The 55118-nt window shown below is 70.2% G+C and carries 52 protein-coding genes and 1 pseudogene (2 of these 53 cut by a window edge); 23 read left to right on the top strand and 30 right to left on the bottom strand.

Annotated elements, in window-relative coordinates; all coding sequences use genetic code 11:
• Positions 1-1135, bottom strand: partial view of a xylulokinase gene (xylB, locus tag BM43_RS20695; protein ID WP_036049394.1) — the 5' portion only. Its footprint begins 347 nt before the window's first position; only the first 1135 of its 1482 coding nucleotides appear in the window; the start codon lies at positions 1133-1135; its stop codon lies beyond the left edge, outside the window.
• 149 nt (positions 1136-1284) lie between these two features.
• The gene (gene dalD, locus BM43_RS20690) at positions 1285-2688 is read right to left on the bottom strand and encodes a D-arabinitol 4-dehydrogenase (protein WP_036049397.1); all 1404 of its coding nucleotides are present in this window, start codon (positions 2686-2688) and stop codon (positions 1285-1287) included.
• Between the two features lie 247 nt (positions 2689-2935).
• Here dalD and mdlC point away from each other — a divergent pair.
• Together mdlC and BM43_RS20680 are read left to right on the top strand one after the other, a co-directional pair.
• Positions 2936-4573: pseudogene (gene mdlC, locus BM43_RS20685) on the top strand (benzoylformate decarboxylase).
• A 305-nt stretch (positions 4574-4878) separates the two neighbouring features.
• The gene (locus tag BM43_RS20680; RefSeq protein ID WP_036049403.1) at positions 4879-6336 is read left to right on the top strand and encodes an MFS transporter; all 1458 of its coding nucleotides are present in this window, start codon (positions 4879-4881) and stop codon (positions 6334-6336) included.
• 27 nt (positions 6337-6363) lie between these two features.
• Here the strand turns inward: BM43_RS20680 and kynA are convergent, their stop codons facing one another.
• The 3 genes from kynA to kynB form a co-directional block, all read right to left on the bottom strand.
• Positions 6364-7278: a tryptophan 2,3-dioxygenase gene (gene kynA, locus BM43_RS20675; RefSeq protein WP_036049406.1), complete on the bottom strand. Its 915-nt coding sequence runs from the start codon at positions 7276-7278 to the stop codon at positions 6364-6366.
• Positions 7279-7324: 46 nt separating this feature from the next.
• Complete coding sequence (gene kynU / locus BM43_RS20670; RefSeq protein WP_036049408.1) at positions 7325-8575, bottom strand: kynureninase; 1251 nt, start codon at positions 8573-8575, stop codon at positions 7325-7327.
• 75 nt (positions 8576-8650) lie between these two features.
• Complete coding sequence (gene kynB, locus BM43_RS20665) at positions 8651-9298, bottom strand: arylformamidase (RefSeq protein ID WP_036049410.1); 648 nt, start codon at positions 9296-9298, stop codon at positions 8651-8653.
• Between the two features lie 127 nt (positions 9299-9425).
• Here kynB and BM43_RS20660 point away from each other — a divergent pair, with 127 nt between their 5' ends.
• Complete coding sequence (locus BM43_RS20660) at positions 9426-9926, top strand: Lrp/AsnC family transcriptional regulator (RefSeq protein ID WP_013699205.1); 501 nt, start codon at positions 9426-9428, stop codon at positions 9924-9926.
• Here BM43_RS20660 and BM43_RS20655 read toward each other — a convergent pair.
• The gene (locus BM43_RS20655; protein ID WP_013699204.1) at positions 9913-10425 is read right to left on the bottom strand and encodes a flavin reductase family protein; all 513 of its coding nucleotides are present in this window, start codon (positions 10423-10425) and stop codon (positions 9913-9915) included. The two genes, BM43_RS20660 and BM43_RS20655, sit on opposite strands and share 14 nt — an antisense overlap.
• A 169-nt stretch (positions 10426-10594) precedes the next feature.
• Here BM43_RS20655 and msrA point away from each other — a divergent pair, with 169 nt between their 5' ends.
• Positions 10595-11152, top strand: coding sequence for a peptide-methionine (S)-S-oxide reductase MsrA (gene msrA / locus BM43_RS20650; protein ID WP_036038413.1), 558 nt, complete (start codon positions 10595-10597; stop codon positions 11150-11152).
• 84 nt (positions 11153-11236) lie between these two features.
• Here the strand turns inward: msrA and BM43_RS20645 are convergent, their stop codons facing one another.
• From BM43_RS20645 to pdxH, 3 genes are all read right to left on the bottom strand, one after another.
• Positions 11237-12676, bottom strand: a complete 1440-nt coding sequence (locus BM43_RS20645) for a DUF72 domain-containing protein (protein ID WP_036049412.1) — start codon at positions 12674-12676, stop codon at positions 11237-11239.
• Between the two features lie 26 nt (positions 12677-12702).
• The gene (locus BM43_RS20640) at positions 12703-13923 is read right to left on the bottom strand and encodes an SAM-dependent methyltransferase (protein WP_017920714.1); all 1221 of its coding nucleotides are present in this window, start codon (positions 13921-13923) and stop codon (positions 12703-12705) included.
• Between the two features lie 132 nt (positions 13924-14055).
• On the bottom strand, positions 14056-14694 hold the full coding sequence (pdxH, locus tag BM43_RS20635; RefSeq protein WP_013699200.1) for a pyridoxamine 5'-phosphate oxidase: 639 nt from the start codon (positions 14692-14694) through the stop codon (positions 14056-14058).
• Between the two features lie 144 nt (positions 14695-14838).
• Between pdxH and tcdA the strand changes: the two genes are divergently transcribed.
• Positions 14839-15693 carry a tRNA cyclic N6-threonylcarbamoyladenosine(37) synthase TcdA gene (tcdA, locus tag BM43_RS20630; protein ID WP_042285729.1) on the top strand — a complete coding sequence of 285 codons (855 nt, stop codon included), beginning with the start codon at positions 14839-14841 and terminating at the stop codon, positions 15691-15693.
• Positions 15694-15865: 172 nt separating this feature from the next.
• On the opposite strand, the gene trxA is transcribed toward tcdA, so the two are convergent.
• Together trxA and BM43_RS20620 are read right to left on the bottom strand one after the other, a co-directional pair.
• Complete coding sequence (trxA, locus tag BM43_RS20625; protein ID WP_036038419.1) at positions 15866-16714, bottom strand: thioredoxin; 849 nt, start codon at positions 16712-16714, stop codon at positions 15866-15868.
• A gap of 73 nt (positions 16715-16787) precedes the next feature.
• Positions 16788-17669, bottom strand: coding sequence for a pirin family protein (locus BM43_RS20620; RefSeq protein WP_036049414.1), 882 nt, complete (start codon positions 17667-17669; stop codon positions 16788-16790).
• A gap of 125 nt (positions 17670-17794) precedes the next feature.
• Between BM43_RS20620 and BM43_RS20615 the strand changes: the two genes are divergently transcribed.
• Positions 17795-18667 carry an EamA family transporter gene (locus tag BM43_RS20615; RefSeq protein ID WP_172535063.1) on the top strand — a complete coding sequence of 291 codons (873 nt, stop codon included), beginning with the start codon at positions 17795-17797 and terminating at the stop codon, positions 18665-18667.
• Positions 18668-18752: 85 nt separating this feature from the next.
• On the opposite strand, the gene BM43_RS20610 is transcribed toward BM43_RS20615, so the two are convergent.
• Together BM43_RS20610 and BM43_RS20605 are read right to left on the bottom strand one after the other, a co-directional pair.
• Entirely contained in the window at positions 18753-20285 is a 1533-nt protein-coding gene (locus tag BM43_RS20610) for an N-acetylmuramoyl-L-alanine amidase (protein WP_036049418.1), read from the bottom strand.
• Entirely contained in the window at positions 20267-20821 is a 555-nt protein-coding gene (locus tag BM43_RS20605) for a bifunctional tRNA (adenosine(37)-N6)-threonylcarbamoyltransferase complex ATPase subunit type 1 TsaE/phosphotransferase (RefSeq protein WP_013699194.1), read from the bottom strand. Before BM43_RS20605 ends, BM43_RS20610 begins: the two co-directional genes overlap by 19 nt.
• 17 nt (positions 20822-20838) lie before the next feature.
• On the opposite strand from BM43_RS20605, the gene queG reads away from it, so the two are divergent.
• The 3 genes from queG to xerD all read left to right on the top strand — a co-directional run bounded on the left by queG (position 20839) and on the right by xerD (position 23827).
• Positions 20839-22056: a tRNA epoxyqueuosine(34) reductase QueG gene (gene queG / locus BM43_RS20600; protein WP_036049420.1), complete on the top strand. Its 1218-nt coding sequence runs from the start codon at positions 20839-20841 to the stop codon at positions 22054-22056.
• Between the two features lie 125 nt (positions 22057-22181).
• The gene (locus BM43_RS20595; protein ID WP_036049421.1) at positions 22182-22649 is read left to right on the top strand and encodes a methylated-DNA--[protein]-cysteine S-methyltransferase; all 468 of its coding nucleotides are present in this window, start codon (positions 22182-22184) and stop codon (positions 22647-22649) included.
• Positions 22649-23827 (top strand): site-specific tyrosine recombinase XerD, encoded by a 1179-nt coding sequence (xerD, locus tag BM43_RS20590; RefSeq protein ID WP_330219069.1) that lies wholly within the window; start codon positions 22649-22651, stop codon positions 23825-23827. Before BM43_RS20595 ends, xerD begins: the two co-directional genes overlap by 1 nt.
• Before the next feature lie 106 nt (positions 23828-23933).
• Here xerD and BM43_RS20585 read toward each other — a convergent pair whose 3' ends face one another.
• Entirely contained in the window at positions 23934-25535 is a 1602-nt protein-coding gene (locus BM43_RS20585) for a class I adenylate-forming enzyme family protein (RefSeq protein ID WP_036049423.1), read from the bottom strand.
• 140 nt (positions 25536-25675) lie between these two features.
• Between BM43_RS20585 and ybaK the strand changes: the two genes are divergently transcribed.
• Together ybaK and plsY are read left to right on the top strand one after the other, a co-directional pair.
• Positions 25676-26167, top strand: a complete 492-nt coding sequence (gene ybaK, locus BM43_RS20580) for a Cys-tRNA(Pro) deacylase (protein WP_036049424.1) — start codon at positions 25676-25678, stop codon at positions 26165-26167.
• Positions 26168-26283: 116 nt separating this feature from the next.
• Positions 26284-26910: a glycerol-3-phosphate 1-O-acyltransferase PlsY gene (gene plsY, locus BM43_RS20575; protein WP_036049426.1), complete on the top strand. Its 627-nt coding sequence runs from the start codon at positions 26284-26286 to the stop codon at positions 26908-26910.
• 85 nt (positions 26911-26995) lie between these two features.
• On the opposite strand, the gene BM43_RS20570 is transcribed toward plsY, so the two are convergent.
• Positions 26996-27481 (bottom strand): YajQ family cyclic di-GMP-binding protein, encoded by a 486-nt coding sequence (locus BM43_RS20570; protein WP_025098212.1) that lies wholly within the window; start codon positions 27479-27481, stop codon positions 26996-26998.
• A gap of 155 nt (positions 27482-27636) precedes the next feature.
• Here BM43_RS20570 and murB point away from each other — a divergent pair, with 155 nt between their 5' ends.
• Positions 27637-28740, top strand: coding sequence for a UDP-N-acetylmuramate dehydrogenase (gene murB / locus BM43_RS20560; protein WP_230676251.1), 1104 nt, complete (start codon positions 27637-27639; stop codon positions 28738-28740).
• A 100-nt stretch (positions 28741-28840) separates the two neighbouring features.
• Here the strand turns inward: murB and argF are convergent, their stop codons facing one another.
• A complete protein-coding gene (gene argF / locus BM43_RS20555) occupies positions 28841-29770 on the bottom strand; it encodes an ornithine carbamoyltransferase (protein WP_025098210.1) in 930 nt (309 codons plus the stop codon).
• Positions 29771-30280: 510 nt separating this feature from the next.
• Here argF and BM43_RS20550 point away from each other — a divergent pair.
• On the top strand, positions 30281-30604 hold the full coding sequence (locus tag BM43_RS20550) for a DUF3579 domain-containing protein (RefSeq protein ID WP_025098209.1): 324 nt from the start codon (positions 30281-30283) through the stop codon (positions 30602-30604).
• 224 nt (positions 30605-30828) lie between these two features.
• Here the strand turns inward: BM43_RS20550 and rpsT are convergent, their stop codons facing one another.
• Positions 30829-31104 (bottom strand): 30S ribosomal protein S20, encoded by a 276-nt coding sequence (gene rpsT, locus BM43_RS20545; protein ID WP_013699183.1) that lies wholly within the window; start codon positions 31102-31104, stop codon positions 30829-30831.
• Positions 31105-31230: 126 nt separating this feature from the next.
• Here rpsT and murJ point away from each other — a divergent pair, with 126 nt between their 5' ends.
• The gene (murJ, locus tag BM43_RS20540) at positions 31231-32961 is read left to right on the top strand and encodes a murein biosynthesis integral membrane protein MurJ (RefSeq protein WP_308732680.1); all 1731 of its coding nucleotides are present in this window, start codon (positions 31231-31233) and stop codon (positions 32959-32961) included.
• 8 nt (positions 32962-32969) lie between these two features.
• Positions 32970-33812 carry a SirB1 family protein gene (locus BM43_RS20535; protein ID WP_036053018.1) on the top strand — a complete coding sequence of 281 codons (843 nt, stop codon included), beginning with the start codon at positions 32970-32972 and terminating at the stop codon, positions 33810-33812.
• A gap of 96 nt (positions 33813-33908) precedes the next feature.
• On the opposite strand, the gene BM43_RS20530 is transcribed toward BM43_RS20535, so the two are convergent.
• From BM43_RS20530 to lpxK, 5 genes are all read right to left on the bottom strand, one after another.
• Entirely contained in the window at positions 33909-34667 is a 759-nt protein-coding gene (locus BM43_RS20530) for an SDR family NAD(P)-dependent oxidoreductase (protein ID WP_036049430.1), read from the bottom strand.
• A 217-nt stretch (positions 34668-34884) separates the two neighbouring features.
• Positions 34885-35547, bottom strand: coding sequence for an adenylate kinase (adk, locus tag BM43_RS20525; protein ID WP_013699179.1), 663 nt, complete (start codon positions 35545-35547; stop codon positions 34885-34887).
• 208 nt (positions 35548-35755) lie between these two features.
• The gene (gene kdsB / locus BM43_RS20520; RefSeq protein WP_036049433.1) at positions 35756-36547 is read right to left on the bottom strand and encodes a 3-deoxy-manno-octulosonate cytidylyltransferase; all 792 of its coding nucleotides are present in this window, start codon (positions 36545-36547) and stop codon (positions 35756-35758) included.
• Between the two features lie 92 nt (positions 36548-36639).
• The gene (locus tag BM43_RS20515) at positions 36640-36846 is read right to left on the bottom strand and encodes a Trm112 family protein (protein WP_013699177.1); all 207 of its coding nucleotides are present in this window, start codon (positions 36844-36846) and stop codon (positions 36640-36642) included.
• On the bottom strand, positions 36827-37852 hold the full coding sequence (lpxK, locus tag BM43_RS20510) for a tetraacyldisaccharide 4'-kinase (protein ID WP_036049436.1): 1026 nt from the start codon (positions 37850-37852) through the stop codon (positions 36827-36829). The genes BM43_RS20515 and lpxK overlap by 20 nt, the downstream gene beginning before the upstream one ends.
• A gap of 519 nt (positions 37853-38371) precedes the next feature.
• Here lpxK and xseA point away from each other — a divergent pair.
• A complete protein-coding gene (gene xseA, locus BM43_RS20505) occupies positions 38372-39754 on the top strand; it encodes an exodeoxyribonuclease VII large subunit (protein ID WP_036049439.1) in 1383 nt (460 codons plus the stop codon).
• A gap of 262 nt (positions 39755-40016) precedes the next feature.
• Positions 40017-40595 carry a superoxide dismutase [Fe] gene (gene sodB, locus BM43_RS20500; RefSeq protein WP_013699174.1) on the top strand — a complete coding sequence of 193 codons (579 nt, stop codon included), beginning with the start codon at positions 40017-40019 and terminating at the stop codon, positions 40593-40595.
• 72 nt (positions 40596-40667) lie between these two features.
• Here sodB and BM43_RS20495 read toward each other — a convergent pair whose 3' ends face one another.
• A complete protein-coding gene (locus tag BM43_RS20495) occupies positions 40668-41393 on the bottom strand; it encodes an SDR family oxidoreductase (RefSeq protein WP_036049441.1) in 726 nt (241 codons plus the stop codon).
• A 146-nt stretch (positions 41394-41539) separates the two neighbouring features.
• Between BM43_RS20495 and BM43_RS20490 the strand changes: the two genes are divergently transcribed.
• Positions 41540-42448 carry an AraC family transcriptional regulator gene (locus tag BM43_RS20490; protein ID WP_036049444.1) on the top strand — a complete coding sequence of 303 codons (909 nt, stop codon included), beginning with the start codon at positions 41540-41542 and terminating at the stop codon, positions 42446-42448.
• Positions 42449-42501: 53 nt separating this feature from the next.
• On the opposite strand, the gene surE is transcribed toward BM43_RS20490, so the two are convergent.
• Together surE and BM43_RS20480 are read right to left on the bottom strand one after the other, a co-directional pair.
• Positions 42502-43284 carry a 5'/3'-nucleotidase SurE gene (gene surE / locus BM43_RS20485; protein ID WP_036049446.1) on the bottom strand — a complete coding sequence of 261 codons (783 nt, stop codon included), beginning with the start codon at positions 43282-43284 and terminating at the stop codon, positions 42502-42504.
• 136 nt (positions 43285-43420) lie between these two features.
• Positions 43421-44128: a Crp/Fnr family transcriptional regulator gene (locus BM43_RS20480; protein WP_036038451.1), complete on the bottom strand. Its 708-nt coding sequence runs from the start codon at positions 44126-44128 to the stop codon at positions 43421-43423.
• Positions 44129-44201: 73 nt separating this feature from the next.
• On the opposite strand from BM43_RS20480, the gene BM43_RS20475 reads away from it, so the two are divergent.
• Both BM43_RS20475 and BM43_RS20470 read left to right on the top strand, forming a co-directional pair.
• A complete protein-coding gene (locus tag BM43_RS20475) occupies positions 44202-44729 on the top strand; it encodes an Mpo1 family 2-hydroxy fatty acid dioxygenase (RefSeq protein ID WP_036049448.1) in 528 nt (175 codons plus the stop codon).
• 5 nt (positions 44730-44734) lie between these two features.
• Positions 44735-45778, top strand: a complete 1044-nt coding sequence (locus BM43_RS20470; RefSeq protein ID WP_036049451.1) for a 2-dehydropantoate 2-reductase — start codon at positions 44735-44737, stop codon at positions 45776-45778.
• A 42-nt stretch (positions 45779-45820) separates the two neighbouring features.
• Here the strand turns inward: BM43_RS20470 and BM43_RS20465 are convergent, their stop codons facing one another.
• The 3 genes from BM43_RS20465 to BM43_RS20455 all read right to left on the bottom strand — a co-directional run bounded on the left by BM43_RS20465 (position 45821) and on the right by BM43_RS20455 (position 50185).
• A complete protein-coding gene (locus tag BM43_RS20465) occupies positions 45821-47074 on the bottom strand; it encodes an EAL domain-containing protein (protein ID WP_036038570.1) in 1254 nt (417 codons plus the stop codon).
• 198 nt (positions 47075-47272) lie between these two features.
• Positions 47273-48706 carry a multidrug transporter subunit MdtD gene (mdtD, locus tag BM43_RS20460; protein WP_013699166.1) on the bottom strand — a complete coding sequence of 478 codons (1434 nt, stop codon included), beginning with the start codon at positions 48704-48706 and terminating at the stop codon, positions 47273-47275.
• A 222-nt stretch (positions 48707-48928) separates the two neighbouring features.
• Positions 48929-50185: a citrate/2-methylcitrate synthase gene (locus BM43_RS20455; protein WP_036049453.1), complete on the bottom strand. Its 1257-nt coding sequence runs from the start codon at positions 50183-50185 to the stop codon at positions 48929-48931.
• A 136-nt stretch (positions 50186-50321) separates the two neighbouring features.
• Here BM43_RS20455 and BM43_RS20450 point away from each other — a divergent pair, with 136 nt between their 5' ends.
• Positions 50322-51722, top strand: coding sequence for a CoA transferase (locus tag BM43_RS20450; RefSeq protein ID WP_036049456.1), 1401 nt, complete (start codon positions 50322-50324; stop codon positions 51720-51722).
• Between the two features lie 84 nt (positions 51723-51806).
• Here BM43_RS20450 and BM43_RS20445 read toward each other — a convergent pair whose 3' ends face one another.
• The gene (locus tag BM43_RS20445; protein WP_036049458.1) at positions 51807-52553 is read right to left on the bottom strand and encodes a GntR family transcriptional regulator; all 747 of its coding nucleotides are present in this window, start codon (positions 52551-52553) and stop codon (positions 51807-51809) included.
• A gap of 170 nt (positions 52554-52723) precedes the next feature.
• Here BM43_RS20445 and BM43_RS20440 point away from each other — a divergent pair, with 170 nt between their 5' ends.
• Positions 52724-53566, top strand: coding sequence for an aldo/keto reductase (locus BM43_RS20440; protein WP_036049461.1), 843 nt, complete (start codon positions 52724-52726; stop codon positions 53564-53566).
• A gap of 45 nt (positions 53567-53611) precedes the next feature.
• On the opposite strand, the gene BM43_RS20435 is transcribed toward BM43_RS20440, so the two are convergent.
• Positions 53612-54652 (bottom strand): HoxN/HupN/NixA family nickel/cobalt transporter, encoded by a 1041-nt coding sequence (locus BM43_RS20435; RefSeq protein WP_036049463.1) that lies wholly within the window; start codon positions 54650-54652, stop codon positions 53612-53614.
• A 180-nt stretch (positions 54653-54832) separates the two neighbouring features.
• Between BM43_RS20435 and BM43_RS20430 the strand changes: the two genes are divergently transcribed.
• Positions 54833-55118 carry the 5' portion of a MarR family winged helix-turn-helix transcriptional regulator gene (locus BM43_RS20430; protein WP_036049465.1) on the top strand. 167 nt of this gene lie beyond the right edge of the window, so 286 of the gene's 453 nt are visible here — the first part of the coding sequence; it begins with the start codon at positions 54833-54835; the stop codon falls past the right edge of the window.

Here is a 55118-nt window from a genome sequence, read left to right as displayed (position 1 = left end):
CGGCCAGCGCCAGCGTGACGCCTTCCAGCACCGCGTAGCCGAGCCGCGCGCGGTCGGTGCCATGCGTCATGCCGTAGAACACGCCTTGCGCGTAAGGGTCGTTGTGCGGGGTGCGCTCGCCGGACAGATAGGGCAGGAAGATCGGCGCCACGGCCAGCGCGGCCGGATCGAGCGCCTCGACCTCGGCGATCAGGGTCGGCTCGTCGGTCGAGGTCAGCTTGCAGACCCAGCGCAGGCAGCTCGCGGCGGACAGCACCACGCTCATCTGCTGCCAGCGATCGGGGATCGCGTGGCAGAACGCATGCAGGGCCGATTCGGGATAGGGCATGAAACGGTCGCCGACGATGCTCAGCACGCCCGAGGTGCCGAGCGAGACGAAGCCGTCGCCGGGCTGGGTGGCGCCGATGCCGAGCGCGCTGGTGGCGTTGTCGCCGCCGCCGCCCGCCACCACGATGCCTTCGGCCAGGCCCAGCTCGCGTGCCGCCTCGGCGCGCAAGGTGCCCGAGGGCGCGTTGCCCTCGACGATGCGCGGCATCTGCTCGCGTCGCATGCCGCCCGCCTCGAGCAGGCTGCCCGACCAGTCGCGGCGCGCCACGTCCAGCCACAGCGTGCCGGCCGCGTCCGAGGGATCGGAGACGCGGTTGCCGGTCAGCCGCAGCCGCAGGTAGTCCTTGGGCAGCAGCACGCAGTCGATCTTGCCGAACACCTCCGGCTCGTGCGTGGCGACCCAGATCAGCTTGGGCGCGGTGAAGCCCGGCATCGCCAGGTTGCCGGCCAGCCGGTGCAGCTCGGGTGCGCGGCGCGTGAGCGTCGAGCATTCCTCGTCGCTGCGCATGTCGTTCCAGAGGATCGCGGGCCGCAGCACGCGATCCTCGCGATCGAGCAGCACGGCGCCGTGCATCTGGCCCGACAGGCCGATGCCGCGCACCTGGGCGTATTCGGCCGGATATCTGGCGCGCAGCGCCGCGAGCGCCTCGCGGGTGCCCTGCCACCAGTCCTCGGGATGTTGTTCGGCCCAGCGCGGATGTGGGCGCGACACGGTGAATGGCGTACCCGCCGTGCCGACGACCGTGCCGTCGGGGGAAAGCAGCAGCACCTTGACTTCCGAGGTGCCGAGATCGATGCCGAGATACATGATGGGCGGAAGCAGTCCGTCGTCAGAGAGTCGCTACTGTAGCCGCGCGGCGCGGGCCGTGCCAATGCCGGATGACCCGCACGGGCGGGGCGCGATGGCGCCCGGGCCCGCGCCGGGCCGGTATTTCGGTCGCTAGCTCAGCCGCTGCGTCAGCGCGAGGCGAACCAGGCGTCGACGCGCGCCATCCCCGCGCGCAGCACCCGCGCGAGCCGTTCGTCGTCGGCCAGCGAGCCCCACAGCGAGCGCTCGGCGGCCAGCGCGGCGACCGGATCGTCGGCCGCCACGATCGCGCGCGCCACGCCCGGGTCCATTACGCCGTCCTGGTACTCGTAGGGCAGCAGGCCCTGCGACCAGCGTTCCAGGAAGCGCAGGAACAGGGCGGGCAGCACGGCGGTCGAGACCGGCTCGGCGCCGCGCGCGAAGCAGTCGGCCAGGGTCGGCGCGATGAAGCCGGGGATCTTCGAGAAGCCGTCGGCGGCCACGCGCTGGTTGGTGTCGAGGATGTAGGGATTGCCGAAGCGCTCCAGCACCACGTCGCGATACCGTGCCAGGTCGAGCGGGCTCGGGTTCAGCGAGGGGATCACGTCGTCGCTGACATAGTCGTGCGCGAGCTGGCGGATCGCCGCGTCGTGGGTGCCTTCGTGGATGTAGCTCAGGCCCGCCAGCGTGCCGGCCCAGGCGATGCAGCTGTGGGTGGCGTTGAGGATGCGGATCTTCGCTTCCTCGTAGGGATGCACGTCCTGCACCAGCTCCGCGCCGGCCTGCTCCCAGGCCGGGCGGCCCGCCACGAAGCGGTCCTCGATCACCCACTGGATGAAGGATTCGCCCATCACCGGGCAGGCGTCGTCCACGCCGGTGGCGGCTTTCACGCGCTCGGCCACGTCCGGCGTGGGGCGCGGCGTGATGCGGTCGACCATCGCGCTCGGGCAGGACACGTTGGCGTCGAACCAGGCCAGCAGCCCGGCCAGGCCGCGCCGTTCCAGGAACTCGCGCATGCCAGCCTCGAAGCGCGCGCCGTTGCTGCGCAGGTTGTCGCAGCTTTGCAGCGTCAGCGGCCCGGCGCCGCGCGCCTGCCGTTCGGCCAGCAGTGCGGCCAGCGCGCCGTAGATGGTGGTGCGCGCGCCCTGCAGGTCGGCGGCCAGGTCGGGGTTGCCGGCGTCGAGCCGGTTGTGTTCGTCGAGGTAGTAGCCGCCCTCGGTCACCGTGAACGACACGATGCGGCAGGCCGGATCGGCGCCGGCCTCGACCAGCGCCTTCAGGTCGATCGACCAGGGCAGCACGCGCGTGATCGAGCGGATCGTCTCGTAGGCGCGTTCGCCGCCGGGCGTGACGGTCTCGAGCGTGTAGGCGCCGTGCTGGGCGGCCAGCGCGTCCATGGTGGCGCGCATGTCGTCGCGGATGTTGGCGACCACCAGCGACCATTGGCCGGCGGTGTCGCCCGCGGCCGCGGCGGCTTGATTGACGCGATGCAGGTACCAGGCCTGATGGGCGCGGTGGAACGAACCGGCGCCGATATGCAGGATCACGGGCGCGACGGTCGGCGGAGGATTCATCCCTTGTCTCCTTGTGGCCGAAGACGGCCTCGTTAAGATCATTTGCTCGCTTTGTGAGCGAATGATCTTATTCGGGCTGGGGAAAGTCAAGGCGGATGGCGCGGATTTCGATGCTGCACTGCGTCGTGCGCGGGCCGCGGCGATGCCGCCGGAGCCTGCGCGCGCGGTCTTGCCGAAAAAGACAGTACCGATGCGCGGGCGATGTCTCGATACTGTCGTCTGGTCCCGATTGCGAGAGAGCGCGCCGATGAGCGATACCCGATCCGATCCCGCCGCTGCCGCCATGACGGTGCGCGACGCGGTGCTCGACCTGCTGCGCCAGTTCGGCATCGACAAGGTGTTCGGCAATCCCGGCTCGACCGAGCTGCCGATGTTTCGCGATTTCCCGGCCGATCTCGACTACGTGCTCGGGCTGCAGGAGGCGGTGGTGGTCGGGATGGCCGACGGCTATGCGCAGGCGAGCGGCCGGGCGGCGCTGGTCAACCTGCATTCGGCCGCCGGGCTCGGCAACGCGATGGGCAACCTGTTCACGGCCTTTCGCAACCACACGCCGCTGATCGTCACGGCGGGGCAGCAGGCGCGCTCGCTGCTGCCGCTCGATCCCTATCTTGGCGCGCAGCGCGCGGCCGAGCTGCCGCAGCCCTATGTGAAATGGAGCGTCGAGCCAGCCCGCGCGCAGGATGTGCCCGCCGCGATCGCGCGCGCCTGGCGGATCGCGATGCAGGAGCCGCGCGGGCCGGTGTTCGTGTCGGTGCCGGTGGACGACTGGGACCAGCCGGCCGAGCCGGTGGCGCCGCGCGCGGTGAGCCAGGTGCAGGGGCCTGATCCGGAGGCGCTGGCGCGGCTCGGCGCGGCGCTGGAGGCCAGCGCGCGGCCGGCGCTGGTGGTGGGTGCCGCGCTGGCTCGCGGCGGCGCCTGGGACGAGACCGTCGCGCTGGCCTAGCGGCATCGCGCGCGCGTGTTCGCGGCGCCGGTTTCCGGGCGCTGCGCGTTCCCCGAGGACCACCGCCTGTTCGCCGGTTTCCTGCCGGCGATGCGCGAGCGCATCGTCGAGCGCCTGGCGGGGCACGACCTGGTGGTGGCGCTCGGCGCGCCCGCCTTCACCTATCACGTCGAGGGTTTCGGGCCGCACCTGCCGGACGGCGCGCGGCTGTGGCAACTGGTTGACGATCCCGGCGTGGCCGCCTGGACGCCGGTGGGCGACGCGCTGGTGGGCAACCTGCGGCTCGCGCTGGCGGGGCTGCTGGCGCGGCCGGTGCCGGCCGCCGTGACGGCGCGCGCGATGCCGGGCGCGCGCGAGGCGCCGGCGCGGGTCGGGCCCGGCGGTGGTGGAGAGGGCAGCGGCAGCGGCGGCCCGATGTCGGTCGCATTCGTGATGCAGACGCTGGCCGAGCTGCGCGAGGCGGCCGATATCGTGGTCGAGGAAGCGCCCAGCTCGCGGCCCGCGATGCAGCGGCACCTGCCCTTCACGCGGCCCGACAGCTTCTACACCATGGACAGCGGCGGGCTCGGCTACGCAATGCCGGCCGCGGTCGGCATTGCGCTGGCCGAGCCGGGCCGCCGCGTGATCGCGCTGCTCGGCGACGGCTCCAGCCTCTATGCGATCCAGGCGCTGTGGAGCGCCGCGCAGCGTCGCCTGCCGATCGCCTTCCTGATCCTCGCCAACGGCCGTTACGCGGCCCTGCAGGAATTCGCGCCCGTGTTCGGCTTCGCGGCCGGCGAGACGGTGCAGGGCACCGCGCTGCCCGGGCTCGATTTCGTCGCGCTCGCGCGCGGCTTCGGTTGCGAGGGCCGGCGCGTCGCGGATCCCGCGCTGCTGCGCGAGGCCTTGCAGGCCGCGCTGACGGGTCCCGGGCCGAGCCTGCTGGAGATCGTGGTGGCCTGAACGCGGCGCTTCGGGTCGTGCCGCCGGGCCGGCGTGAATCGTCTTATGATGCGCGGGCTCGCGCGGCGCGCCGCTGGTTCGGCACGCATCGCCTCACTCGATCGACCCTGCCGATCGGCGGCCAACGCGCGGCGAAACCACCATGAACCGGCCGCAAGATCGTCGAAGCGGCCGTCCCGGCAAGCGGCTTGCCAGAGCGCGCCGGAATCCGAGGAGAGTGAGGACATGAGCCGATTCGCCAGGGCGCCGGCGCGCCGCTTCGCATCGCACGACATCGTTGCGCGTCACCCGCATCGAGGCCGCGCATGAACGGCGCGCGGCAGGCCGCGGCCGCGGGCGGCGTCGATATCGGCACGACGCTCGACGCCGGCCCGTTCAGCCCGATGCAGGGCCTGGCCGTGCTGCTGGCCGCGTTGTCGATCGTGCTCGACGGTTTCGACGGCCAGTTGATCGGCTTCGCGATTCCGGCCCTGATCCGCGACTGGCATCTGGCGCGCGAGGCCTTCGTGCCGGCGGTGGCCACCGGCCTGGTCGGCATGGGGCTGGGCAGCGCCGCCGCGGGCCCGTTCGCCGATCGTTTCGGCCGCCGGCGCGCCGTGATCCTCAGCGTGTTCGTGTTCGGCGCGGCCACTTGCGCGATCGGCGCGGCGCAGGACATCGCCGGTCTCGCCGCGCTGCGCTTCGTGGCCGGCCTCGGCATCGGCGGCGCGCTGCCGACCGCCACCACCTTGACCGCCGAATTCACGCCGGCGCGCCATCGCACCCTGATGGTGACCGCCACCATCGTCTGCGTGCCGCTCGGCGGCATGCTGGCGGGGTTGTTCGCGCATGCGGTGCTGCCGGTGCAGGGCTGGCGGGGTTTGTTCGTCGCCGGCGGCGCGCTGCCGCTGCTGCTCGGTGTCGTGCTGCTCGCGACGCTGCCCGAATCGCCGCGCTACCTCGCCCGCCATCGCGCGCGCTGGCCCGAACTGGGACGTCTGCTGGCGCGCATGCGCCGGCCCGCGGCCGCCGATGCCGCCTTCAGCGATTCGGTCGAGCGGCACGCGGCCGCCGCCGCGGGCGCGGATGGTCGCGAGCAGCGGATCGTGGGCGGCGCGCCGTCAGCGAGGATCGGCGCCGAGCGGCGTGGTTTTCGCGCGCTGTTCGCCGACGGCCTGGCCGGCGACACGCTCGCGCTCTGGTGCGCGTTCTTCATGTCCCTGCTGGCCGTCTACAGCGCCTTCAGCTGGTTGCCGGCGATGCTGGCCGCGCAGGGCCTGAGCGTGGACGTGGCCGGCAGCGGCCTGACCGCCTACAACCTGGGCGGCGTGATCGGCGCGCTCGGCTGCGCGCTGGCGATCGCGCGCTGGGGTTCGCGCTGGCCGCTGGTATCGAGCGCGCTGGGCGGCGCGGCCAGCGCGGCCGCCTTGTTCAGTGTCGATGTCGCGAGCCAGCGCGGCTGGTTGCTGCTCGGGCTCGGCCTGCACGGATTGTTCGTCAACGCGGTGCAGGCCACCATGTACGCGCTCTGCGCGCACCTGTACGCCACCCCGGTGCGCGCCACCGGCACCGCCGGCGCGCTGATGGTCGGCCGGCTCGGCGCGATCTTCAGCGCCTTCGCCGGCGCCTGGGTGATCGGCGCGGGCGGGAAGGCCGGTTATCTGGCAATGCTGGTGGTGTCGATGATGATCGCGGCGCTCGCGCTGGCCGTACTGCGCGACCATGTGAAACCGTTGCGGGCGCAACGGTTTCGTCGGGAAGGGATCGCCGGCCCGTCGCGATGAGGGCCGGCCTTGCGTCGCGCCTGCCGCCTACAGCGTGGTGCGGACGTGCCACAGCTCGGGGAACAGCACCACATCTAGCATCTTGCGCAGATAGGGCGCGCCGTTGGTGCCGCCCGTGCCCTGCTTGAAGCCGATGATGCGCTCGACGGTGGTGACATGCCGGAAGCGCCATTGCCGGAACGCATCCTCGAGGTCGACCAGTTCCTCGGCCATCTCGTAGAGCTCCCAGTGCGCGGCGGGATCGCGATAGACGGCGAGCCAGGCCGCCTCGACCGAGGCGTCGTGCGCGGTCGGCGCGCGCCAGTCGCGCGCGAGCCGCTCGGCCGCGATCGGGAAACCGCGCCGCGCCAGCAGGCGCACCACCTCGTCGTAGAGCGAGGGCGCGTCGAGCGTGGCTTCCACCTCGGCGAGGATATCCGGGCGATGCGCGTGCGGCTTGAGCATCTGCTCGTTCTTGTTGCCGAGCAGGAATTCGAGCTGTCGGTACTGATAAGACTGGAAGCCCGAGGAAGCGCCCAGGTAGGGGCGCATCGCCGAATACTCCGATGGCGTCATGGTGGCCAGCACGTTCCAGGCCTGCACCAGTTGCTCGAGGATGCGCGAGACGCGCGCCAGCATCTTGAAGGCAGGCGGCAGCGCATCGCGGCGGATCGAATCGAGCGCCGCGCGCAGCTCGTAGAGCGCCAGCTTCATCCACAGTTCGCTGGTCTGGTGCTGGATGATGAACAGCATCTCGTTGTGGTCGGGCGAGAGCGGATGCTGGGCCTTCAGGATCGAGCCGAGCGACAGGTAGTCGCCATAGCTCATCGACTTCGAGAAATCGAGCTGGGCGTCGTGCCAGCCCTCGCCACCGGCGGCGGCCGGGGCTGGCGTGCCCGAGAACGGGCAGCGCGGCGGCGCTTCGGCGCCGTCGGTCTTGGAATGGTCAGGATTCACGATCAATGCTCTCCGGCAGGTCAGGGGCGCTCACGTCGGCGGGGGCGGCGGCTCAGGTCACCGCCGTGCGGGCCGCGAACTCGGGCGCCCGCCAGACCTCGGTGGCGAGCACTTCACGCAGCGCCTCGACGGCATCCCAGATATCGACGAAACGCGTGTAGAGCGGCGTGAAGCCGAAGCGCAGGATGCGCGGCTCGCGATAGTCGCCCACCACGCCGCGCGCGATCAGCGCGCGCATCACCTCGTAGCCGTGCGGATGCTCGAAGCTGACCTGCGAGCCGCGCCGTGCCGGCTCGCGCGGCGTGACCAGCCGCAGCTCGAGCCCGGCACAGCGCGACTCGACCAGCGTGATGAAGGCATCGGCCAGCGCCAGCGACTTGCGGCGGATCGCGCCCATGTCGGTCTCGTGGAAGATGTCGAGCCCGCATTCGACCATCGCCATCGAGACGATCGGCTGGGTGCCGCACAGGAAGCGCGAGATGCTCGCATCGGGCGCGAAGCCGGGCTCCATCGCGAACGGCGCGCGATGGCTCCACCAGCCCGACAGCGGCTGCTCGAAGCTGGCCTGGTGGCGCTTCGGCACCCAGGTGAAGGCCGGCGAGCCGGGGCCGCCGTTCAGGTATTTGTAGGTGCAGCCGACCGCGCCGTCGGCCGCCGCGCCGTTCAGGTCGACCGGCACCGCGCCGGCCGAGTGGGCCAGGTCCCACAGCATCAGTGCGCCGGCCTGCTGCGCGTGGCGCGTGAGGGCGGCCATGTCGTGCATGTAGCCGCTGCGGTAGTTGACGTGGGTGATCATCGCGACCGCGCAATCGGCGTCGATCGCGGCTTCCAGCTCGGCCGCGTCGTCGACCAGGCGCAACTCGTAACCGCGATCGAGCTGGGCGATCAGCCCTTGCGCGATATAGAGGTCGGACGGGAAGTTGGAGCGCTCCGAGACGATCACGCGGCGCTCGGGCGCGCGTCTGGCCTGCTCGCGCAGCATCGCCGAGAGCAGCTTGAACAGGTTCACCGAGATCGTGTCGGTGATCACCACCTCGCCCTCGGCGGCGCCGATCAGCGGCGCGAGCCGGTCGCCCAGGCGACGCGGCAACGCGAACCAGCCGGCGGTGTTCCAGCTGCGGATCAGGTCGCGTCCCCATTCGGCCTCGATCACCGCCTGGGCGCGCGCGGCCGAAGCCTTCGGGCGCGCGCCGAGCGAATTGCCGTCGAGGTAGAGGGTGTCGTCGGGCAGGGCGAAACGCTCGCGCAGCGGGGCGAGCGGGTCGTCGCGATCGAGGGCGAGCGCATCTTCACGGGTTTGCATGGTGCGGATCGATTGGGTTCGTGAGTGGGGGAGGCGCGAGCGGCAGCCGCGCGCCGGAAAGTCGGATCGGGGAATTCAGGGCGTCGCGCGATCGGCGGGCAGCGCGCGCAGTACCGCGCGCACCGGGCTCGCATCGAGCGTCGCGAACTTGAGCGGCAGCGCGATCAACTCGTAGTCGCCGGCCGGCACGGCATCCAGCACCAGGCCTTCCAGGATCGCCATGCCGTGCGCGCGCACGCGGCGGTGCGCGTCCATGGTCTTCGATTCCTGTGGGTCCAGCGAGGGTGTGTCGATGCCGATCAGGCGCACGCCGTGCGCGGCCAGCAGGTCGATGGTGGCCGCCTCGACCGCGCAGAAGGCGTTGTCCCAGGCTTGTTGCGGTGCGTTCGCGTAAGTGCGCAGCAGCACGCGCGGCGGGCAGCCCGCCAAGGCGGCGGCGATCCGCGCGGGCGCCACCGCGGGCGCGGCGCCCAGGCAGTCGATCACGCGGCAGGCGCCGAGGTAGGCATCGAGCGGCACCGCGCCGATCGGCGCGCCTTCGGCGTCGTAATGCAGGGGCGCGTCGGCGTGCGCGCCGGTATGCGGCGAGAGCGTCAGCCGCGCGACATTGACCGGCGAGCCGGCCTCCATGCGCCACACGCGCTCGACCGCGACCTCGGTATCACCGGGCCAGACGGGCGTGGCGGGGGAGATGGCCGGCGAAATATCCCAGAGCGTTTCCATGGTTTTTCATCAAGTCTCCATAGCGGGAATGATAGGTAATCGGCGCCGCACAGTGCTTGCGAAATAAACATGGACATTCGGCAAATATCGCAGATAATTTGAACGATAGCTAAAACGGGGACCAGAAATGCATGCAATCTCGCTCGACGCTACTGATTGCCGTATTCTCGCCGTATTGCAGCAGGAGGGCCGGATCAGCAACCTCGACCTGGCCGAGCGCATCTCCTTGTCGCCGTCCGCCTGCCTGAGGCGGATGCGCCTGCTGGAGGAGCAGGGCGTGATCGAGTGCTATCGCGCCTGTCTGAGCCGCGAAAAGCTCGGCTTCGAGCTGGAGGCTTTCGTGCAGGTGTCGATGCGCAACGACCAGGAGCAATGGCACGAGCGCTTCGCCGAGGCGCTGAAGGAATGGCCGGAGGTGGTATCGGCCTTCGTGGTGACGGGCGAGACGCATTATCTGCTGCGCGTGCTGGCCCACAATCTCAAGCACTATTCGGAATTCGTGCTCAATCACCTCTACAAGGCGCCGGGCGTGATGGATATCCGTTCCAACATCGTCCTGCAGACGCTCAAGGATGAGGCGGGCCCGCCCGTCTCGCTGGCCCGCACCGGGGCGGTCAGAGCGGATTGAGTCCGTGGAACGCGCCGCCGTGGAACACCAGCGGCGCGAGCGAACCGGCTTCGGGATGCAGGCCGCAGCGTTCCACCTCGCCGACGAAGATCACGTGGTCGCCCTCGTCGTAGCGGCTGCGGTTATGGCACTCGAACCAGGCCAGCGCGCCGTCGAGCACCGGCATGCCGGATTGGCCGGCGGCGTGCGAGACCCCCTCGAAGCGGTCGCCCTTGGCGGTCGCGAAGCGCTTGCAGAGATCGAGCTGCGACGCGGCCAGCACATTGATCACATAATGGCTGTTGCCGCGGAATACCGGCAGCGAGGCCGAGCGCGTCGCCAGGCTCCAGAGCACCAGCGGCGGCGCCAGCGAGACCGAATTGAAGGAACTCGCGGTGATGCCGATCAGCTGGCCGTGCGGCGCGCGCGTGGTGATCACGGTCACGCCGGTGGCGAACTGGCCGAGCGCCTGCCGGAACGCGGCGGCGTCGAAGTCGGGCGGGGTGGCGCGGATCGTCATCGCGGCACGGCCCTCGGCGCGGCGCCCGCGCGGCGGCGAAACAGGTTGGAAGAGGTCATCTGGAAATCGGGAAATTTGTCCCGATTTTAACGGAATCGATGGCTGCCGCGACCCGGCGGCCCGAAACGATCCGGCCGAACCCCGGCCGGGTCCTCTGTCAGGAGCGAACATGAATCAGGCAGTGCAGGAAGTCGCCGTGTTCGGCGGCGGGTGTTTCTGGTGCACCGAGGCGGTGTTTCTCGATGTCGAGGGCGTGCTCGCGGTCGAATCGGGTTATGCGGGCGGCCACACGCGCAACCCGGGCTATCGCGAGGTCTGCGACGGCGATACCGGCCACGCCGAGGTGGTGAAGGTCAGCTACGACCCGGCGCGCATCAGCTATCGCGAGGTGCTCGAGATCTTCTTCGCCACGCACGATCCGACCCAGCTGAACCGCCAGGGCGCCGACGTCGGCACCCAGTACCGCTCGGTGGTGTTCGCCGAGTCGGATGCGCAGCGCGAGGCCGCGCTGGAGGTGATCGCCACGCTCGAGCGCGAGCATATCTTCGGCGCGCCGATCGTCACCAAGGTCGAGCTGCTGGACGGCAACTACTGGCCGGCCGAGGAGTATCACCAGAACTATTTCGCGCGCAATCCGCAGCAGGGTTATTGCGCGGCGGTGATCGGCCCGAAGATCGCGAAATTCCGCCAGAAGTTCGCGCATCGGCTGAAGTCGAATCGCGGTTGAGTGCGGCACGCAACGGAACGGCGGCACCTCGATCGGGGTGCCGCCGTTTTTTCATGGCGCGACGGGAGGCGAGGGGCGGGCGGTTCAGGCTGCGTCTGAGCGCAGCCGCTCGACGGCCGCGCCGATCGCCCGCGCCAGCTCGATGCAGGACAGCGGCGCCGAGCCCTCGGCCTTGTTGTTGATGGTGATCAGCACCGGCTGGCCGGCCAGCACGTAGCGCGCGGCCAGGTCGGCCAGTGCGTGGCGCGTGTTCGGATCCTCGTCGACCAGCTTGTCGAACGGATCGTACTTGGCCTTGGCCTGCTCGTACTTGAAGCCGCCGTGCAGGCTCCAGCGCACCACCAGCGGCCCGGGCGTGTCGCCGTCGAGCAGCGCGAGCGCGGCAGCCTGGCGCAAGGGGTCGGGCATCCGCGCATGCAGGCCGACGCAGTAGCGCACGCCGGCGCTCGCCAGCATGCGGATGAAGCGCGGCGTGAGCAGCGCGCCGTCGCGGATCTCGATCGCGTAGCGCGGCCCGTCGGGCTCGGCCGGCAGCGGCGGCAGGGCGGCGAAGAAGGCCGCCAGGCGCTCGATCAGCCCGGCCGGGTCGGCCAGCAATTGGTCGGGCAGCGGCGAGAACTGGAACACCAGCGCGCCGGCCTTGCGGCCCAGGCCGTCCAGGCAGGGGCGCACGAAGTCGTCGGTGGCGATGCGCGCGTCGAGGAAGGCCGGGTTCGGGCCGGCCGGCTCGCCGCGCGAGCCGCGCACCACCGCGTCGGTGACCGAGGCGGGCGCCTTGATCACGAAGCGGAAATCCTCGGGCACCTGCTGCGCGTAACGCAGGTACTCGGCCATCGAGAGCGGCGCGTAGAAGGAGCGGTCGATGCTGACGCTCTTGAGCAGCGGATGCGCGCCATAGGCTTCGAGGCCGTCGCGCGAGAGCTTCTGCGCCGAGTAGTCCTCGCCGTAGACGATGCCGTTCCAGCCCGGGAACGACCAGGTCGAGGTGCCGAGATGCACGCCGGGCGGCAGGGCCGCGGCGGTGGCGGCCACCGCCTCGTCGATCGCGGCGGCGGTGACGCCGCGCTTGCGCGAGCGGCGTGGCGCGGCGGGCTTGCCATCGGGCGAGCCGCCGGCCGCGATGGCGGCATCGGCGTCGAGATTGGCGTCGATGGTCGGCGGCGGTAGTTCCTCGTCGCCGAACAGCGAGTTCATGGCCGGTGCCAGGCGCGAATCGGCGGTGCCGGGGTGTGAAGGGGAATCGTCCTGCCGGGTTTCGGTTTCCGCGCCTGCGTCGTCCGCATCAGGGGATGCCACGGAAGCCGGGGCAGCCGCCGCGGCGGCGGGATCGTCGGCCGGGCGCGGCGCCGTGTCGGCGGCACCGCGCCGGCTGCCGCGCGGCGCGCGCGAGGGCGCGCCGGCGCTCGGCTGGCCGGCATCGGGCAAGGGCTCGCCGAACAGGTCGAACTGTCCGGCCTCGCGCGGCGGCGCGTCGTCCTGCGTCGTGGTTCGCGCGGCATCGCGCCGCGTGCTGCCTTCACCCATGCATGGCCGTTCGCTTGAGGCTGCCGTCAGCGCGGCAGCGGGTTCTCGTACATGTAGCGCCGCGACCAGGGCAGCGTTTTCGCGCTGCGGCCGGCCTTGCGGCAGACGAGCTGGTAGATCGACACGTCGTCGTTCTCGAACGCATAGGCGCAGCCCGCGAGATAGACGCGCCAGATCCGGAACTTCTCGTCGTCGACGAGCTGGCGGGCCTGGTCGGCCTTGGCTTCGAAGTTCTCGGTCCAGATGTCCAGCGTGCGCGCATAGTGCCGACGCAGGCTCTCGGCGTCAACCACCTCCAGGCCGCCGCGCTGCGCCGCCTCGATCGCCAGGCTCACGTGCGGCAGCTCGCCGTCCGGGAACACGTAGCGATCGATGAATTCGCCGCCGCCCAGCGAGGTCTCGCCGCTGTCCGCGTCCGAGGAGGTGATGCCGTGGTTCATCGCCACGCCGTCGTCGGCCAGCAGCTCGCGCACCTTGGTGAAGTAGCCCGGCAGGTTCTTGCGGCCGACGTGCTCGAACATGCCGACGCTGGTGATGCGGTCGAACTGGCCTTCCACGTCGCGGTAATCCTGCAGGCGAATCTCGATCTGGTTCTCGAGGCCGGCGCGGCGCACGCGCTCGGTGGCGAGGTCGAACTGGTTCTGCGAGAGCGTCACGCCAACGCAGTGCGCGCCGAACTTCTGCGCCGCGCGCAGCACCAGCGCGCCCCAGCCGCAGCCGATGTCGAGCAGGCGCTGGCCCGGCTGCAGCTGGATCTTGGTCAGGATGTGGTCGATCTTCTTGATCTGGGCGGTGGCCAGGTCCTCGTCGCCGTTCTCGAAGTAGGCGCAGGAATAGACCATGTTCTCGTCCAGCCACAGCCGGTAGAAATCGTTCGAGACGTCGTAGTGATACTGGATCGCCTTCTTGTCCGAATTCTTGGTGTGGGTGAAGTAGCGCGTGACGCGCGCCAGCTTGCTCGCATTGGTGACGGTGCTGCGCGCCAGCGAGTAGCCGATGTCGATGATGTCCGGCAGGCGCCCCTCGATATCGATCTTGCCCTTCACATAGGCCTCGCCGAGATTGTCGAGGCTCGGGTCGAGCAACAGCGGCAGGGCCGAGGCGTTGTTGACCTTCAGCGTCACCGCCGGCGCGCTGAAGTTGCCGAAATCGTGCTGGTCGCCATTCCACAGCACCAGGCGCGCCGGAAGGTTCGCCTTTTCCCGTACTTCGTCCGCCCACTGTGCCAGCTTCTTTTCCCAGAACATGAGGATTCTCCGTTGTCCGTTGAAACGAATACAGCCAAGTCTTCGTACTGACCCGCCGCGTCGAGGCGGCGGGCCGACATGCAAATCGAAACACGAGCTGCGCCGTGGGTTGCTCACGCGGCGCGAATCAGGTCAGGGCGAGAGCCGCTCGATGGTCCAGGCGCCAGCCGCGTTGCGCAGGTAGCGCAGGCGATCGTGCAGCCGCGAGGGCCGGCCTTGCCAGAACTCGATCGCCTCCGGCACCAGCCGGTAGCCGCCCCAGTGCGGCGGGCGCGGCGGGTTCTCGCCGTAGCGCGCGGCGAAGTCGCGTTCGCGCGCCTCCAGCACCTCGCGGTCGGCGATCACCGTGCTCTGCTCCGAGGCCCAGGCGCCGATGCGCGAGCCCACCGGGCGCGAGGCGAAATAGCTGTCGGATTCGGCTGCGCTGGTTTTCTCGATGCGGCCCTCGATGCGCACCTGGCGCTCGAGCTCGATCCAGTAGAACAGCAGCGCGGCATGGGGGTTGTGCGCGATCTCGCGGCCCTTGCGGCTCTCGTAGTTGGTGAAGAACACGAAGCCGCGCTCGTCCACGCCCTTGATCAGCACGATGCGCGCCGAGGGGCGGCCCTCGGCGTCGACCGTGGCCAGCGTCATGGTGTTCGGTTCGGGCAGTTGCGCGTCGAGCGCCTCCTTGAACCATTTGTCGAATTGACGGATGGGATCGGATGCGACGTCGGCCTCGTCGAGCGAGGCGCGCGAGTAGTTGATGCGGAGATCGGCGAGAGAGGTCATTTCTTATGCGAACGCTTCAATCTGGGGCCAGTATAGCCAAGGAAACAAAATCCTGCGTTGTGGTGTCGCGGCCGACCGGCATTGCGACGATCAGGCAAAATAGGCGCTTCGCGGCTGTTCCGCTTTCATTTCGCTTACCTACGCATGTCCCGCATCGACGCCGTCGCAACGCCTCACGATCTTACCCCGAGCCCGTCGAATCAGCTTGACGCAGCCGACCGCTCGCGGCGCTTCGGCGGGGTGGCGCGCCTCTATGGCCCGGCCGCGCTGGCGGCCTTCGAGCGTGCCCACGTGGCGGTGATCGGCATCGGCGGGGTGGGCTCGTGGAGCGTCGAGGCGCTGGCGCGCAGCGCGATCGGGCAGCTCGTGCTGATCGATCTCGACAATGTCGCCGAGAGCAACACCAACCGGCAGTTGCACGCGCTGGACGGCAACTACGGCAAGGCCAAGGTCGAGGCGATGGCCGAGCGCATCGCGCTGATCGATCCGGCCTGCCGCGTGCATTGCGTGGAGGAGTTCGCCGAGCCCGACAATTTCGAGGCCCTGCTCGGCGGCGGTTTCGACTTCGTGATCGATGCGATCGACAGCGTGCGCACCAAGGTCGCCCTGATCGCCTGGTGCGTGGCGCGCGGCATCCCGCTGGTGACGGTGGGCGGCGCGGGCGGCCAGCTCGATCCGACCCGCATCCGCATCGACGACCTGGCGCTGACGATCCAGGATCCGCTGCTCTCCAAGGTGCGCGCGCAATTGCGCAAGCAGCACGGCTTCCCGCGCGGGCCGAAGGCTAAGTTCAAGGTCAGCGCCGTCTATTCGGACGAACCGCTGATCTACCCGGAGGCCGCCGCCTGCGAGATCGACGACGAGGCCGCGGCCGGCCCCGCCTCGGGCGGCCCGGCCGGGCTCAACTGCGCGGGGTTCGGCTCGAGCGTGTGCGTGACGGCGAGCTTCGGGTTCGCGGCTGCCGCGCATGCGCTGAAGGCGATCGCCGCGCGAGGCTGAACACCTGCCTCTCGCCCATTTCGCGTTTTGTAGGCAATCCGAAAGATTGTGTCCGTGAGCGCGGCGGATCGCGTTCCGGAGGCACTGGATGCGCCAAATGAAACGGGCGCGGGCCTGATCGGCCCGCGCCCGTGTTTTCTTGCGGCGGCGCGACGCTATTGCGACAACCGGCTCAATACAGCGCCGCGCTGAGCTTGCGGCGCCAGGCGGCCACCAGGTTCGGCTGGTCCGAGGCGAGCTCGAACACCGACACCATGGTCTTGCGGCCCACGTCGTCCTTGAAGCCGCGGTCGCGCTGCACGATCTCCAGCAACTGCACCAGCGCGCCCTCGTACTGGCGATGCGCGATCAGCATCTGCGCGAGGTCGAAGCGCGCCTCGAGATCGTTGGCGTCGGCGGCGATGCGCTGCTCCAGCGCGTCGGTCGGCGGCAGCTCGACGGCCGCGTCGAGCGCGTCGAAGCGCGTCTTGATCGCGTGATAGCGCGGGTCGACGCCGTTGACGGTCTGCGGCGACAGGCGCGTGGCCTCGTCGCGCGCGGCCTCGATGCGGTTCACGGCCAGCAGCAGCTCGATCAGGTCGAGGCGGATGTCGTCCTGGCCCGGATTGAGCGCGAGCGCGGCCTGCAGGTGGCGCACCGCGTCCTCGTAGCGCTCTTCCTCCAGGGCGATCTGCGCGGCGCGGCGCTCGGCTTCCTCGCCCGAGGGCAGCAGCCGGTCGATGAAGGCGCGCAACTGGCCTTCGGGCAGCACGCCGACGAACTGGTCGACGGCGCGGCCGTCGGCGAAGGCGATCACGTGCGGGATGCTGCGCGTCTGGAAATGCGCGGCCAGCTCCTGGTTCTCGTCGACGTTGACCTTGACGAGCTTCCAGCGCCCCGCGTAATCGGCCTCGAGCCGTTCGAGCATCGGGCCCAGGGTCTTGCAGGGGCCGCACCAGGGCGCCCAGAAATCGACCAGAACCGGCGCGTCGAGCGATGCTTCGATGACGTCGCGTTCGAAAGTGGCGAGCGTGGTGTCCATGTGGTCCTCGTGAGTCGGAAATATCGCGTAGTTGGGGCCGAAGCCCGTTGTTTCAATGCGCCGCGCCGGCCGCTCAGCGCGGCTTGCGCTCGGGCAGCGGGATCCACTCGGTCTCGCCGGGCACGCTGCCCATGCGCTGCTCGGTCCAGGCCAGCTTGGCCGCCTCGATCGCCTCGCGCGTGCTGGCCACGAAGTTCCATTCGATGAAGCGCTCGCCGGCCAGCTTCGCGCCGCCGAGCAGCATCACGCGCGCGCCGTCGCGGCTGGCCAGCGTGACCGCCTGGCCCGGCGCCAGCACCGCCATCTGCTCGGCTTCGAGCGGCTGGCCGTCGATCGTCAGGTCGCCCTGGGCCAGGTAGACGGCGCGCTCCTCGTGCTCGGCGTCGAAGCCGAGCGTGGTGCCGGCCGCGAATTCGGCCGCCACGTAGAGCGTGCGCGAGAAGGTGGTGACCGGCGAGCGCGCACCGAACGCGTCGCCGGCGATCACCGTCAGCGCCACGCCGTCGTGCGTGAGCTTCGGCAGGCTGGCCGCCGGGTGATGCTCGAACGAGGGCTCGGTGGTTTCGTGCTCGAGCGGCAGCGCCACCCAGGTCTGGATGCCGTGGATGGTCTGGCCGCGCTCGCGCACGTCCTCGGGCGTGCGCTCCGAGTGGACGATGCCGCGCCCGGCCGTCATCCAGTTCACGTCGCCGGGCACGATGGCCTGCAGCGAGCCGAGGCTGTCGCGATGCAGGATCGCGCCTTCGAACAGATAGGTGACGGTGGCCAGGCCGATATGCGGATGCGGGCGCACGTCCAGGCCCGTGCCGGGCGGCAGTTCGGCCGGGCCCATGTGGTCGAAGAAGATGAAGGGGCCGACGAGGCGCGCGGCCATCGCGGGCAGCACGCGCCGCACCTGGAGATTGCCGATGTCGCGGATATGCGGTTTCAGGACCGCTTTGATCGATTCGCTCATGTTCTTGATGGGGGGCGGACTTGGGGTGCGCCCATTGTATCGGGCTCGCGGGGGGCGCGCCTGTCGGCGGATGCCGGTAGACTGGCGCCCGTTGCTTGCGCGATCACGGAGGAAACGACGCAATGATGGCCTGGAAGGACCTGCTGCTGGCGCTGGTGGTGATCGTCGCCTGGGGCGTCAATTTCGTGGTGATCAAGCTCGGCCTGCACGGCGTGCCGCCGATGCTGCTCGGCGCGCTGCGCTTCACGCTGGCCGCCGTGCCAGCGGTGTTCCTCGTGCCGCGCCCGCGCATCCCCTGGCGCATGCTGCTGCTCTACGGCGCCACCATCCTGCTCGCGCAGTTCGTGTTCCTGTTTACCGCGATGCAGGTGGGCATGCCGGCCGGGCTGGCCTCGCTGGTGCTGCAGGCGCAGGCCTTCTTCACGCTCGGCTTCGCCCGGGTGTTCCTCGGCGAGCGCGTGCGCGCCTGGAACCTGCTCGGGCTGGCGATCGCCGCGGGCGGGCTGGCCGCGATCGCCGCGCAGGGCGGCGGCGCCATGACCACGGCCGGCTTCGCGCTGACCTTGTGCGCGGCCGCCGCCTGGGCGCTCGGCAATATCGTCACCAAGCGGATCGGGCCGGTCGAACTGGTGCCGCTGGTGGTGTGGGGCAGCGTGGTGCCGCCGCTGCCCTTTTTCGCGCTGTCGCTTGTCTTCGAGGGGCCGGCGCGCATCGAGGCCGCGCTGGCCTCGCTGTCGGGCGTCTCGGTGTTCGCGGTGGTCTACCTGGCCTTCGTCGCCACCCTGGTCGGCTACGGCATCTGGGGACGGCTGCTGTCGCGCTACCCGGCCGCCCAGGTCGCGCCGTTCTCGCTGCTGGTGCCGGTGGTCGGCATCGCCTCCTCGGCCTTCTTCCTCGGCGAGCAGATGAGCGCGGCCGAGTACCTGGGCGCCGCGCTGGTGATGGGCGGACTGGTGGTCAACGTGTTCGGCGGGCGACTCGCGCGGCGCGGCACCTGAGGAACCCGGGGCGCCATGAAAAACGCCTCGCGCGAAGGCGAGGCGTGCGACGAGCCGAATGCCGGCGGCGAGGGTGGGCCGCCGCTCAGGCCATCCGGCTCTTCGCCAGCGGCGGATTGGCCGCGAAATAACGCTTGATGCCGCGGAAGATTGCGTCGGCCATCTGCTCGCGGTAGCTGTCGTCGTTGAGGCGCTTCTCTTCCTCGGGATTGCTGATGAAGGCGGTCTCCACCAGGATCGAGGGGATGTCGGGCGCCTTCAGCACCGCGAAGCCGGCCTGCTCGACCGAGCCCTTGTGCAGCTTGTTGATGTTGCCGACCTCGCGCAGCACGTAGTTGCCGTAGCGCAGCGAGTCGCGGATCTGGGCGGTGGTCGACATGTCGAACAGCGCGCGGTTGACCGATACGTCCTGCGTCTTCACGTTGATCCCGCCGATCGTGTCCGACGAGTTCTCCTTGTTCGCCATCCAGCGCGCGGCTGCGCTGGTGGCGCCGTGGTCGGACAGCGCGAACACCGAGGAGCCGTGCGCCTGCGGCGTGGTGAAGGCATCGGCGTGGATCGACACGAACAGGTCGGCGCCCACGCGCCGCGCCTTCTGCACGCGCACGTTCAGCGGTACGAAGAAATCGTTGTCGCGCGTCATCATCGCGCGCATGTTCGGCGCGCCGTCGATCTTGGCGCGCAGCTTCTTGGCGATGTCGAGCGCGACGTGCTTCTCGTAGGTGCCGCCGCCGCCGATCGCGCCCGGATCCTCGCCGCCGTGGCCCGGGTCGATCGCCACCGTCAGCAGGCGCACCGTGCCGTTCTTGCCGCCCTTCGGGGTGGTGAAGGCGTAGGTGTCGGGCGTGCTGTCGTCGTCATCGTCCTGCTGCTTGGCGATCACCGGCGGCGGCTTGACCGTCGGCTTCGGCACGGCCGGTGTCGCGGGCGAACCAGGCGAGGCAGGCGAGTTCGGCGAATTCTGCGCGAAGCGCTGGAAGAACGCGTCGCTGTTGTCGCCGGCCGCGGGCGGCGGCGTGCCGGGGCCGTTCAGCGCGGCTTGCGGCGGCTGGGCCTGCTGGGCGCGCACCGCATCGTTGAGCTGCTGCTCCTTGCGCTCGGTCTGCGAGATCAGGTCGGACAGCGGGTCCGGCGCGACAGCCGGGTAGAGGTCGAACACCAGCCGGTAGCGATAGGTGCCCACCGGCGGCAGGGTGAACATCTGCGGTTTCACCGAGCCTTTCAGGTCGAACACCATGCGCACCACGTGCGGCTGGTACTGGCCGACGCGCACCGACTGGATCTGCGGATCGTTCGGCGCGATCTTCGAGACCAGGTCGCGCAGCGCCTGGTCGAGGTCGAGCCCGTCGAGATCGACCACCAGCCGGTCGGGGCCCTGCAGCAGTTGCTGCGCGGCCTGCAGCGGCTGGTCCGATTCGATCGTCACGCGCGTGTAGTCGCGCGCGGGCCAGACCCGCACGCCGAGCACCGAGGAGGCCTGCGCCAGGCGCGGCGCGACCAGCCCCAGCACCAGCGTCGAGGCGCCCGCGCAGAGCACCTTGCGGCGGCGCCAGTTGTGAGTCGTGGTGGCGGCCGACTCGATCGACCGGAACGGTTTGATCAACATCTTTCGAGACATGCGTTTCCTGATGCGCTGTAGGCTCGCGCCACGAGGCGGCGGCCTTCGCCGTCGACATCGAGCGCGAACACGAGATCCGGCACGCCGAGCAGGGTGCCTGCCTGCTGCGGCCATTCGACGAGGCAGATCGCGCCGGCATTGAAATATTCGCGAAAGCCCGCGTCCGCCCATTCGGCCGGATCACTGAATCGGTAGAGATCGAAGTGATGCACCGCGAGTTCCCCATCGGCGCGTTCGAGCGCATACGGCTCGACCAGCGTGTAGGTGGGGCTCCTGACGCGCCCGGCATGGCCGAGGCCGCGCAGGATGGCGCGCACCAGGGTGGTCTTGCCGGCGCCGAGATCGCCGAGCAGCTGGATCTGCAACCCGTCGAAGGCGTTCGCGGCGAGGCGTTCGGCGCGCACCGCGTCGAGCGCCTGGGCGAAGCGCAACCCGAAGGCGGCCGTCGCGGCCTCGTCGGGGAGCGCGAACTGGCGCTCGGCGAGCGGGGCGGACGGGACGATCGCGTGGATCGGATGGCTGGGCTGCGCGGGCATTCTCGTAAAATAGCGCGATGAACCGTAAACCGGAACTCGCCATGATGGACGCGCCCTCGACGCAACGCGAGGGCGCCGCGCCGCGCCGCCTCGACGATGCGGCGCTGGATGCGCTGGTCGTGCGCATCAAGGCCTGGGGGCGCGAACTGGGTTTCGGGGCGATCGGCATCAGCGATACCGATCTCTCGGATGCCGAAGCGGGGCTCGCCGCCTGGCTGGAAGCCGGTTGCCACGGCGAAATGGATTATATGGCCAAACACGGCATGAAACGCGCGCGCCCGGCCGAACTTGTGGCCGGTACGCTACGCGTGATCTCGGCGCGCCTGGCCTATCTGCCGGCCGAAACGGCCGCCGCCGACGCGGCCTCGGCGGGAGGCGGCTGGCGCGCGCGGGAGCTGGCGCGGCTGGAGGATCCGGCCGCCGCCGTGGTGTCGATCTACGCGCGCGGCCGCGATTATCACAAGGTGCTGCGCAATCGGCTGCAGACCCTGGCCGAGCGCATCGAGGCCGAGATCGGCCCGTTCGGCTATCGCGTGTTCACCGATTCGGCGCCGGTGCTCGAGGTCGAGCTGGCGCAGAAGGCCGGCACCGGCTGGCGCGGCAAGCACACGCTGCTGCTGCAGCGCGATGCCGGCTCGCTGTTCTTCCTCGGCGAGATATTCGTCGATCTGCCCTTGCCGACCGATGCCGAAACCAGCCCCGCGACGGCGCCCGAAACGCCCGGCTCGCATTGCGGCAGTTGCACGCGCTGCATCGATGCCTGCCCGACCGGCGCGATCGTCGAGCCCTATCGCGTTGATGCGCGGCGCTGCATTTCCTACCTGACGATCGAACTGAAAGGCAGTATTCCGGAATCGCTGCGCCCGCTGATCGGCAATCGCGTGTATGGCTGCGACGACTGCCAGCTCGTCTGTCCCTGGAACAAGTTCGCGCAGCCGGCGCCGGTGGCCGATTTCGACGTGCGCCACGGGCTCGGCAGCGCCTCGCTGGTGGACCTGTTCGGCTGGAGCGCCGAGCAGTTCGACCAGCGCATGCAGGGCAGCGCGATCCGCCGCATCGGCCACGAGCGCTGGCTGCGCAATCTCGCGGTGGGCCTGGGCAATGCGCTGCGCGCGCCGCGCGAGCGGCTCGGCGACGAGACGCGCGAGGCCATCGTCACGGCGCTCGCCGCGCGCGCCGACGATGCGTCCGAGCTGGTGCGCGAGCATGTCGAATGGGCGCTGCAGGCTGCCTGAAGGGCGCGCTGCCGGGATTCGTCATGGCGGCGTAAAGTGGCGCCTGGGGTACCTGGGGCCTGGAAAGAGAAATCGAGCGTGACGGTCGCGCGGCCCGGGCCACCGCCGTATCGAAGGAGCGAAGCATGTTCAACGCCGTGATCGACGCACCGTTCGGCAAGGTCGGCATCCGCACCGAGGCGGGCAGGGTGCGCGAGATCGTCTACGTGCCTGAGTCGGTGCGCAGCATCGATCCCGACAATGCGCTGGCGCTGCGCGTCGCGCGACAGATCGATCGTTATCTCGACCGCGCCTCGGCGCGCTTCAAGCTGCCGCTGGCCGAAGTCGGCTCGGCGTTCCAGCAGCGCGTCTGGCAGGCGATCAGCGAGGTGCCGCCGGGCACCGTGGCGACCTATGGCCAGATCGCCAAACGCATCGGCAGCGCGCCGCGCGCGGTCGGGCAGGCTTGCGGCGCGAACTGGTTCCCGCTGGTGATTCCCTGCCATCGCGTGGTCGCCTCGGGCGGCATCGGCGGTTTCGCGAACCAGGACGAGGATGGTTGTTACCTGAAGATCAAGCGCTGGCTGCTGGCGCATGAAGGGATTCGTTACTGATGGTGCGCAAGATGGGGAAGGCGGCCGGCGTCGATGCCGGTGGCGAGGCAATCGCGAGCGAGACGGCGTCTGCGTCGGATGCGGCCGCGGTGGCGAATCCGACTGAAGTGAAAGCGCGCCGTGGTGCGGCGGGGGCTTCCGCTGGCGCTGCGCGCAAGCCGCGCCGGGCTGTCGACGCGGCCGCGCGGGGCGCCGGCCGAAGCGGCGGCCGCAAGCCGGGCCGCCCGCCCGGCAGCGGCGGCAAGGGCGACGGCGCGCTCGGCGAACCACTGGCCGGCACGCCCGAGCGCGAGGCCAGCCGCCAGGCGATCGACCTGTTCTGCGACGCGCTGTGGCTCGAGCATGGCCTGTCGAAGAACACGCTCGATGCCTACCGGCGCGACCTGACGCTGTTCGCGCAGTGGCTCCCGCAGACGCACGAGGCGAGCCTCGATGTCGTCTCCGAGCCGATCCTGACGGCCTACATCGCGGCGCGCAGCGACGGCAAGGCCACCTCCTCGAACCGGCGTTTGTCGGTCTTCCGGCGCTATTACGGCTGGGCGCTGCGCGAGCATCGCGCGGCCGCCGATCCGACGCTGCGCGTGCTGTCGGCCAAGCAGGCGCCGCGATTTCCCTCGACGCTCTCGGAAGGCCAGGTCGAGGCGCTGCTCGGCGCGCCCGAGGTGGAGACCGCGCTGGGGCTGCGCGATCGCACCATGCTCGAGCTGATGTACGCGAGCGGGCTGCGGGTGAGCGAACTGGTCACGCTGAAGACGGTCGAGGTCGGTCTCAACGACGGCGTGGTGCGCGTGATGGGCAAGGGCTCGAAGGAGCGGCTGGTGCCGTTCGGCGAGGTGGCGCACGGCTGGATCGAGCGCTACCTGCGCGAGGCGCGGCCCGCGCTGCTCGGCGCGCGCGCCTCGGACGCGCTGTTCGTGACCGCGCGCGGCGAGGGCATGACGCGCCAGCAGTTCTGGAACATCATCAAGCGCCACGCGCTGCGCGCCGAGATCCGCGCGCATCTCTCGCCGCACACGCTGCGGCACGCCTTCGCCACGCACCTGCTCAATCACGGCGCGGACCTGCGCGTGGTGCAGATGCTGCTCGGCCACAGCGATATCTCGACCACCCAGATCTACACGCACGTCGCGCGCGAACGCCTGCGCTCGCTGCACGCCCAGCATCATCCGCGTGGCTGAGATCTGCTGAAGGGAGGTGCGCCGTTTCGGCGGCGCGTGCTCCCGGATCCCGCCCTGCCCGTCGCCAGTCTCCCTCCCCGGGCTTCGATCCGCCCCGTTCGGTTCTTCAGTCTTTATAGGCCGCGTGCTCGCGCAGCCGGTGCTTGAGCACCTTGCCGGTCGAGGCGGCCGGCAGCGCCTCGACGGCGACGATGCGCGCGGGCCGCTTGTAGGGCGCGAGCCTGGCCGCGCACCAGGCGTCGAGCTCGTCGGCGGCGAGCGCGGCGCCCGGCGTCAGCTCGACGAAGGCGAGCACTTCCTCGTTGCCGGGCACCGCCCGACCGATCACGGCCGACTGCACCACGGCCGGATGCGCGTTCAGCACATGCTCGACCTCGGCCGGATAGACGTTGAAGCCGGAGCGGATGATCAGCTCCTTGCTGCGGCCGGCGATGCTCAGCGCGCCGTCGGCGGCGGCCCGCGCCAGGTCGCCGGTGCGCAGCCAGCCCTCGGTCGTGACGGCCGCGCGCGTGGCCTCGGGGTTGCGGTAATAGCCGAGCATCACGTTCGGCCCGCGCACCATGATCTCGCCGACCTCGCCGGGCGGCACCGGCTTCAGCTCGGGATCGACCAGCCGCACCTCGATGCCGGGAATCGGCACGCCCACCGAGCAATCCCCACGCGGTGCCTCCAGCAGCGTCTGCGCGACGGTCGGGCTGCTTTCGGTCATGCCGTAGCCGTTGTGCAGTGGCAGCCCGTAGACGCGCTCGACCCGCGCCTTCAGGTCCGCGTCGAGCGGCGAGCCGCCCGAATAGGCGAAGCGCAGTTGCGGGGCCTGCCAGGCGTGGCCGTGAGCCTGCAGGTGATCGAGCAGCTTCGCGTGCATCGCCGGCACGCCCTGGAAGATGGTCACGCGCTCGTCGGCCAGCGCGCGGCGCACCGCGTCGGGCACGAAGCGCGGCGCCAGGCGCAGGGTCGCGCCGGCGCACAGGCTGCCCAGGCAGACCGAGGCCAGCCCGTAGACGTGCGAGACCGGCAGCACCGTATAGACCACGTCGCTCGCGCTCACCCGACGCAGCGTGCTGGAGACGGCCGCGACGAACAGCAGGTTGCGATGCGACAGCATCACGCCCTTGGGCGTGCCGGTGGTGCCGGTGGTGTAGATCAGCGCCGCGCATTGCCGCGCGCCTTCGGTTTCCACCGCCTCGGCGTGGGTGCCGGGATCGAGCGCCACCGCCCAGGTGCCGATGTCGGGCTCGCCGGCGGCGGCCGGCAGGGCGCGGTGGCGCGCAGCGTGGGCGGCCGCGTCGGGCGAGGTGGCGGTGACGAAGGCGATCGCGCGCGGCCGCGCGTGCGCGGCGATCGCATCGAGCTCGGCCGCCGACAGCCGCGCATTGGCGAGCAGCGCCCAGGCGTCGAGCGTGGCGGCGGCGAACAGCAGCACGATCTGCGCGATGCTGTTCTCGGCGACGATCATCACGCGATCGCCGCCGCGCACGCCGAGCGCGCGCAGTTGCGCGGCGCTCGCGTCGATGGCCGTCACCAGCTCGGCATAGCTGAGCCGGCGCGCGTCCTCGATCAGCGCCGGGTGCTCGGGCGTGCGCGCGGCGATGCGGCGCGGCAGCTCGGCGATGCGCGCGGGCAGGGCGGCGAGCAGCGCCTCGGTGTCGAGCGGCGCGAGGGGCGGCGAGGACGGGGACGACTGGGAAGCGGACGGAGAAGCGGGCATCGTGGCTCCGGAAACAGGCCGGGTCGCAGGGCCTTGCTGAAGATGTTCAATAAGGTGTCGATCGTGCCACGCGCACCGCGGCGGGGCAATCTGCCGAACGGACAATAGTGCTTCGCGGCGCACGCAATTAAAATGCGCCCATGAGCAAATCCCGACATGTCTCCGAAACCCCCGCCACGCAATGGCTGCGCCGCCAGGGCGTGGCCTTCGGCGAGCACACCTACGACTACGTCGAGCACGGCGGCACCGGCGAATCGGCGCGCCAGCTCGGCGTGGACGAGCACGTGGTGGTCAAGACCCTGGTGATGGAGGACGAGCATGCCAGGCCGCTGGTGATCCTGATGCACGGCGATCGCACCGTCTCCACCAAGAACCTGGCGCGGCAGATCGGCGCCAAGCGCGTCGAGCCCTGCAAGCCCGAGGTCGCGAACCGTCATTCGGGCTACCTGGTGGGCGGCACCTCGCCGTTCGGCACCAAGAAAGCGATGCCCGTCTACGTCGAGTCGAGCGTGCTCGAGCTGCCCTCGATCCTCATCAACGGCGGCAAGCGCGGCTACCTGCTGAGCCTCGCGCCGGCGGTGCTGACCGACGTGCTCGGCGCGAAACCGGTGCAGTGCGCCAGCGTCGATTGAGGGTTTCACCCGGAACCGGGGCCGGCCCGCTTCGGTAGAATGGGCGCCGCGCGGCGCCGGGCTGGCCCGGCGGCGGCGCCCCGTTCACTTCTTCGTCGAAACAATCGAACCTCCCCATGCAGATTCTGATCGCTACCGTCGCTGCCTACCTGATCGGCTCGGTGTCGTTCGCCGTCGTCGTCAGCGCCTTGATGGGCCTCGCCGATCCGCGTTCCTACGGCTCGAAGAACCCCGGCGCCACCAACGTGCTGCGCAGCGGCAACAAGAAGGCCGCGATCCTGACCCTGCTCGGCGATGCCTTCAAGGGCTGGCTGGCGGTCTGGCTGGTGCGGCACTTCGGGATCGGCGGCGAGCTCGGCGTGGCACTGGCCGCGATCGCCGTGTTCCTCGGCCACCTCTATCCGATCTTCTTCCGCTTCCAGGGCGGCAAGGGCGTGGCCACGGCCGCCGGCGTGCTGCTGGCGATCTCGCCGGCGCTCGGCATCGCCACCCTGCTGAGCTGGCTGGTGATTGCGTTCTGCTTCCGCTATTCCTCGTTCGCGGCGCTGGTGGCGGCCGTGTTCGCGCCGATCTTCGACGTCTGGCTGTTCGGCACGCGCGACAATCCGGTCGCCTGGGCCGTGCTGGCCATGAGCCTGCTGCTGATCTGGCGCCATCGCGCCAATATCTCGAAGCTGTTGAAGGGCCAGGAAAGCCGGATCGGCGACAAGAAGAAACCGGTCGAGCCGTCGAGCGGCGCCTGATACGGCGCGCCCATGAAAAACGGCGCGCGGCAGCGGGCGATGCCCGTGCCGCGCGCCGTCGGTCTTGCCGGCGGATCGGGTTCGATCAGTCGCGGAAGTTGTTGAAGTCCAGCGGCGTGTCGGCGACTTCCTTGCGCAGCAGCGCGATCACGCTCTGCAGGTCGTCGCGCTTGGTGCCCGACACGCGCACCGCGTCGCCCTGGATGCTGGCCTGCACCTTGATCTTGCTGTCCTTGACGGTGCGCACCACGCGCTTGGCCAGGTCGCCCGTCACGCCCTTCTTGATCGTGACGACCTGCTTGAGCTTGTCGCCGCCGATCTTGTCGACCTTGCCGTAGTCGAGGAAACGCACGTCGACATTGCGCTTGGCCATCTTGCCGATCAGCACGTCCTTGACCTGGCCGAGCTTGAAATCGTCGTCGGCGAACAGGGTCAGCTCCTGTTCCTTGTGCTCGACGCGCGCGTCGGAGCCCTTGAAGTCGAAGCGCGTCGAAATTTCCTTGTTCGACTGCTCGACGGCATTCTTCACTTCGATCATGTTCGCTTCGGAAACGACGTCGAACGATGGCATGCTGTTCTCCCTGTAAGACATGCGGGCCGCGCGATGCGTGCGCGGCCACTCGCTATAATTGCGGACCGACCGCCATTTTACCGATGCCCCCGCGTTTTGCCCAAGGCCGCCGCTCACGTCGGCGTGACCCGCGAACGCCGCGCCCCCTGCCGCCGATGTCAGATTCCGATTTCGCTTCCACGTCCGCCGCTGTTCCTCCGCCTTCGTCCGCTCCCGCCTCGGAGGCTGCCGGCGCGCCGGCGCTGCTGCCCGATTACCCGCTGCGCGAGCACAACAGCTTCGGTTTCGCGGTGCGCGCGCGCTGGGCGGCGCGCGTCGACACCCCGGCCGGCTTCGCCGCCGCGGCGCGCGACCCGCGCGCAGCCGGCCTGCCAGTGCTGGTGCTCGGCGGTGGCAGCAACGTGGTGTTCACGGGCGACCTCGACGCGCTGGTGCTGATCAACGGCGTGCGCGGCCGCGCGCTGCTGCGCGAGGACGACGAGGCCTGGTACGTGGAAGCCGGCGGCGGCGAGAACTGGCATGAGTTCGTGGCCTGGACCCTGGATGCCGGCATGCCGGGGCTCGAGAATCTCGCGCTGATCCCGGGCACGGTGGGCGCCGCGCCGATCCAGAACATCGGCGCCTACGGCATCGAGATGCGCGAACGCTTCGCATCGCTGAAGGCGGTCGAGCTGGCCACCGGCGAGATCGTCGAATTCGATGCCGCGGCCTGCGCGTTCGGCTATCGCGACAGCGTGTTCAAGCAGGCCGCGCGGGACCGCTTCGCGATCGTCTCGGTCACGTTCCGGCTGCCCAAGCGATGGGCGCCGCGCTGCAACTACGCCGATGTCTCGCGCGAATTCGCCGCGCGCGGCATCGCGCCGGCCGAGGCGACGCCGCGCGACGTGTTCGACGCGGTGGTGGCGATCCGGCGCGCCAAGCTGCCGGATCCGGCCGTGCTCGGCAATGCCGGCAGTTTCTTCAAGAATCCCGTGATCGAGGCCGGGCAGTTCGCGGCACTCCAGCAGCGCGAACCGGAGCTGGTCTCGTATCCGCAGCCGGACGGGCGCGTCAAGCTGGCGGCGGGCTGGCTGATCGACCGCTGCGGCTGGAAGGGCCGCGCGCTCGGCGCGGCGGCCGTGCATGATCGGCAGGCGCTGGTGCTGGTCAATCGCGGCGGCGCCACCGGCGCCGAGATCCTGGCGCTGGCGCGTGCGATCCAGGCCGACGTGCGCGCGCGTTTCGGCGTCGAGCTCGAAGCCGAGCCGGTCGCGATCTGAGCGCGCCTGGCACCGGTCGCGTCGGCGATTCGCACCGCAAGGCACATGAAAAAGCCCCGCATCGCGGGGCTTTTCGCTTGCTGGGCCGGCCGGGCAGGGTTCAGTGGTTGAGCTTGCCGAGCAGCAGGAATTCCATCAGCGCCTTCTGCACGTGCAGGCGGTTCTCCGCCTCGTCCCAGACCACGCTCTGCGGGCCGTCGATCACGCCGGCCGTCACTTCCTCGCCGCGATGGGCGGGCAGGCAGTGCATGAACAGCGCGTCGGGATTGGCGAAGCCCATCATTTCCTCGTCCACGCACCAGTCGGCGAAGGCCTGCTTGCGCACTTCGTTCTCGGCCTCGAAGCCCATGCTGGTCCACACGTCGGTGGTGACCAAGTCGGCGCCGCGGCAGGCCTCGTTCGGATCGGCGCAGATCTCGTAGGCCGAGGCGCTGTCCGCGTCGACCAGCTTCATGTCGAGCGCGTAACCGGGCGGCGTGGACAGGCGCAGCTTGAAGCCGAGGATCTTGGCCGCCTCGATCCAGGTGTAGAGCATGTTGTTCGCATCGCCCACCCAGGCCACGGTCTTGCCGCGGATCGGGCCGCGGTGCTCGTAATAGGTGAAGATGTCGGCCAGCACCTGGCAGGGATGGTATTCGTTGGTCAGACCGTTGATCACCGGCACGCGCGAGTTGTCGGCGAAGCGCTGGATGATGTCCTGCTCGAAGGTGCGGATCATGATGATGTCGACCATCCGCGAGATCACCTGCGCCGAATCCTCGACCGGCTCGCCGCGCCCGAGTTGCGTGTCGCGCGTGCTCATGAACACCGCGTGGCCGCCGAGCTGGAAGATGCCGGCCTCGAACGAGAGCCGCGTGCGCGTCGAGTTCTTCTCGAAGATCATCGCCAGCGTGCGGTCGTGCAGCGGGTGGTAGGTCTCGTAGTTCTTGAATTTGCGCTTCAGGATACCCGTGCGTTCGAGCACGTACTCGTAGTCTTCCAGCGAGAAATCCTTGAACTGCAGGTAGTGACGAATGGTTTTGGCGGTCATGAAACGAAACGCGGCGGGAGGCAGCCGGCACGCCGTGCCGGACGGCGCCCGCCGTCGGGAGGTGGTAATCCAGCCCAGCATAAAGGATTTTCCCGGCTTTGACGAGCCGCGCCGGCGGGGCCGGATGTGCCCGTGCAGGGCTCCGTCGACGCGCTGCACGGGCGCCGGAGCGCGCCCGGCAGGGGCGCCCGGCCGGGCGGAACATGGCGGGAGGCGGGGCAGGAAGCGGGACGGGAAGCCGGGCGGAAACCGGCACGGGAAGGCTCGCTCGTGGCGCCGCTGGATGCGGCGCTGCGGTATAATTTCGCGGTTTTCCGAAGTCCGGCGGATCACGCTGCCGGGTACGGGCGGCGCCCGCGCGCAAGCGTGTGGAGGCGTGCGCCGGCGCGTTCGCGACGATCATCGGGCGGGCAGCGTGGGCGGCACGGCATCCCGCAGCCGGCATGCGCGGCCGAGCCCCGTTTCCGCCGCGGCAGCGTCCAGCCGTCGGCCCATCCCCTGGGACCCTTCATGGCAGAAACACCCCCGACCGAATTCTTCATTCAAGGCATCACGAAAGAAGGTAAGACGTTTCGCCCCAGCGACTGGTCGGAACGGCTTGCCGGCGTGATGGCCCAGTTCGGACCGGGCGCCAGCGGGCGCAATGCCTATATGAAATATTCGCTGTACGTGCGCCCGACCATCGTCGGCGGCGTCAAATGCGTGATCGTCGACGCGCGCCTGCGCGAACTCGAACCGATGGCCTTCGATTTCGTGATGAACTTCGCGCGCGACAACGAGCTGGTCGTCACCGAGGCCTGCGAACTGCACCTCGGCAAGCACGACAAGGCCTGAACACCGGCGGCGGGCTGCTCCGCTGCCCGCTTCCCGCGCGGCACCTCCTTTCCCCTGATTCCCCGATTCGACTTCCGGTTGCTTGCCTATTTGGCCTCGGGTTCCGGCATGACGCATGACCGGCCCGGTAGCGCGAAAACCGTAAACGACAAAAAACCCGCCAAGGCGGGTTTTTCGTGATCGGCAGGAAACAGGGGCCCGCGAAATTCGCGGGCGCACCGGATTTACTGCGCGGCGGCCTGCAGGCCCTTGACCGCTGCCGACAGGCGGCTCTTGTGGCGAGCAGCCTTGTTCTTGTGAACGATCTTCTTGTCGGCGATCGTGTCGATCGTCTTGGTGGCGGCCTTGTACAGCTCGGCTGCCTTGGCTTGGTCGCCGGCGTCGATCGCCTTGCGAACGGCCTTGATGGCGGTACGGAATTTCGAGCGCAGCGCCGAGTTGTGCGAGTTAGCCTTCGCTGCCTGGCGGGCGCGCTTGCGTGCTTGTGCGGAGTTAGCCATGACGGTTCCTTATCCTGTCCTGTTTCCAGAGCTTGGAGCCTGACGGCCAAGCGCTGCTTTTCGATCCGACCCTCGAGAGCGATTGCCCGGGGCCCAAAAAACATAGGTTTCACCGAGGCCGGCAACGTGCTCGATGATCACCGCAGCGCGAATGCAGACTCAGAAACGGGCGATTATAGCAACAAAATCAAGGCAAAGACAAGCTCGGCGAACGATGGCGTCGCCTTGCCGGCACGCTGCCGAGGCGGCGGCTTTTTCCGCCGCGAGGGGCGGAACCCAACGGGCCTTCCGTATAATAAGCGCCCCATGAATCTATTCCGAGCCCTGCTGACGGTCAGCGGCTTCACGCTCTTGTCGCGCGTGACCGGTCTGGCCCGTGAGACGCTGATCGCGCGAGCGTTCGGCGCCAGCCAATATACCGACGCCTTCTACGTCGCGTTCCGCATCCCGAACCTGCTGCGCCGGCTGTCGGCCGAGGGCGCGTTCTCGCAGGCCTTCGTGCCGATCCTCGCCGAGTTCAAGAACCAGAAGGGGCACGACGCGACCAAGGCGCTGGTCGACGCGATGTCCACCGTGCTGGCCTGGGCGCTGGCGCTGCTGTCGCTGGCCGGGGTGGCCGGCGCGGCCTGGGTGGTCTACGCGGTGGCCTCGGGGCTTCGCGCCGACGGCCAGGCCTTCCCGCTGGCGGTGACGATGACGCGGATCATGTTCCCGTACATCATCTTCATCTCGCTGACCACGCTGGCCTCGGGCGTGCTCAACACCTACAAGAACTTCTCGCTGCCGGCCTTCGCGCCGGTGCTGCTGAACGTTTCCTTCATCGGCGCGGCGGCCTTCGTCGCGCCGCACCTGAAGATGCCGGTCTATGCGCTGGCCTGGGCCGTGATCGTCGGCGGCCTGCTGCAGTTCATGGTGCAGTGGCCGGGCCTGAAGCGCATCGACATGGTGCCGCGCATCGGCCTGAACCCCTGGCGCGCGCTGGCCCACCCGGGCGTCAAGCGCGTGCTGGCCAAGATGGTGCCGGCCACCTTCGCGGTCTCGGTGGCCCAGCTCTCGCTGATCATCAACACCAATATCGCCTCGCGGCTCGGGCAGGGCGCGGTGTCCTGGATCAACTACGCCGACCGCCTGATGGAATTCCCGACCGCGCTGCTCGGCGTGGCGCTCGGCACCATCCTGCTGCCGAGCCTGTCGAAGGCGCACGTCGATGCCGATGCGACCGAGTACTCGGCGCTGCTCGACTGGGGTCTGCGCGTGACCTTCCTGCTCGCCGCGCCCAGCGCGCTGGGCCTGCTGGTATTCGCCGAGCCGCTCACCGCCACGCTGTTCAACTACGGCAAGTTCGACGCGCACACGGTGGAGATGGTGGCGCGGGCGCTGGCCGCCTACGGCATCGGCCTGGTCGGCATCATCCTGATCAAGATCCTCGCGCCGGGCTTCTACGCCAAGCAGGACATCAAGACGCCGGTGAAGATCGCGATCGTGGTGCTGATCGTCACCCAGTTGTCGAACTACGTGTTCGTGCCCATCCTCGGCCATGCGGGCCTGACGCTGAGCATCGGCGTGGGCGCCTCGCTCAATTCGCTGCTGCTCTTCATCGGGCTGCGCCGGCGCGGCATCTACCAGCCCTCGCCGGGCTGGCCGCGCTTCTTCCTGCAACTGCTCGGCGCCTCGCTGGTGCTGGCCGGCGTGATGCACTGGTTCGCGACCAGCTTCGACTGGACCGGGTTGCGCGCCGAGCCGCTGGCGCGCATCGCGCTGACGGCCGCGAGCCTGATCCTGTTCGCCGCACTATATTTCGGTATGTTGTGGCTGATGGGCTTCAAGTACGCGTATTTCCGCCGCCGCGCCAAATGACGAACACCATGACCCGAGTACTCGATTTCTTCAGCACCCTGGTGGCCGAGGACGACAGCCTGCCGCTGACCGAGGCCGCGCTCTCGCTCGCGCAGGATGCCTACCCGGACCTCGACATGCAGGCGGTGCTGGCCGAGCTGGACGCGCTGGTGCTGCGCTTTCGCCGGCGCGCGCGCACCGGCACGAGCGATCGCGACAAGGTCGACGCGCTCAACGACTTCTTCTTCCGCGAGCTCGGCTTCGCCTGCAACCACAACGATTATTACGATCCCGACAACAGCTACCTGAACATGGTGGCCAAGCGCCGCCGCGGGATCCCGATCTCGCTGTCGGTGATCTACCTGGAGCTGGCCGGGCAGATCGGGCTGTCGGTGCGCGGCGTGTCGTTCCCCGGCCATTTCCTGCTGCGCGCGAGCCTGCCCGACGGCGACGCGATGATCGATCCGACCACCGGCCGTTCGCTGTCCGAATCGGACTTGGTCGAGATGCTGGAGCCCTACGTCGCCCATCCCGAGCAGACCATGGCCAGCACGCTGCGCGCGCTGCTGCAGCCGGCCACCAGCCGCGAGGTGCTGGCGCGCATGCTCAACAACCTGAAGGCGATCTACCTGCAGACCGAGCGCTGGCAGCGTCTCCTGGCGGTCCAGCAGCGGCTGGTGGTGCTGCTGCCGGGCCAGCTCGACGAGGTGCGCGACCGCGGTTTCGCCTACGCGCGGCTCGACTACCTGCGTCCCGCGCTGGAGGATCTCGAGATGTATCTCGAGGAATGTCCGGAGGCGGTCGACGCGACCATCGTCGAGGCGCAACTGAGCGAGCTGCGCCAGCGCATGCGGCGCGGCGACGAGGACTGAGACAGGACGGGGCCAAGGCCGGCATCATGAACGACGCCCGCGATTCCCTCATCGGGGATCGCGGGCGTCGTCGCATCGGGCGGGCAGGCCGCGTGCTTACTTCGGCTGCATCCGGATCGCGCCGTCCAGGCGGATCACCTCGCCGTTGAGCATGGTGTTCTCGAGGATCTGGCGCGCCAGCATCGCGTATTCCTCGGGCTTGCCCAGGCGCGGCGGGAACGGCACCATCGCGCCGAGCGCGTCCTGCACCTCCTGCGGCATGCCGAGCAGCATCGGCGTCTCGAAGATGCCCGGCGCGATCGTCATCACGCGGATCGCGTTGCGCGACAGGTCGCGCGCCAGCGGCAGCGTCATGCCGGCCACGCCGGCCTTCGAGGCGGCGTAGGCGGCCTGGCCGATCTGGCCGTCGAAGGCCGCCACCGAGGCGGTATTGATGATCACGCCGCGCTCGCCCGAGGCAGCCGGCGCATTGGCCGACATCGCCGCGGCCGCCAGGCGCGCCATGTTGAAGGTGCCGACCAGGTTGATCGACACCACCTTGGCGAACAGCTCCAGCGCATGCGGGCCGTCCTTGCCGACCGTCTTCGCGGCGGGCGCGATGCCCGCGCAATTGATCAGGCCGCGCAGCGTGCCGAGCCCGGTGGCCGCTTCCACGGCGGCCTTGGCGTCGTCCTCGCGCGTCACGTCGCAGGCCGTGAACAGGCCGCCCAGCTCGCGGGCCAGCGCCTCGCCGGCCTCGCGGTTCAGGTCGGCCAGCACCACCTTGGCGCCCGCGCCGGCCAGCATGCGCGCGGTGCCCGCGCCCAGCCCCGAGGCGCCGCCGGTGATCAGAAACACGTTGTCGCGTAGTTCCATCCTTGCTCCCGTTGGTTTGTTATTGGCGATCCCGGTCGATTGTACGGAAGGCGGCGCGACGGCGGCGTGAAGCGAACGATCGTGCGTTTCTCGGTCGCGGGACGAAAAAAAGCCGCCCGGCGAGGGGCGGCCCTTAACGCTCGCGCGTGGCGCGGCGTGCGAAAAAAAGCCGCCCGGCGAGGGGCGGCCCTTGACGCTCGCGCGTGGCGCGGCGTGCTTACTTCAGCGCGTCGAAGGCACGCTGGCGGATTTCGTCAACGCTGCCCAGGCCCGAGATCTTGCGATAGGCCGGCGCCTGCAGGCCGTTTTCCTCGCCGCGCTTGGCCCAGTCGCCGTAATAGCTGATCAGCGGTTTGGTCTGCGCTTCATATACGTCCAGACGCTTCTTGACGGTTTCTTCCTTGTCGTCGTCGCGCTGGATCAGCGGCTCGCCCGTCACGTCGTCCTTGCCCTCGACCTTCGGAGGATTGAAGCGCACGTGGTAGATGCGGCCCGAGGCCGGGTGGGTGCGGCGACCGCTGATGCGCTCGATGATCTCGGAGAAGGGCACGTCGATTTCGAGCACGTAGTCGATCGCCACGCCGGCGTCCTTCATGGCGTCGGCCTGGGCGATGGTGCGCGGGAAGCCGTCGAACAGATAGCCGTTCTGGCAGTCGGCTTCCTTCAGGCGCTCCTTGACCAGCCCGATGATCAGCGAATCCGGCACGAGCTTGCCTTCGTCCATGTAGCCCTTCGCCTCGACGCCGAGCGGCGTGCCGGCCTTCACGGCCGCGCGCAGCATGTCGCCCGTCGAGATCTGCGGGATCCCGAACTTTTCCTTGATGAAGGTGGCCTGGGTGCCCTTGCCGGCGCCGGGAGCGCCCAACAGGATCAAACGCATGGTGATATCTCCAAGTTTCGTGAATGTGTGGCGCGAGGGGATCACATCGGCGCGCGGCCCGCGGGTCGGCTGCGAACGACAGGCTCCGGCCGGTCTGACGGCGGCGCCGGCAGCGGGGCCGGCGCGGCTGCCGGCGGGGGAGCGGGCGAGCGCGACTCAACGTGGGCGGCGCCTGAGGGCTCGCACAGTCGCCCGATTATGCCATGGCTTATTTTTCGGTCGACCGAAAAAGGGCCTGCACGCGAGCCAGATCGGCGGGGGTGTCGACGCCCGGTGCCGGGGCTGATTTTGTGACGAGCACGGCGATCCGCTCGCCGTGCCACATCGCGCGCAGCTGTTCGAGCTGCTCGGCCTGCTCGATCGGCGCCTGCGCGAGGCCCGGGTAGCTGCGCAGGAAACGCGCGCGATAGGCATACAGCCCGATGTGCCGATAGGCCGGGAAGGCCGGCCCGGGCATGGTTTCGACGGCCGGCCAGTGCGCCTGCCAGGCATCGCGCGACCAGGGGATCGGCGCGCGCGAGAAATACAGCGCAACGCTTTTCGCGTCGAGCGCGACCTTCACCACGTTCGGATTGAACACTTCCTCCGGATCATGGATCGGATGCGCGGCAGTTGCGATTGCACAATCCGGGTGCGTTGCGAGGTGCGACGCTACGTCGCGGACGAGTGTCGGGTCAATCAGGGGCTCGTCGCCCTGCACGTTGACCACGATCGTGTCGTTGGGCAGCGCCAGCGTGGTGGCCACCTCCGCCAGGCGATCGGTGCCCGAGGGATGGTCGGCGCGCGTGAGCAGGGCCTCGAAACCGGCCGCCTGCGCGGCCTCGAGCACGCTGGGCGCATCGGAAGCCACCAGCACGCGGGCCGCGCCGGCCTCGCGCGCGCGCTCGGCCACGCGCACCACCATCGGCTTGCCGCCGATATCGGCGAGCGGCTTGTTGGGCAGGCGCGTGGAGGCGAGGCGGGCCGGCACGACGGCGATGAAGGGCGACGGAGTGGTCATCGATGGGATCGGGAGCGAACGGGTTCGAAAGCGCCGCGCCCGCCACGGGGGCGGGCGCGAGCGGGGCGGCTGGCCGGTGTTCGGCCGGCGCCTCAGTGCGTGGCGGCGGGGCCGGCAGGGTCGACGGGCGTGCCCTCGACGGTCTGTCGCGCTTCGTCGACCAGCATCACGGGGATGCCGTCGCGAATCGGGTAGGCCAGCTTGTCGGCATGACAGATCAATTCCTGCGCGGCGCGGTCATGCTGGAGCGGGCCCTTGCAGATCGGGCACACGATGATTTCAAGCAGGCGAGCGTCCACGGAGTTTCTCCACAACGAGAGCGATAAGGCGGGGATCGAGCGCGGCCTCGACAGGGACGACCCAGAGTCGGGCATCGCGCCAGGAAGCGCCCAATTTTACTGCATCCTTCTCGGTGATCAGGATCACGTCGGCATCGTCGTGCGCGAAGGGGTTCTCGGCGTAGGCGTAATGGTCGGGCAGGGCCCGCGTGGCGGGGGCCAGGCCCGCCGCGCGCAGGGTCGCGAAGAAGCGCTCGGGCGCGCCGATGCCGGCCGCGGCCAGCACCCGCTCGCCGGCGAACTGGGCCAGCGGGCGGCGTCGCGAGGGCTCGTCGAGATGCCAGGCGTCGCCGGGCGCGAGCCGCAGCGCGTAGGTGTTCGGCCAGGGCGGCAGCGCGCGGCTGTAGGGATCGTTGACCAGGGTGGCGTCGCGTCGACGCGACAGCGGCTCGCGCAAGGGGCCGGCCGGCAGCAGGAAGCCGTTGCCGCCGAGCCGGTGGTCGAACACCACCAGCTCGACGCGGCGCGCCATCCGGTAGTGCTGCAGGCCGTCGTCGCTGACCACCACGTCTACCTCGGGATGCGCGGCGGCCAGCGCGCGGATCGCCGCCACCCGGTCCGGGCAGACCACCACCGGCGCCTGGGTACGGCGCGCGATCAGCAGCGGTTCGTCGCCGGCGCGCGAGGCCGGCGAATCGGGCGCGACCTCGGTCGGCTCGCGGATCTCGGCGCCGTAGCCGCGCGACACCACGCCGGGATGGAAGCCGTTGGCGCGCAGCGCCTCGATCAGGGCGATCACGGTCGGCGTCTTGCCGGTGCCGCCCACCGTCACGTTGCCGACCACCACCACCGGCAGGCCGGTGTCGACGATCGGCTTCCAGCCGGCCGCGAAGGCCAGGCGGCGCAGCGCGGCGATGCCGCCGAACACGGCGGCCAGCGGCGTCAAGGCCCAGGCCAGCGCCCCGCGCCGCTGCCATTCGCGCGCCAGCGTGGCCTCCAGGCGCGCGCCCAGGCCTCCGCGGCTCATCGGGCGGCGGCGCCGGCGCGGCGCGAGCACGGAGCCATGACGGACGGACGAACTGCCGACGCGGCGGACCGTGGCGAAGCGGGAGCGGACGAAGCGGTCAACGGGGTTCTCCGGTGGGGCGAGGCGGACGCGCGCCCGAACCGCCGACCAGGCGGCTCGGGCGTGTTCCGAAAGGCGGCACTCTAGCGCGGTGCCGCCGCGCGCGGCAAGTCGTCCAGCCCTGTGGACGGATCGACGCGGCTGTGGATAAGTCTGTGAAAAACTGGCCTCGCGATCGGCGCAAAGGCCCGCACGGCGGCCATCCGATCGGCGTCCTGTCACAATATGTCACAAATAAAGCAAGCAAAATCAAGGACTTGACGGATTTCTTAAGGGTTTTTGAGAGCTTTGTTGCGTCTCTGTCCCTGATCCGGCGCGGATGTGGACACTTCGTCTGGCCGCGCGCCATGCCGGCCGCGAGGCTTGCCGGAGCGGCGCGGCGACGCTATCGTGTGCCCGCTCCCTCATCCTCCTCACGCAATGCAATCCGATCCCTACCTGCCTGGCCCCGGCGGCGCGAACGCCGGCGACGGCGTGATCCCCGTCTCCGCGCTGAACCGCGCGATCGGCTCGATGCTCGAGCGCGCCTTCCCGCTGTGCTGGGTATCGGGCGAAGTGTCGAACTTCACGCGCGCGGCGAGCGGCCACTGGTACTTCTCGATCAAGGACAAAGACGCGCAGATGCGCTGCGTGATGTTCCGCGGCCGGGCCCAGCACGCGCCGTTTACGCCGCGCGAGGGCGATCGCATCGAGGTGCGCGCGTTGGTCACCATGTACGAGCCGCGCGGCGAGGTGCAACTGAGCGTCGAGGCGGTGCGGCGCACCGGGCAGGGCAAGCTGTTCGAGGCCTTCCTGCGCCTGAAGGCCGAGCTCGAGGCCGAGGGCCTGTTCGCGGCCGAGCGCAAGCGCGCGCTGCCGGCTTTCCCGCGCGCCATCGGCATCGTCACCTCGCTGCAGGCTGCTGCCTTGCGCGACGTGCTGAGCACGCTCGCCCGGCGCGCCCCGCACCTGCCGGTGATCGTCTACCCGGCGCCGGTGCAGGGCGCCGGCGCGGCCGAGAAGCTGACCGCGATGGTGCAGACGGCGAATGCGCGCCGCGAGGTGGACGTGCTGATCGTGTGCCGCGGCGGCGGCTCGATCGAGGATCTCTGGTCCTTCAACGACGAGGCGCTGGCGCGCGCGATCGCCGCCAGCGAGCTGCCGGTGGTCAGCGGCGTGGGCCACGAGACCGATTTCACCATTGCCGATTTCGCCGCCGACCTGCGCGCGCCGACGCCGACCGGCGCGGCCGAACTGGTCAGCCCCCAGCGAGCGCTGCTGCTGCGCGAGCTGGGCGAGCGCCAGGCCGAGCTGCGCCGCGGCCTGCGGCGCGGGCTCGAGGCGCGCGCCCAGCAGCTCGACTGGCTGGCGCGCCGGCTGGTCAGCCCTGCCGAGCGCCTGGCGCGCCAGCGCACCCATCTGCAGCAGCTCGCGCTGCGGCTGACCTCGGCCGGCGCGCGGCCGGTGCGCGATGCGCGCGCGCGTTTCGCGCTGGTGATGCTGCGCTGGCAGCGCACGCGGCCCGACGTGGCGGCCGCGCGCCTGTCGGTGACGGGCTGGTCGCAGCGGCTGGGCGTGGCGCTGCGCCATCGCCACGAGCGCGCCGCCGCGCGCGTGGCGGGCTGCGCGGCGCGGCTCGAGGTGCTGAGCCCGCAACGCACGCTGGAACGCGGTTACGCCGCGCTGATCGACACCCAGACCGGCCGCGCGGTGCGCGCGCCCGGCGCGCTGAAACCGCAGCGCCGCCTGACCGTGCACCTGGCCGAAGGCAGCGCCGACGTCTCGCTGGCCGACGTGCAGCCGCGCCTGGACGAGAACTTCTGAGTCTCGGCGCGACGGCTCGCGACATGCCGCATTCACGGGACCGATTCATGCTCGTCTCCATCATGCAGCGAGCGTGATATCGGATATCGGGAAACTGTCGAACCCGGGCGCCGATCTTGCGTCTCGCCGTTATCGCACCATCCCTGCCGGTCGGACGGAGGCGGCGATTTCGAATACCCGCGAGTTTGCGGGGTTATTCGGTCTCGCCTACAATCGGACGCTCTGCAGGCCCTAGTCCCCCACATACTTCAAAGGAATCGCCATGGCTCATACGCTCCCGCCGCTGCCGTACGCTGAAGACGCGCTCGCTCCGCACATTTCGGCAGAGACGATCCAGTTCCACTACGGCAAGCACCACCAGACCTATGTGACGAACCTGAACAACCTGATCCCGGGCACCGAGTTCGAGAACCTCTCGCTCGAGGAGATCGTGAAGAAGTCGTCGGGCGGTATTTTCAACAACGCCGCGCAAATCTGGAATCACACCTTCTTCTGGAACAGCCTCTCGCCGCAGGGCGGCGGTGCGCCGACCGGCGCGCTGGGCGACGCGATCAACGCCAAGTGGGGTTCGTTCGACGCCTTCAAGGAAGCCTTCACGAAGACGGCCGTGGGCACCTTTGGTTCGGGCTGGGCCTGGCTGGTGAAGAAGGCCGACGGCTCGCTCGACCTGGTCTCGACCAGCAACGCCGCCACGCCGCTGACCACCGACGCCAAGCCGCTGCTGACGATCGACGTGTGGGAACACGCCTACTACATCGACTACCGCAACGCGCGTCCGAAGTTCGTCGAAGCGTTCTGGAACATCGTGAACTGGGACTTCGCCGCGAAGAACTTCGCGTAAGTCACGGCAGGTTCCGTTCGATTCGAAAGCCCTCCTCGCGAGGGTTTTTTCATTTTCAAGCCGCCGGCTGCGCTACCAGGCCTGCGGGCCGTATTCGTCGAAGAACCGCCCGGTGGGGCCATCCTCGTCGAGCGTCGCGAGCCGCACCGCGGGCGTGGCGCCCTGCTCGACCGTGCGAGGCCCCGCGTGGTCGTTGAAGTCGGTGGCCACGTAGCCCGGGTCCGCCGAGTTCACCTTGATGCCGAACTCGCGCAAGGCATTCGCGAGCGAGACCGTCACGCCGTTGAGCGCGGCTTTCGAGCTGTTGTATCCGAGGTGGTTGAAGCCGCTGTAGCGGCTGGTGAAATCGGACGTGAGGGTGAGCGAGCCGAGCCCGCTGCTGACGTTCACGACGCGCGCGCAACGCGCGGCCTTCAGCAGGCCCAGGAACGCCTGGGTCACCCGCACCGCGCCGAACACGTTGACCTGGTAGGTCGCCAGCATTTGCGTCGTCGATTCCTCCAGCGCATGGGCGCGCGGCCCCAGGATGCCGGCGTTGTTGACCAGCGCGTCGAGATGGTCGGTCTGCCCGGCCAGGGCGCGCGCCGCCCGGGCTACGCTCTCGTCGTCCGCCACGTCGATCTCGAGCAGGTGCACATCCATGCCGGCTTGCTTCAATTCCTGCACGGCTTGTTCTCCTCGCTGCGCGTCGCGGCATCCCATCCAGACGGTGTAGCCGCGTCGTGCCAGTTGCCGGACGATTTCTCGTCCAATGCCCTTGTTCGCGCCGGTCACGAGGGCGGTGTGTCGATCGTGCATGAGGGGGACCTCCTTGGGAAAGTGCTCCCATGCTAGGAGGGCGACCCGCGCGGCACGCGTCCGATCCTGTCAATGACTTGCCCGATTCTCTCAATCGCCCGGTGCCGAGCTTGTGGGGGGCGAGGGTGGCGAACCATACTCGCTGCATGGAACGATATCTATCCGAATTGCGCGAGGGGCTGCTGCGCCACGCGCAGGGACGCCGGACCGACACGGCCATCGCGCGCGTGTCGCTGTCGCGCGGACAGGCCGCCACGGGCCCGCTGGCGGGGCTGTACGAGCCGATGCTTTGCCTGGTCGTGCAGGGCGCGAAGCGCGTGATCGTCGGCGACCGGGTGCTGGACTACGATCCGGGCAACTGCTTCGTGACCGCGGTGGAAGTGCCGGCCACGGGCCGCATCGTCGAGGCCAGCCGGCAGCGGCCTTACCTGGCGATCAGCCTCGTCTTCGAGCCGGCGATCGTCGCCGAGCTGCTGGCGCACCTGCCGCAGGTGCGCGATGGGGAAGCGGGCGCGAGCTTTGCCGTCGAGCCCGTCTCGGCGGCCCTGCTCGACGCCTGGGTCCGCATGATCCGCCTGCTCGACCATCCCGCCGAGATTCCGGCCCTGGCGCCGCTGATCGAGCGGGAAATCCTGTTCCGTCTGCTGCAGGGGCCGCATGCGCGCGTGCTGCGCCAGATCGCGCGCGCGGATGGCCGGTTGTACCGGATCCGGCGCGCCGTCGCCCGCATTCGCACGCGCTACGACCAGCCCTTGCGTATCGAGGAACTGGCGGAGCTGGCCGGCATGAGCCTGGCGACCTTTCATCGCCACTTCAAGGCGGTGACGACCTTGGCGCCGCTGCAATACCAGAAGATCGTCCGGCTGCAGCAGGCGCGCCGGCTGCTGATGATCGAGAACCGCGCCGTCACCGAGGCGGCCTTCGCGGTCGGTTATGAAAGCGCCTCGCAGTTCTCGCGGGAATACGCCCGGCAATTCGGCGCGTCGCCGGCTCAGGACGTGGCTCGGCTGCGCTCGGCCGCCGCCGTGTTCGACGAGGCCGCGGCCGGCCCGTGACGCTCGCCGGCGGGCGAGCATGTCGCGAGCGCCGATGAGCGTGGCTACGCCGCTCAGCCCGCCAGCTTCTGCGCGAGCCGCGCGCGGGCCGTATCGTGGGTGCGCTCGAACTTGAGCGGCGTGACCGTCACATGGCCGGCTCGCAGCGAGGCGGTTTCCGAGTCGGGCGCATCGTCGCGCGGGCCGCGGCTGAGCCGCAGCCAGTGATAGTCGAGTTCGCGCGGATCGGTGCGCGACACCACCTCGATGCCGCCGAGCAGGCCGATGCCCTGCTGCGTCACCTTCAGCGAACCCACCGCGTCGGCGGCCACCGCCGGGAAGTTCACGTTCAGGCAGGCATCGCGCTCCCAGCCGGCGTGCGCCAGTTGGCGGATCACGCCAGCCGCGTGCGCGGCGGCCGTGCCCCAGGGCACCGCGTTGCGATCGGCGAAGGCCTGGCTCAGCGCGATGGCGGGGATGCCGAGCAGCATGCTCGTCATCGCGGCGCCCACCGTGCCCGAGAACACCGTCTCGGTGCCGAGGTTGGCGCCGCGATTGATGCCCGAGAGCACCAGCTCGGGCGGCGCCTCGCGCATCAGATGGCCGGCCGAGACAGCCACGCAGTCGCCCGGCGTGCCGCGCACGGCGAAGCGGCGCTCGCCCTCGCGATGCACGCGCAGCGGCTCGTGCAGGCTGATCGAATGCGAGGTGCCGCTCTGGTCGGCCATCGGCGCGACCACCCAGACCTCGCGCGCCAGCGTCGCGGCGACTTCCTCCAGCACCTTGAGGCCCGGCGCGTCGTAGCCGTCGTCGTTGGTGAGCAGGATGCGTTGGAAGATCGGGCTGGCTGGCGACATCGTTCGAGGCCTCGCTGGAAGAGTGGATGACAAGATACGCGGCGCGCGCGGCGCGTCGCTTGGTGTTGCGAAGCGGCCATGCTAACAAGTTCCGCGCCTCGGGATCGCGAGGCGCGCCCGGCCCGCCGGCCCGCGCTCAGAGCGCGCGGCCGATCTCGCCGCTGGCGGCGCGCAGCGCGTCGCGATCGAGGATCTCGATCTCGCCGACCTGCACCCGCACGATGCCGCGCGCGGCCAGCTCCCTGAGCAGCTGGTTGGTGGTCTGGCGCGTGAGCGAGGCGAGCGCGGCGAGCTTCTCCTGCGAGAGCCGGATTCGCGTGTGGCCGGTGCTGATCCCGCCATAACCCTCGGCGATCATCAGCAGGCGCGCGGCCAGCCGCTGCGCGGCCGGCATCACGCTGATCGCCTCCACGGTCAGGAACGACAGCCGCAGCTTCTGCGCCATCAGGAGCCCGAAGTGTCGCCAGTAACGCGGTTCGGCCTCGAGCACGTGTTGCAGTGCAGCTTGCGCGAGATGCAAAAGTCGTGTGTTCTCCACGGCAATCGCATCGTGTGTGCAGGGCTGGCCGTCGAACAAAGATATCTCGCCGAACCAGGTGGTCGGCTCGAGAACGGTCAGCAGGGCCTCGCGTCCGTCCGGATCGACCGCGCCGATGCTCAGCGCGCCGGACAGCACGGCATACAGGCCGCAGGGCGGGTCGCCGCGCCGGAACAGGGTCTCGCCGGCGGCGAGTTCGCGCGGCGTGGCGAGATCGAGCAGGCTCGCGCGCAGCGCGTCGGGCAGTGCGCGGAACCAGGGGTTCGCGTCGAGTCGGGGGAGCAGGTCGGCGGGCGGCGCGGGCATGGGGATGTCGGGTAGCTGACAGCGTAGGCGCTGGGCAAGACGCATGATAGCGCTCGTCAAGGAGGCAGACACGATGAAGACACTGACCGATCAACTCGCCAACTACGCCGCGTATCACCGCGATACGCGCAATATCCTCACACACCTGTTCGGCATCCCGATGATCGTGCTCGCCGTGGCCGTGCTGCTGTCGCGGCCGGTGGCGGGCACGCCGGCCGGCATCGCGCTGACCCCGGCGCTGCTGGTGACGGTGGCCATCGCTATCTACTACCTGCGGCTCGACCTGCGCTTCGGCCTGGCCATGAGCGTGCTGCTGGCGCTCACGCTGTGGTTGGCGCGCGCGCTGGCCGGTGGGAGCACCGCGCTCTGGCTCGGTTCCGGGATCGGCCTGTTCCTGCTCGGCTGGGTGATCCAGTTCGTCGGCCACGCCTTCGAGGGCCGCAAGCCTGCCTTCGTCGACGACGTGATCGGCCTGGCGATCGGGCCGCTGTTCGTGGTGGCCGAGGTGGCGTTCGCGATGGGCCTGCGCCGCGCGCTGCGCGACGAGATCGAACGACGCTCGGGCCCGCAGCGTCACGGGCCGCGCGGCGCGAGCGCCTGAGCCGGGTGACCAGGATCGCCGTGTTCGGCGCGGGGGCGATCGGCTGCTACATCGGCGGCCGGCTCGCCGTCGCCGGCGGCGACGTGCGCTTCGTGGGGCGCGCCGCGACCGGCGAGATGCTGCGCGAACACGGCCTCACGCTGAACGACTACCTGGGCCGCGAGGCGCAGGTCGCGCCCGAGCGCATCGCCTTCGACACCGATCCGCGCTCGCTGGCCGATGCCGAGGTGGTGCTGGTCAGCGTCAAGTGCACCGCCACGCCGGCGGCGGCCGCCGCGCTCGAGCCGGTGCTGCGCCCCGGCACGGTGGTGATCAGTTTCCAGAACGGCGTGCGCCAGGCCGATGCGCTGCGCATCGCGCTGCCGGCGCGCACGGTGCTGGCCGGCATGGTGCCCTTCAACGTGATCGCGCGCGGCGACGGCCTGTTCCACCAGGGCTCGGGCGGGCAACTGGTGGTGGAGGCCTCGCCGCATCTGGCGAGGATCGACGAGGTGTTCGATCGCGCGGTGCTGCCGCTGCGGCACAGCGAGGACATCCTGGCCGTGCAGTGGGCCAAGCTGCTGCTCAATCTCAACAATGCGGTGAATGCGCTCTCGGCGCTGCCGCTGCGCGAGCAGCTCGCGCAGCGCGACTATCGGCGCTGCCTGGCGCTGGCCCAGCGCGAGGCCTTGCGCGTGCTGCGCCGCGCGGGCCTGCGGCCGGCCTGGCTGACCCTGCTGCCGCCGGGCTGGATGCCGGGGCTGCTGTCGCTGCCCGATGCGCTGTTCTCGCGCCTGGCGAACTCGATGCTCGAGATCGATCCGCTGGCGCGCTCCTCGATGGCCGACGATCTGTCCGCGGGCCGCTCGACCGAGATCGACTGGCTCAACGGCGAGATCGTCCGGCTCGCCGCCGAGATCGGCATGGCCGCACCGGTCAATGCGCGGCTGCGCGAGCTGGTGCTGTTGGCCGGGCGCGATCGCGCCCGCAAGCGCTGGCGCGCCGAGGTGCTGCTGCACACCCTGCTCGATGCCGCCGGCGAGGCGCCCACGCCGCCCGAGCCGGCCTGAGCCTGCTTGAGCAAGATGCCCGCCGGCCTCTTCCCGATCAGATCACCAGTTGATGTCGACGCACAGCACCTGCATGCCGTCCGCGCCGGGCGCGGCCACCGAGGCGGTCACGCACAGGTGCGCCTCGTTGATCGACAGGTAGGGCGGCGTCACGCGCACGCGGCCGGGCGCGCGCATCGCGTCGATGAAGTAGGGGCGTCGCTCCCAGCTCGCGCCTTCGGAATGCAGCAGCGGGCGGAAGCGCTTGGCGCGCTGCGAGCTGCGGATGCGCGGCAGCACGTTGTCGCCGATCTGGTGGCCCGAGGCGTCCAGCAGGAAGCAGCGTGCCGCGTCGGGCAGGGCCAGCAGCGCGGCGGTGGCCGTCTCCACGTCCTGGCCGGCGCCGAGCTGGGTGCTGGCCTGTTCGAGCGCGCTCAGGTAGGGCGCGAGACGCGCCTGCTGGTTGCGCTCGCGTTCCGCCACGCGCAGCCGCAGCGCGGCCGACAGCGTATCCATGCAGCCGGCGGCGGCCTGCGGCTGCACCGGCTCGACGCTGGGCCCCGAGAAGTAGGTGCCCTGCACGAAATCGACATTGCATTCGAGCGCGATCAGCGCCTCGCGTTCGGTCGACAGGCCGCCCATCAGCACCAGTTGCCCCGATTCGTGCAGCAGCGAGACCAGCCCCGGCAGCACGCGCTCCAGATGCGAGTGCTCGCTGGCCTGGGCCAGGATGCCGCGATCGAGCGTGACGATGTCGGGATGCAGGTGCCAGACGCGGTCGATGTTCGAATGCTTGGCGCCGAAGCCGCCCAGCGCGATCAGGAAGCCGGCCTTGCGCAGCCCGTCGACGATCGCGCCGAAGCGCGGCGTGTCGCCCCCGGCCTGCTCGGGCACCTCGAGCACCACGCGCTGCGGCGGCAGGCCGAGCGCCTTGAGGTTGGCCAGCAGGGCGTCGCCGTAGATGGTGTCCATCAGCGCGGCCGGGTGCAGGCTCAGGAAGAGCCATTCCTCCTGGCTGTCGAAGGCGTGGAAGTTGCCCAGGTGCAGCGATTCCGCCAGCCGCCCCAGCTCCAGCAGGTCGCCGCGCCGCGCCGCCTGTGTGAACACCTCGTGCGAGGGCACCTGGGCGCCGTCGCCGCCATGCGCGCGCAGCGAGGCGTGATAGCCGATCGCGCGGCGGTGCGAGACCGAGAACACCGGCTGGAACACGCTGAACACGGTGTAGTCGCCGTACAGCACGGTGCGCCGGTTGCCGTCGTCGCCCGCGACGGGGCGCGGCGGCTGGAAGCCGGGAGGATCGATGTCGATCATGGTCATCATGGTGGCGGCCGGGGAGAGGGTGACAGTTTACCTAGCGCACATGAAGGAGCAAGAAGCATGCGCGGCAGGCGCCGCCCGTCTCGGCGGGTTCGGGGCGAGGACGAGGGGGGCGGCCGGTCCGGCGCGGGCCTGGATTGCACCGCGGCGGTGCATCGCGGGGCGCGCCGCGCACCCGCGCGGCCCCGTTCGCGCCGCTCAGGCGCGTTCCGAGGGATCGGTCTTCTTGGCCGCGCCGCGCACGTCCGGCGAGAGCTGGGCGAAGATCCAGGCCGAGCCGGCCGTGATGATGCCCACGCACAGGAAGGTGGCGTGGAAGGCCGGCAGCGTGTGGGTGGGGGTGACGCTGCGCATCACGCCGGTGAAGGTGGCCAGCAGCGCGCCGGCTACCGTCACGCCCAGGCTCATCGACAGCATCTGCACCAGCGAGAACAGGCTGTTGCCGCTGCTCGCGCCGCCGGTGCCGAGGTCCTTGAGCGTGAGCGTGTTCATCGCGGTGAACTGCATCGAATTGAAGCCGCCGAAGATCGCCAGCTGCAGCACCTGCAGCCACAGCGGCAGGCGATCGCTCATCAGCGCCATGCTGGCCATCAGCAGCCCGACCATCACGGTATTGGCCAGCAGCACCTTGCGGTAGCCGTGGCGCGTGATGAGCCCGGTGATCACGCGCTTGGAGAACATCCCGGCGGCGGCCACCGGCAGCATCATCAGGCCGGCCTCGAAGGCCGAGTAGCCGAGGCTGACCTGCAGCAGCAGCGGGATCAGGTAGGGCATCGCGCCGCTGCCGATGCGCGCGAACAGGTTGCCGAGCAGGCCCACGCTGAAGGTGTGGATCCGGAACAGCTCGAGCGAGAAGATCGGGTTCGGCGCGCGCACCGCGTACAGGCCGTAGGCGACGAACGAGGCCAGGCCGAGGATCATCAGCACCAGCACGGCGGCGTGGTCCATGCCGAGGTCGGCGAGCCCGTCGAGCGACAGCGACACGGCGATCATGCCGGTGGTCAGCAGCAGGTAGCCGCGCAGGTCGAAGCGGCCCACCGAGGGATTGCGGGAATCGGGCATCGAGTAGTAGGTGGCCAGGCAACCGACCACGCCGACCGGCACGTTGATCAGGAAGATCCAGTGCCAGGAGGCGATCTTGACCAGCCAGCCGCCCAGCGTGGGGCCGATCAGCGGGCCGATCAGGCCCGGGATCGCGACGAAGGACAGCGCGGGCAGGTAGCGCTCGGCCGGGAAGGTGCGCAGCACCGCGAGCCGGCCGACCGGCAGCAGCATCGCGCCGCCCACGCCCTGCGCGACGCGGAAGGCCACCAGTTGCGGCAGCGTGTGCGCGTTGGCGCACAGCAGCGAGCTGGCCGAGAAGATCAGGATCGCGCTGAAGAACACGCGGCGCGTGCCGAAGGTGTCGGCCAGCCAGCCCGAGACGGGGATCATCACCGCCATCGTCAGCGAGTAGGCGATCACCACCGACTGCATGCGCAGCGGCGATTCGCCGAGGCTCGCCGCCATCGAGGGCAGGGCCGTGTTGACGATGGTCGCGTCCAGCGTTTGCATGAAGAAGCCGGTGGCCACGACCCACAGCATCACGGTCAGGGACGATTCGCTCGGCGTGGCGGCGGGAGGACGGGACATGGCGGGGCTCGGAGTCGCGGACAGCCGTCATTGTAGGAAAAGCGTGACGGATGCGCAGCCGATTCGGGGGCGGATGATCGAGGCGCCGGGCCCTCGGCACGATGTTTCGTGCTCCTTATGCGCCGGAAACGCCGCCTTCGGGGCGCAGCGGGACCGGTGCCTTCAGGTCTATCGAGGCCGCGTCGCGCGGGAATGCATCGTTCGGCGCCGGCGCGAGCGGCATCACGCGCCGGCCGGGTCGACGTCGAGCGGATCGACGCCGACATATCGCGCGCGCGGCCGGATCAGCTTGCCTTCGCGCTGCTGCTCCAGCGCGTGCGCGATCCAGCCCGCCGCGCGCCCGGCGGCGAACAGCGTGAAGGCGGCGCCCTCCGGCAGCGCCAGCACGCGTTCGAGCAGCGCCAGCGCGAAATCGACGGTCGGCCGCTCGCCGGTGGCGGCCGCCACGCCGTCCAGCACCGCCAGCGCGCTGCGCAGCGCCTCGCGCGCCGTGGCGTCGAGCCCGGCATGCTCGCGCAGCATCCCGAGCAGCGCGCCGGCGCGCGGGTCGCCGTCGGGATAGAGCGGATGACCGAAGCCGGCCAGGCGCGTGCGGCCGCCCTCGCCGCGTTCGTCGTGCGCGAGCCGGATCGCCAGGTAGCGGTCCAGGTCGGCCGCGCGCGCGGCTTCGTCGAGCAGGGCTCGCGCGCGTACCGTCTCGCCGCCGTGGCGCGGCCCGGCAAGCGCGGCCAGGCCGCCCGCGATCGCGCCGAACAGGTGGGTGCCGGTCGAGGCGATGCAGCGCACCGCGAAGGTCGAGGGGTTTAGTTCGTGATCGGCGCAGAGCACCAGGGCGGCGCGCAGCAGCTCGGCATGCCGCGTGTCCAGCTTCCAGGCCTCGGCGAGTTGAAGGTGCGCCGGGCGCGCGCAGGGCAGGCCGCCGGCCAGCGCCGCGAGCGTGGCGCGCAGCAGCGCCACCGCCACCTCCAGCCGCGCCTGCTCGCCGGGCGCCCACCGGCGCGGCAGCCGCGCGGCGCAGGCAGGCAGCATCGCCAGCGCGCGCTCCAGCGGCGCGCAGTCGGCCCAGTCCCGCAGCCAGCCCTGCCAGCGCGCCAGCTCCGGTCCGGCGAGTGCCGGTTGCGTGGCGAGGCGCTCGGTCGGGCAATCCCACAGCAGCGCGGCCACGGTTTCCAGCGAGGCCGATGCGGCCAGGCCGATCGCGTCGCGGCCGCGATAATGCGGCCGGCCGCCGACGATCTGGGTGATGCTCGACTCCAGCACCGGCACGCCCCAGTCGAGCGAACGCTCGGCCACGCCGCCCGCGCGCTTGGCGTCGGCGCGGCGGCGCGCCAGCAGGCGCACCTCGTCGGCGTCGTAGCCGCGCTGGCGGGTGCGGCCGTCGGCATGCGAGGCGAGCAGCCCGCGGCTGACATAGGCATACAGGGTCGGCACGCTCACGCCGAGCAGGCGGGCGGCTTCGGCCGCGTTGATGCGGGGCATCGCAAGGGCTCCCTTTCGCGCAGTCGCACGCGATCAAGCAAACAAATCTGTATGTATTGATTCGAGCCATCAAGATTGATCGGCCTCGACCGGCAATTCTAGACTCGCTGCACCGATTGTCGATCAGGAGATCAGCATGGATGCACGACAGGCCCTGGCCACCCTATGGCAGATGGCGGGCGGCTCGGCCGACGCCTTGGCGCGCGTCGAATTCGATCATGGCGAGGACCCGGGCCTGCCCTCGGTGCATCGCGTCGGCACGCTCGCGAGCGCCACCGTCGCGGCGGCGGGGCTGGCCGCGGCCGAATGTTTCCGGGCGCGCACCGGGCGCGCGCAGCAGGTGTCGGTGGCCCAGCGCGCGGCGCTGGCCGCGTTCCGCAGCGAGCGCTACCTGCGCGTGGACGGCAAGCCGCCGCCCGAGCCGCGAGACCCCGCCACCGGTTTCTATCGCACGCGCGATGGCCGCTGGATCCAGTTGCACGCGAATTTCGCGCATCACCGGCAGGGCATCGTCGCGGTGCTGGGCTGCGAGGACGCGCCGGAAGCGATCGCCGCGGCGATCCTCGGCCGCGACGGCGCGGAACTCGACGCCACGCTCGCCGAGGCCGGGCTCTGCGCGGCATTGATTCGAACTCCGGAGGAATGGCAGGCCCTGGAGGCGGCGCGCGCGCTGGCGCGGCGGCCCCTGTTCGAGATCGAGCGGATCGGCGATGCGCCGCCGCGCCCGATCGGCGCCGGCGAGGCCACCCAGCCCTTGTCGGGCACGCGCGTGCTCGACTTGACGCGCATCATCGCCGGCCCGGTGGGCGGGCGCACGCTGGCCCAGCACGGCGCGGAGGTGTTGCTGGTGAACGGCCCGCACCTGCCCAACATCCCGGCCCTGGTGATCGACAACGGGCGCGGCAAGCGTTCGGCCCATCTCGACCTGTGCGAAGCCGAGGGCCGCGCCGCGCTCGACGCGCTGGCGGGCGGCGCCGACGTGTTCCTGCAGTCGTACCGGCCCGGCGCGCTGGCCGCGCGCGGGTTTTCGGACGAGGCGCTGGCGGCGCGCCATCCGGGCATCGTCAGCGTGTCGGTCTGCGCCTATGGCTACGAGGGACCCTGGGCGACGCGGCGCGGTTTCGACAGCCTGGTGCAGTCGGCCAGCGGCATCGCCTGGCACGAGCAGCGCGCGGCCGGGCAGGATTCGCCGGTGCACCTGCCTTGCCAGGCGCTCGATCATGCGACCGGCTACCTGGCCGCGTTCGGCGCGATGGTGGCGCTCAGGCGCAGGGCGCGCGAGGGCGGGAGCTGGCGTGTGCGCGTCTCGCTGGCGCAGACCGGGCGCTGGCTGCAGTCCTTCGGCCGGATCGAGGGGGGGCGCGAACTGCCTGAGCTCGGCATCGACGCGGTGAGCGACTGCCTGGACGCGCCGTTGGCCTCGCCGTTCGGCCTGGTGCGGGGCGTGAGGCCGGCCGAGCGCCTGTCGGAGACGCCGCCGAGCCTGTCGCGCCCGCCGGTGCCGCCGGGCACCGACGCGCCGCGCTGGCTCGATTGAGATGGCGGGAGCGCATCCACGCGATGCGCCGACGCGACCGGGGGGAGCGCGCACGGAACTTGCGCCGCGCGCCGGCCGATTGCGTTACTTGCGCAGCTCCACCACGAAGTCGTAGTAGTCGTTGCGGCAGTAGGTATCGGTCAGCTCGATGGCGCGCTGGTCGGCCGTGTAGCCGATCCGCGTGATCAGCAGGAGCGCGTCGTGCGGGGCGATGCCCATCTGCCGGGCGATCTCCTCGCTGGCGTTGACGGCGCGGAAATGCTGCAGCGCGCGCACGATCGGCGTGCCGCGCTGTTCGAGGTAGGAGTAGAGCGAATCGCCGATCGCGGCCGGGTCGGGCATCAGGGTGGCGGGGAAGGTCGAATCCTCGACCGCCATCACGATGTCGTCGGCCAGGCGCAGGCGCTTCAGGCGCGTCACCGAGGCGGCCGGCGACAGCCCGAGCTGGATCACCTCGTCGCGATTGGCGGGCTGCACGCTGCGCGCGATCCAGCGCGAGCTGGGGGTGAAGCCGCGGCGGCGCAGCATCTCGCTGAAGCTCGACAGGCGCGAGAGCGGGTCTTCGTAGCGTGGCTGGATGAAGTTGCCGGCGCCGTGGGTGCGGCGGATCAGGCCTTGCTCGACCAGCAGCGCGATCGCCTTGCGCGCCGTGATGCGCGACACGCCCAGCGCCTCCGAGAGCACGCGCTCGGACGGCAGTGCCTCGCCGGCCGCCCAGCGGTTCTCGTGGATCGCGTCGCCGAGCTTGCGGGCGAGTTGCAGGTAGAGCGGCGTGTCCTTGTCCGGGTCGGGGCGCAGATCGTGCCAGCGGTCTTCCGTCGGTGGCTTCATGAAGGAGGTGTGAAACAGGGTGGGGTCATTTTATGACATCGCGCGCCGCCGTTATAGCTCGCGATGCCCGGCTCGGTGATAGTCCGTATGCCGGACGCGCGCGAGCGCCGCGCGGCGTGCCTCGCTACACTGGCGAGCCGGCCTGTTGCCGGATCACCAGCGAGGACGAGATGGCCAGTACCACCACGACGATCGCGCTGCCCGACGGCGAGAGGATCGCGAAGCTCGGGCAGGGCACCTGGGAAATGGGCGAGCGGCCGGCGCGCCGCGCCGCCGAGATCGCCGCGCTGCGCGCCGGCATCGAACTGGGCATGACCCTGATCGACACCGCCGAGATGTACGGCGAGGGCGCCACCGAGGAACTGGTCGGCGAGGCCATCGCCGGCCTGCGCGACGAGCTGTTCCTGGTCAGCAAGGTCTATCCGCACAATGCCGACCGCCGTCGCATGATCGCCTCCTGCGAGGCCAGCCTGAAGCGCCTGGGCACCGACCGGCTCGATCTCTACCTGCTGCATTGGCGCGGCGGCGTGCCGCTGGAGGAGACGCTGGCCGGCTTCGAGGCGCTGCGCGCGGCCGGCAAGATCCGCCACTGGGGCGTGAGCAATTTCGACACCGACGACATGGAGGAACTGGTCGCGGCGGGCGGCGCGGGCTGCGCGACCAACCAGGTGCTCTACAACCTGGCGCGGCGCGGGCCCGAGTTCGACCTGCTGCCGTGGCTGGCCACGCATCGCATGCCGGCCATGGCCTACAGCCCGATCGACCACCAGCGGCTGCCGCGCGGCACCGTGCTCGACGAGATCGCCGCCGAGCGCGGCCTCACGCCCGAGCAGGTGGCGCTGGCCTGGGTGCTGCGGCGCGAGGAGGTGCTGGCGATTCCGAAGGCGGGCACGGTCGAGCACGTTCGCGCCAATCGCGCCGCGCAGGACCTGCTGCTCGACGATGCGGCGCTGGCGCGGCTCGACGTGGCCTTCGAGCCGCCGCGCGCCAAGCGGGCGCTGGAGATGCTCTAGCGATGGCGGCGCCGCGGAGGCCCGGCGGCGCTCCGCCCGGCTTCGTCAGGCCAGTTGCGAGCTGGCGCGGCGCCAGCGATGGAACAGGATCGAGCCCACCCAGCAGGCCAGGAACAGCGCGACGATGCCGTAGCCGATCGCGCCGAAGCGCTCGTTGATCGCGCCGATCGCATCCCAGAAGCCGCCCGCCAGGCCGAGCTTGTCGGCGGCCAGACCGAGCGCCTCCACGCCGCCGATCACCAGCGCCACGGCGGCCGACACGAAGGTGATGCTGAGGTTGTAGGCGAGCTTGCGTTTCGGGTCGTCCATCGCCCAGCCATAGGCGTGCACCATCAGCACGTTGTCGGTCGAATCGATCAGGGTCATGCCGGCCGTGAACAGCGCGGGAAACACCAGCACCGCGTGCAGCGGCAGGCCCTGGTTGGCCTGCGCGGCGGCGATCGCGAGCAGGCCGATTTCGGTGGCGGTGTCGAAGCCCAGGCCGAACAGCAGCCCGACCGGGTACATGTGGGCGCTCCGGGTGACCAGGCGGAACAGCGGGCGCAGCAGGCGCGTGAGCAGGCCGCCCGGCGCGTGGTGATGGCTACCCGCCTCGTGCTCGTGATGCGCGGCGGCTTCGGCGCCGGCCGCGCGAGCGCGACGGTAGCGGCGCCAGATGTCGCGCAGGATCACCAGGTTGATCAGCGCCAGCACCAGCAGGAAACCCGCCGAGACGGCCGTGCCGATGGTGCCGCCGACGGCCTTGAAGCCGTCGAAGCGCGAGCGCAGCGCCAGCGCCGAGATCGCGATGCCCAGCGTGGCCAGGATCACGATGGTGGAGTGGCCCAGCGAGAAGAACAGGCCGACCGAGAAGGGCCGCTTGCCGTCCTGCATCAGCTTGCGCGTGACCGTGTCGATCGCGGCGATGTGGTCGGCGTCCACCGCGTGGCGCAGGCCGAAGCCGTAGGCGAGCGCGGCCGTGCCGAGCAGCAGCGGATGGTCGTGCAGCACCACCAGCGCCCAGATCCAGGCGGCGAGGTTGGCGCCGATCAGCCCGGCATAGAGCAGGAACAACTGGCGGCGGGACGAGCTGGGCAGGGTCGGCATGATCGATGAAGAGGATCGACGGGAACGCCGGCGATTCTGACATGAGCAAAAATCCGGCGGTATGACCGGACGAGCCACGGCGCGCGTGATCGCGGGCAGGGACCGGCTCGGCCCTGCCGTCGAAACAGGCTTTACAGTTTAACTGTGCAGTTTTCCTGTATAGATGCTATCGTTGCGCGCATGTCCCCCGTCTCCCCATCTCCCGCCCCGCACGAACCCGCGCATCTGGCCGGCGAGCTGCGCATCGCGCTCGGCAAGCTGATGCGCCGGCTGCGTGACCAGGGCCGCGCGGGCGATTTCACCTCCTCGCAGCGCTCGGTGCTGCTGCGCCTCGAACGCGACGGTCCCGCCACGGTTTCCGCGCTGGCGCGCGCCGAGAGCGTGCGTCCGCAATCGATGCGCGCCACCGTCGCCGCGCTGGAGGCGGCCGGCGCCGTGACGGGGTCGCCCGATCCCCAGGATGGCC

The sequence above is a fragment of the Burkholderia gladioli genome, from assembly GCF_000959725.1.
GTDB lineage: Bacteria > Pseudomonadota > Gammaproteobacteria > Burkholderiales > Burkholderiaceae > Burkholderia > Burkholderia gladioli.
The sequence above is the reverse complement of the archived record's forward strand: the minus strand, read 5'-3'. Positions and strand labels throughout refer to the sequence as shown.

Coding starts and splice junctions, on each gene's coding strand:
- dalD (WP_036049397.1), bottom strand. CDS start 2,688: ATGAATCCTCCGCCGACCGTCGCGCCCGTGATCCTGCATATCGGCGCC.
- plsY (WP_036049426.1), top strand. CDS start 26,284: ATGCAGATTCTGATCGCTACCGTCGCTGCCTACCTGATCGGCTCGGTG.
- BM43_RS20480 (WP_036038451.1), bottom strand. CDS start 44,128: ATGCCCGCGCCGCCCGCCGACCTGCTCCCCCGACTCGACGCGAACCCC.
- BM43_RS20655 (WP_013699204.1), bottom strand. CDS start 10,425: ATGACGATCCGCGCCACCCCGCCCGACTTCGACGCCGCCGCGTTCCGG.
- BM43_RS20475 (WP_036049448.1), top strand. CDS start 44,202: ATGAAGACACTGACCGATCAACTCGCCAACTACGCCGCGTATCACCGC.
- BM43_RS20495 (WP_036049441.1), bottom strand. CDS start 41,393: ATGCACGATCGACACACCGCCCTCGTGACCGGCGCGAACAAGGGCATT.
- adk (WP_013699179.1), bottom strand. CDS start 35,547: ATGCGTTTGATCCTGTTGGGCGCTCCCGGCGCCGGCAAGGGCACCCAG.
- BM43_RS20570 (WP_025098212.1), bottom strand. CDS start 27,481: ATGCCATCGTTCGACGTCGTTTCCGAAGCGAACATGATCGAAGTGAAG.
- BM43_RS20465 (WP_036038570.1), bottom strand. CDS start 47,074: ATGACCATGATCGACATCGATCCTCCCGGCTTCCAGCCGCCGCGCCCC.
- queG (WP_036049420.1), top strand. CDS start 20,839: ATGAACCGTAAACCGGAACTCGCCATGATGGACGCGCCCTCGACGCAA.
- BM43_RS20645 (WP_036049412.1), bottom strand. CDS start 12,676: ATGGGTGAAGGCAGCACGCGGCGCGATGCCGCGCGAACCACGACGCAG.
- murB (WP_230676251.1), top strand. CDS start 27,637: ATGTCAGATTCCGATTTCGCTTCCACGTCCGCCGCTGTTCCTCCGCCT.
- BM43_RS20530 (WP_036049430.1), bottom strand. CDS start 34,667: ATGGAACTACGCGACAACGTGTTTCTGATCACCGGCGGCGCCTCGGGG.
- sodB (WP_013699174.1), top strand. CDS start 40,017: ATGGCTCATACGCTCCCGCCGCTGCCGTACGCTGAAGACGCGCTCGCT.
- kynU (WP_036049408.1), bottom strand. CDS start 8,575: ATGCAAACCCGTGAAGATGCGCTCGCCCTCGATCGCGACGACCCGCTC.
- rpsT (WP_013699183.1), bottom strand. CDS start 31,104: ATGGCTAACTCCGCACAAGCACGCAAGCGCGCCCGCCAGGCAGCGAAG.
- argF (WP_025098210.1), bottom strand. CDS start 29,770: ATGACCGCCAAAACCATTCGTCACTACCTGCAGTTCAAGGATTTCTCG.
- BM43_RS20615 (WP_172535063.1), top strand. CDS start 17,795: ATGGCCTGGAAGGACCTGCTGCTGGCGCTGGTGGTGATCGTCGCCTGG.
- pdxH (WP_013699200.1), bottom strand. CDS start 14,694: ATGACCTCTCTCGCCGATCTCCGCATCAACTACTCGCGCGCCTCGCTC.
- surE (WP_036049446.1), bottom strand. CDS start 43,284: ATGTCGCCAGCCAGCCCGATCTTCCAACGCATCCTGCTCACCAACGAC.
- BM43_RS20455 (WP_036049453.1), bottom strand. CDS start 50,185: ATGCCCCGCATCAACGCGGCCGAAGCCGCCCGCCTGCTCGGCGTGAGC.
- kynB (WP_036049410.1), bottom strand. CDS start 9,298: ATGGAAACGCTCTGGGATATTTCGCCGGCCATCTCCCCCGCCACGCCC.
- lpxK (WP_036049436.1), bottom strand. CDS start 37,852: ATGAGCCGCGGAGGCCTGGGCGCGCGCCTGGAGGCCACGCTGGCGCGC.
- xerD (WP_330219069.1), top strand. CDS start 22,649: ATGGTGCGCAAGATGGGGAAGGCGGCCGGCGTCGATGCCGGTGGCGAG.
- BM43_RS20490 (WP_036049444.1), top strand. CDS start 41,540: ATGGAACGATATCTATCCGAATTGCGCGAGGGGCTGCTGCGCCACGCG.
- BM43_RS20450 (WP_036049456.1), top strand. CDS start 50,322: ATGGATGCACGACAGGCCCTGGCCACCCTATGGCAGATGGCGGGCGGC.
- kdsB (WP_036049433.1), bottom strand. CDS start 36,547: ATGACCACTCCGTCGCCCTTCATCGCCGTCGTGCCGGCCCGCCTCGCC.
- mdtD (WP_013699166.1), bottom strand. CDS start 48,706: ATGTCCCGTCCTCCCGCCGCCACGCCGAGCGAATCGTCCCTGACCGTG.
- trxA (WP_036038419.1), bottom strand. CDS start 16,714: ATGGACACCACGCTCGCCACTTTCGAACGCGACGTCATCGAAGCATCG.
- BM43_RS20550 (WP_025098209.1), top strand. CDS start 30,281: ATGGCAGAAACACCCCCGACCGAATTCTTCATTCAAGGCATCACGAAA.
- BM43_RS20445 (WP_036049458.1), bottom strand. CDS start 52,553: ATGAAGCCACCGACGGAAGACCGCTGGCACGATCTGCGCCCCGACCCG.
- BM43_RS20610 (WP_036049418.1), bottom strand. CDS start 20,285: ATGTCTCGAAAGATGTTGATCAAACCGTTCCGGTCGATCGAGTCGGCC.
- BM43_RS20585 (WP_036049423.1), bottom strand. CDS start 25,535: ATGCCCGCTTCTCCGTCCGCTTCCCAGTCGTCCCCGTCCTCGCCGCCC.
- tcdA (WP_042285729.1), top strand. CDS start 14,839: ATGTCCCGCATCGACGCCGTCGCAACGCCTCACGATCTTACCCCGAGC.
- ybaK (WP_036049424.1), top strand. CDS start 25,676: ATGAGCAAATCCCGACATGTCTCCGAAACCCCCGCCACGCAATGGCTG.
- BM43_RS20660 (WP_013699205.1), top strand. CDS start 9,426: ATGCATGCAATCTCGCTCGACGCTACTGATTGCCGTATTCTCGCCGTA.
- BM43_RS20440 (WP_036049461.1), top strand. CDS start 52,724: ATGGCCAGTACCACCACGACGATCGCGCTGCCCGACGGCGAGAGGATC.
- BM43_RS20640 (WP_017920714.1), bottom strand. CDS start 13,923: ATGTTCTGGGAAAAGAAGCTGGCACAGTGGGCGGACGAAGTACGGGAA.
- BM43_RS20435 (WP_036049463.1), bottom strand. CDS start 54,652: ATGCCGACCCTGCCCAGCTCGTCCCGCCGCCAGTTGTTCCTGCTCTAT.
- BM43_RS20535 (WP_036053018.1), top strand. CDS start 32,970: ATGACCCGAGTACTCGATTTCTTCAGCACCCTGGTGGCCGAGGACGAC.
- BM43_RS20620 (WP_036049414.1), bottom strand. CDS start 17,669: ATGAGCGAATCGATCAAAGCGGTCCTGAAACCGCATATCCGCGACATC.
- BM43_RS20595 (WP_036049421.1), top strand. CDS start 22,182: ATGTTCAACGCCGTGATCGACGCACCGTTCGGCAAGGTCGGCATCCGC.
- BM43_RS20680 (WP_036049403.1), top strand. CDS start 4,879: ATGAACGGCGCGCGGCAGGCCGCGGCCGCGGGCGGCGTCGATATCGGC.
- xseA (WP_036049439.1), top strand. CDS start 38,372: ATGCAATCCGATCCCTACCTGCCTGGCCCCGGCGGCGCGAACGCCGGC.
- BM43_RS20605 (WP_013699194.1), bottom strand. CDS start 20,821: ATGCCCGCGCAGCCCAGCCATCCGATCCACGCGATCGTCCCGTCCGCC.
- msrA (WP_036038413.1), top strand. CDS start 10,595: ATGAATCAGGCAGTGCAGGAAGTCGCCGTGTTCGGCGGCGGGTGTTTC.